49 protein-coding genes, 1 other RNA gene and 1 pseudogene (1 of these 51 running past the window's edge) are annotated in these 57,671 nt (G+C 32.8%); 38 read left to right on the forward strand and 13 right to left on the reverse strand.

Annotation, left to right across the window (positions count from 1 at the left end; all coding sequences use genetic code 11):
* Positions 1 to 62: 62 nt before the first annotated feature.
* Both NNL09_RS19315 and NNL09_RS19320 read right to left on the reverse strand, forming a co-directional pair.
* Complete coding sequence (locus NNL09_RS19315) at positions 63 to 572, reverse strand: hypothetical protein (RefSeq protein WP_025663717.1); 510 nt, start codon at positions 570 to 572, stop codon at positions 63 to 65.
* A 13-nt stretch (positions 573 to 585) separates the two neighbouring features.
* On the reverse strand, positions 586 to 1,509 hold the full coding sequence (locus NNL09_RS19320; RefSeq protein WP_196910232.1) for an OmpA family protein: 924 nt from the start codon (positions 1,507 to 1,509) through the stop codon (positions 586 to 588).
* A 344-nt stretch (positions 1,510 to 1,853) separates the two neighbouring features.
* Between NNL09_RS19320 and hisG the strand changes: the two genes are divergently transcribed.
* From hisG to pdxH, 20 genes and pseudogenes are all read left to right on the forward strand, one after another.
* Positions 1,854 to 2,711 carry an ATP phosphoribosyltransferase gene (hisG, locus tag NNL09_RS19325; protein ID WP_196910231.1) on the forward strand — a complete coding sequence of 286 codons (858 nt, stop codon included), beginning with the start codon at positions 1,854 to 1,856 and terminating at the stop codon, positions 2,709 to 2,711.
* Positions 2,712 to 2,752: 41 nt separating this feature from the next.
* A complete protein-coding gene (hisD, locus tag NNL09_RS19330; RefSeq protein WP_025663720.1) occupies positions 2,753 to 4,036 on the forward strand; it encodes a histidinol dehydrogenase in 1,284 nt (427 codons plus the stop codon).
* 70 nt (positions 4,037 to 4,106) lie between these two features.
* A pseudogene (gene hisC, locus NNL09_RS19335) lies at positions 4,107 to 5,166 on the forward strand (histidinol-phosphate transaminase).
* A gap of 147 nt (positions 5,167 to 5,313) precedes the next feature.
* Positions 5,314 to 6,450 (forward strand): bifunctional histidinol-phosphatase/imidazoleglycerol-phosphate dehydratase HisB, encoded by a 1,137-nt coding sequence (gene hisB / locus NNL09_RS19340; RefSeq protein ID WP_196910229.1) that lies wholly within the window; start codon positions 5,314 to 5,316, stop codon positions 6,448 to 6,450.
* 59 nt (positions 6,451 to 6,509) lie between these two features.
* On the forward strand, positions 6,510 to 7,091 hold the full coding sequence (gene hisH, locus NNL09_RS19345) for an imidazole glycerol phosphate synthase subunit HisH (RefSeq protein ID WP_025663723.1): 582 nt from the start codon (positions 6,510 to 6,512) through the stop codon (positions 7,089 to 7,091).
* A gap of 111 nt (positions 7,092 to 7,202) precedes the next feature.
* On the forward strand, positions 7,203 to 7,931 hold the full coding sequence (gene hisA / locus NNL09_RS19350) for a 1-(5-phosphoribosyl)-5-[(5-phosphoribosylamino)methylideneamino]imidazole-4-carboxamide isomerase (RefSeq protein ID WP_196910228.1): 729 nt from the start codon (positions 7,203 to 7,205) through the stop codon (positions 7,929 to 7,931).
* A gap of 4 nt (positions 7,932 to 7,935) precedes the next feature.
* On the forward strand, positions 7,936 to 8,079 hold the full coding sequence (locus NNL09_RS19355; protein ID WP_160170046.1) for a hypothetical protein: 144 nt from the start codon (positions 7,936 to 7,938) through the stop codon (positions 8,077 to 8,079).
* Positions 8,073 to 8,828 (forward strand): imidazole glycerol phosphate synthase subunit HisF, encoded by a 756-nt coding sequence (hisF, locus tag NNL09_RS19360; RefSeq protein WP_196910227.1) that lies wholly within the window; start codon positions 8,073 to 8,075, stop codon positions 8,826 to 8,828. Before NNL09_RS19355 ends, hisF begins: the two co-directional genes overlap by 7 nt.
* A 76-nt stretch (positions 8,829 to 8,904) precedes the next feature.
* Complete coding sequence (hisIE, locus tag NNL09_RS19365) at positions 8,905 to 9,501, forward strand: bifunctional phosphoribosyl-AMP cyclohydrolase/phosphoribosyl-ATP diphosphatase HisIE (protein ID WP_196910226.1); 597 nt, start codon at positions 8,905 to 8,907, stop codon at positions 9,499 to 9,501.
* A gap of 284 nt (positions 9,502 to 9,785) precedes the next feature.
* Positions 9,786 to 12,434: a gliding motility-associated C-terminal domain-containing protein gene (locus tag NNL09_RS19370; protein WP_196910225.1), complete on the forward strand. Its 2,649-nt coding sequence runs from the start codon at positions 9,786 to 9,788 to the stop codon at positions 12,432 to 12,434.
* 4 nt (positions 12,435 to 12,438) lie between these two features.
* A complete protein-coding gene (locus tag NNL09_RS19375; RefSeq protein ID WP_025663728.1) occupies positions 12,439 to 13,356 on the forward strand; it encodes a type IX secretion system membrane protein PorP/SprF in 918 nt (305 codons plus the stop codon).
* Positions 13,357 to 15,444 (forward strand): OmpA family protein, encoded by a 2,088-nt coding sequence (locus tag NNL09_RS19380; protein WP_196910224.1) that lies wholly within the window; start codon positions 13,357 to 13,359, stop codon positions 15,442 to 15,444.
* A 174-nt stretch (positions 15,445 to 15,618) separates the two neighbouring features.
* Positions 15,619 to 17,439 carry a 30S ribosomal protein S1 gene (rpsA, locus tag NNL09_RS19385; protein ID WP_025663730.1) on the forward strand — a complete coding sequence of 607 codons (1,821 nt, stop codon included), beginning with the start codon at positions 15,619 to 15,621 and terminating at the stop codon, positions 17,437 to 17,439.
* A gap of 375 nt (positions 17,440 to 17,814) precedes the next feature.
* A complete protein-coding gene (locus NNL09_RS19390; RefSeq protein ID WP_025663731.1) occupies positions 17,815 to 18,216 on the forward strand; it encodes a hypothetical protein in 402 nt (133 codons plus the stop codon).
* A 222-nt stretch (positions 18,217 to 18,438) separates the two neighbouring features.
* Positions 18,439 to 18,978, forward strand: coding sequence for a bifunctional pyr operon transcriptional regulator/uracil phosphoribosyltransferase PyrR (pyrR, locus tag NNL09_RS19395; protein ID WP_025663732.1), 540 nt, complete (start codon positions 18,439 to 18,441; stop codon positions 18,976 to 18,978).
* Between the two features lie 46 nt (positions 18,979 to 19,024).
* A complete protein-coding gene (locus tag NNL09_RS19400) occupies positions 19,025 to 19,954 on the forward strand; it encodes an aspartate carbamoyltransferase catalytic subunit (RefSeq protein ID WP_025663733.1) in 930 nt (309 codons plus the stop codon).
* A gap of 3 nt (positions 19,955 to 19,957) precedes the next feature.
* Positions 19,958 to 20,290 (forward strand): hypothetical protein, encoded by a 333-nt coding sequence (locus NNL09_RS19405; protein ID WP_025663734.1) that lies wholly within the window; start codon positions 19,958 to 19,960, stop codon positions 20,288 to 20,290.
* Positions 20,291 to 20,339: 49 nt separating this feature from the next.
* Entirely contained in the window at positions 20,340 to 20,798 is a 459-nt protein-coding gene (locus NNL09_RS19410; protein ID WP_025663735.1) for a thioredoxin family protein, read from the forward strand.
* Positions 20,799 to 20,860: 62 nt separating this feature from the next.
* Positions 20,861 to 21,766, forward strand: coding sequence for a ribonuclease Z (locus NNL09_RS19415; RefSeq protein WP_025663736.1), 906 nt, complete (start codon positions 20,861 to 20,863; stop codon positions 21,764 to 21,766).
* A gap of 74 nt (positions 21,767 to 21,840) precedes the next feature.
* Complete coding sequence (pdxH, locus tag NNL09_RS19420) at positions 21,841 to 22,485, forward strand: pyridoxamine 5'-phosphate oxidase (RefSeq protein ID WP_196910223.1); 645 nt, start codon at positions 21,841 to 21,843, stop codon at positions 22,483 to 22,485.
* Positions 22,486 to 22,491: 6 nt separating this feature from the next.
* Here the strand turns inward: pdxH and NNL09_RS19425 are convergent, their stop codons facing one another.
* Complete coding sequence (locus NNL09_RS19425; protein WP_025663738.1) at positions 22,492 to 24,693, reverse strand: OmpA family protein; 2,202 nt, start codon at positions 24,691 to 24,693, stop codon at positions 22,492 to 22,494.
* Between the two features lie 386 nt (positions 24,694 to 25,079).
* Here NNL09_RS19425 and NNL09_RS19430 point away from each other — a divergent pair, with 386 nt between their 5' ends.
* From NNL09_RS19430 to NNL09_RS19445, 4 genes are all read left to right on the forward strand, one after another.
* Complete coding sequence (locus NNL09_RS19430) at positions 25,080 to 25,565, forward strand: histidine phosphatase family protein (protein ID WP_025663739.1); 486 nt, start codon at positions 25,080 to 25,082, stop codon at positions 25,563 to 25,565.
* Positions 25,565 to 27,670 (forward strand): polyphosphate kinase 1, encoded by a 2,106-nt coding sequence (ppk1, locus tag NNL09_RS19435; RefSeq protein ID WP_035094920.1) that lies wholly within the window; start codon positions 25,565 to 25,567, stop codon positions 27,668 to 27,670. The genes NNL09_RS19430 and ppk1 overlap by 1 nt, the downstream gene beginning before the upstream one ends.
* Before the next feature lie 5 nt (positions 27,671 to 27,675).
* Positions 27,676 to 28,575 (forward strand): exopolyphosphatase, encoded by a 900-nt coding sequence (locus NNL09_RS19440; RefSeq protein WP_196910222.1) that lies wholly within the window; start codon positions 27,676 to 27,678, stop codon positions 28,573 to 28,575.
* A gap of 119 nt (positions 28,576 to 28,694) precedes the next feature.
* Complete coding sequence (locus NNL09_RS19445) at positions 28,695 to 29,255, forward strand: porin family protein (RefSeq protein ID WP_196910221.1); 561 nt, start codon at positions 28,695 to 28,697, stop codon at positions 29,253 to 29,255.
* Positions 29,256 to 29,271: 16 nt separating this feature from the next.
* Here NNL09_RS19445 and NNL09_RS19450 read toward each other — a convergent pair whose 3' ends face one another.
* A complete protein-coding gene (locus NNL09_RS19450; protein ID WP_025663743.1) occupies positions 29,272 to 29,925 on the reverse strand; it encodes a Crp/Fnr family transcriptional regulator in 654 nt (217 codons plus the stop codon).
* A gap of 367 nt (positions 29,926 to 30,292) precedes the next feature.
* On the opposite strand from NNL09_RS19450, the gene NNL09_RS19455 reads away from it, so the two are divergent.
* The 3 genes from NNL09_RS19455 (at position 30,293) to NNL09_RS19465 (ending at position 34,996) form a co-directional block, all read left to right on the forward strand.
* Positions 30,293 to 33,313, forward strand: coding sequence for an amino acid adenylation domain-containing protein (locus NNL09_RS19455; RefSeq protein ID WP_196910220.1), 3,021 nt, complete (start codon positions 30,293 to 30,295; stop codon positions 33,311 to 33,313).
* Between the two features lie 128 nt (positions 33,314 to 33,441).
* Entirely contained in the window at positions 33,442 to 34,233 is a 792-nt protein-coding gene (locus NNL09_RS19460) for an enoyl-CoA hydratase (protein WP_196910219.1), read from the forward strand.
* A 31-nt stretch (positions 34,234 to 34,264) separates the two neighbouring features.
* On the forward strand, positions 34,265 to 34,996 hold the full coding sequence (locus NNL09_RS19465) for a DUF6733 family protein (protein WP_196910218.1): 732 nt from the start codon (positions 34,265 to 34,267) through the stop codon (positions 34,994 to 34,996).
* 146 nt (positions 34,997 to 35,142) lie between these two features.
* On the opposite strand, the gene NNL09_RS19470 is transcribed toward NNL09_RS19465, so the two are convergent.
* On the reverse strand, positions 35,143 to 35,724 hold the full coding sequence (locus NNL09_RS19470; protein ID WP_196910217.1) for a tRNA-(ms[2]io[6]A)-hydroxylase: 582 nt from the start codon (positions 35,722 to 35,724) through the stop codon (positions 35,143 to 35,145).
* Positions 35,725 to 35,871: 147 nt separating this feature from the next.
* Between NNL09_RS19470 and NNL09_RS19475 the strand changes: the two genes are divergently transcribed.
* Positions 35,872 to 36,300: a hypothetical protein gene (locus NNL09_RS19475; protein ID WP_196910216.1), complete on the forward strand. Its 429-nt coding sequence runs from the start codon at positions 35,872 to 35,874 to the stop codon at positions 36,298 to 36,300.
* Between the two features lie 31 nt (positions 36,301 to 36,331).
* Here the strand turns inward: NNL09_RS19475 and NNL09_RS19480 are convergent, their stop codons facing one another.
* On the reverse strand, positions 36,332 to 38,146 hold the full coding sequence (locus NNL09_RS19480) for a DNA polymerase III subunit gamma/tau (protein WP_196910215.1): 1,815 nt from the start codon (positions 38,144 to 38,146) through the stop codon (positions 36,332 to 36,334).
* Between the two features lie 127 nt (positions 38,147 to 38,273).
* On the opposite strand from NNL09_RS19480, the gene rnpB reads away from it, so the two are divergent.
* Positions 38,274 to 38,581, forward strand: an RNA gene (gene rnpB / locus NNL09_RS19485) — RNase P RNA component class A.
* Positions 38,582 to 38,648: 67 nt separating this feature from the next.
* Positions 38,649 to 39,776 carry an N-acetyl-alpha-D-glucosaminyl L-malate synthase BshA gene (bshA, locus tag NNL09_RS19490; protein ID WP_025663750.1) on the forward strand — a complete coding sequence of 376 codons (1,128 nt, stop codon included), beginning with the start codon at positions 38,649 to 38,651 and terminating at the stop codon, positions 39,774 to 39,776.
* A gap of 79 nt (positions 39,777 to 39,855) precedes the next feature.
* On the opposite strand, the gene NNL09_RS19495 is transcribed toward bshA, so the two are convergent.
* The 3 genes from NNL09_RS19495 to NNL09_RS19505 form a co-directional block, all read right to left on the reverse strand.
* Positions 39,856 to 40,395 (reverse strand): hypothetical protein, encoded by a 540-nt coding sequence (locus tag NNL09_RS19495; protein ID WP_025663751.1) that lies wholly within the window; start codon positions 40,393 to 40,395, stop codon positions 39,856 to 39,858.
* 91 nt (positions 40,396 to 40,486) lie between these two features.
* Entirely contained in the window at positions 40,487 to 40,981 is a 495-nt protein-coding gene (locus NNL09_RS19500) for an outer membrane beta-barrel protein (protein ID WP_196910214.1), read from the reverse strand.
* A 91-nt stretch (positions 40,982 to 41,072) separates the two neighbouring features.
* On the reverse strand, positions 41,073 to 41,885 hold the full coding sequence (locus NNL09_RS19505) for a DUF1338 domain-containing protein (protein WP_025663753.1): 813 nt from the start codon (positions 41,883 to 41,885) through the stop codon (positions 41,073 to 41,075).
* 163 nt (positions 41,886 to 42,048) lie between these two features.
* Between NNL09_RS19505 and NNL09_RS19510 the strand changes: the two genes are divergently transcribed.
* Positions 42,049 to 42,531: an Lrp/AsnC family transcriptional regulator gene (locus tag NNL09_RS19510; protein WP_051475984.1), complete on the forward strand. Its 483-nt coding sequence runs from the start codon at positions 42,049 to 42,051 to the stop codon at positions 42,529 to 42,531.
* Positions 42,524 to 45,445: an FAD-binding and (Fe-S)-binding domain-containing protein gene (locus tag NNL09_RS19515; RefSeq protein ID WP_196910213.1), complete on the forward strand. Its 2,922-nt coding sequence runs from the start codon at positions 42,524 to 42,526 to the stop codon at positions 45,443 to 45,445. Before NNL09_RS19510 ends, NNL09_RS19515 begins: the two co-directional genes overlap by 8 nt.
* A 59-nt stretch (positions 45,446 to 45,504) precedes the next feature.
* On the opposite strand, the gene NNL09_RS19520 is transcribed toward NNL09_RS19515, so the two are convergent.
* The 3 genes from NNL09_RS19520 to NNL09_RS19530 form a co-directional block, all read right to left on the reverse strand.
* The gene (locus tag NNL09_RS19520) at positions 45,505 to 46,086 is read right to left on the reverse strand and encodes a tRNA-(ms[2]io[6]A)-hydroxylase (protein WP_025663756.1); all 582 of its coding nucleotides are present in this window, start codon (positions 46,084 to 46,086) and stop codon (positions 45,505 to 45,507) included.
* A 379-nt stretch (positions 46,087 to 46,465) separates the two neighbouring features.
* Positions 46,466 to 46,789, reverse strand: coding sequence for a hypothetical protein (locus NNL09_RS19525; protein ID WP_196910212.1), 324 nt, complete (start codon positions 46,787 to 46,789; stop codon positions 46,466 to 46,468).
* Between the two features lie 130 nt (positions 46,790 to 46,919).
* Entirely contained in the window at positions 46,920 to 47,777 is an 858-nt protein-coding gene (locus NNL09_RS19530; RefSeq protein WP_196910211.1) for a UDP-2,3-diacylglucosamine diphosphatase, read from the reverse strand.
* A 293-nt stretch (positions 47,778 to 48,070) separates the two neighbouring features.
* Here NNL09_RS19530 and NNL09_RS19535 point away from each other — a divergent pair, with 293 nt between their 5' ends.
* From NNL09_RS19535 to NNL09_RS19555, 5 genes are all read left to right on the forward strand, one after another.
* Complete coding sequence (locus NNL09_RS19535) at positions 48,071 to 50,338, forward strand: glycoside hydrolase family 3 N-terminal domain-containing protein (protein WP_231389114.1); 2,268 nt, start codon at positions 48,071 to 48,073, stop codon at positions 50,336 to 50,338.
* Between the two features lie 11 nt (positions 50,339 to 50,349).
* Positions 50,350 to 52,263, forward strand: a complete 1,914-nt coding sequence (gndA, locus tag NNL09_RS19540; protein WP_196910210.1) for an NADP-dependent phosphogluconate dehydrogenase — start codon at positions 50,350 to 50,352, stop codon at positions 52,261 to 52,263.
* Positions 52,264 to 52,268: 5 nt separating this feature from the next.
* Entirely contained in the window at positions 52,269 to 53,612 is a 1,344-nt protein-coding gene (locus tag NNL09_RS19545) for a GntP family permease (protein ID WP_196910209.1), read from the forward strand.
* A gap of 228 nt (positions 53,613 to 53,840) precedes the next feature.
* Positions 53,841 to 54,905, forward strand: coding sequence for a chorismate synthase (gene aroC, locus NNL09_RS19550; protein ID WP_025663762.1), 1,065 nt, complete (start codon positions 53,841 to 53,843; stop codon positions 54,903 to 54,905).
* 178 nt (positions 54,906 to 55,083) lie between these two features.
* Positions 55,084 to 56,406, forward strand: coding sequence for a dicarboxylate/amino acid:cation symporter (locus NNL09_RS19555; RefSeq protein ID WP_196910208.1), 1,323 nt, complete (start codon positions 55,084 to 55,086; stop codon positions 56,404 to 56,406).
* A gap of 29 nt (positions 56,407 to 56,435) precedes the next feature.
* On the opposite strand, the gene NNL09_RS19560 is transcribed toward NNL09_RS19555, so the two are convergent.
* Positions 56,436 to 57,317: a LysR family transcriptional regulator gene (locus NNL09_RS19560; protein WP_196910207.1), complete on the reverse strand. Its 882-nt coding sequence runs from the start codon at positions 57,315 to 57,317 to the stop codon at positions 56,436 to 56,438.
* A gap of 259 nt (positions 57,318 to 57,576) precedes the next feature.
* Between NNL09_RS19560 and NNL09_RS19565 the strand changes: the two genes are divergently transcribed.
* Positions 57,577 to 57,671, forward strand: partial view of an aminotransferase class I/II-fold pyridoxal phosphate-dependent enzyme gene (locus NNL09_RS19565; RefSeq protein WP_196910206.1) — the beginning only. The gene runs 1,348 nt beyond the window's last position; the window shows 95 of its 1,443 coding nt (coding positions 1–95); it begins with the start codon at positions 57,577 to 57,579; its stop codon lies beyond the right edge, outside the window.

Raw genomic sequence — 57,671 nt, forward strand, 5'->3', positions numbered from 1 at the left:
AAAAAAGCCTCCATAATATACATTATGAAGGCCTTACTAAATAGTAAAATGGTTAGTGGTTACTACTTATCTTTAAGTTTCTTAGCTTGCTTTGTCCATTTATCTCTTTCAATCCTACCAGGAAAGAATTGAATAAGTGTCGTTACCGTATCAATATCTTCTGGGGTAAATTTACTAATTTGATCAAAAGTATAGATACCAATACTGTTTAATTTTTCTTCAATAAAGGGGCCAATACCGCTAATTAGCTTTAAATCATCCTTTTGAGAGGCATCTGCTTTACCAAAACTATCAAAATTTAATGTAGGCATTTCTCCACCATTAGTAACCGCAACTCCTCCGTGATCCCTCGTCTTAACTGCTTTAATTCCATTTTCGGGATTAGAAAATGTCGAATTTGCTTTTTGGTTACTTGCATTTTTAAGCATAGCATTTTCTCTTTCACATTCATCTAATGCCTTTTTATATTTTTTTTTGAGCGCTCTTCTTGATAAGAATCTTCCTAATAAAAATGCCAGGAATAATAGCAATAATAAGCACCACCAATTTGCTTCGTTTAAAAAATCTAACATAGTTGTAATATTTTTAGTTTACGGTTATTTCTATTCTTCTGTTTTTTGCTTTGTTTTCCTCATTATCATTCGGAACGATAGGATTTGATTCTCCTTTAGATAAGGCTATAATCTTATCTTTAGCTATGCCTTGTGAAATAAGATATTCTCGCACATTATTTGCTCTTTGTTGTCCAAACCAGAGATTTGCTTCTTCTTCACCAACATCATCTGTATGTCCAGTGATTATAACCGATTTATCAGGATATTTATTAATGTAATTCTTAAGCTCTAATGCATAATTAGATAAAGTAGCATCGGGTTGAAATGTTTTTTGACCAAAATTAGAATGCAACGTTCTGGTAGCTATACTTTTTTCGACTTCGACCAATCTAGCTTCATTTAATGTGCTAAAATTTAATAGTATTCCGCCGGGATATTCTCCATTATCAGAATAGGTGTAATTATTTAATTGTGTTTTGGTTACAATACGATCTGCATTAATTCCCGCTTTAACCAAGATATCTTTAATGAAGTTAGCTCTAGAAATACCTAATTGTGTACTATCACTATTTTCAGAAGAATTCTCATAACCATAAATGATAAGTTCCTGATCCTGATGTTGCCCTAAGTAATCAGCTACTTGTTGACTAAAACCTTTTAGAGAATTGGGGATAAACACATCTGCATTGGTATTGTTAATCTTTAGATTTTCAACATATCTAAATACATCTTGCCCGTGAGGTCCTTTTGCAAACAATCCAACATTTCTATTTGCTGCTGCGATGCTATCTTCATATGCTTTTTTTGCTAATGCTTCTAATTCGGGATCAGGTTTTTGTTCTACCACAGGTATACTTTCATTAGTGCTTTTTGTACACCAATCACAAGAGTAATACCACCATATTGCCAGCCAGGCAAAAAGTAAAAAAATAAGAAAAGAGGAGAAATTTTTCATGCGTTGTTGATTAGTATTGGTTTTTTAAAGTTATAAAAATGTTTATAATCAACCTATTGCAGGCTTTAAATTCTATGAATTTAATGATAGAAAAAAGATGAATCGCAAAAAAATAAGTTGAAATGCGTTTGAGTAAAAATAATTTTTTATAAATTCGCAGGGTATTTAGAAAAAACAATGAATAATATATTTGTACATCATCATCATTCTTACATTTTCGCTCAGGCGTGGTAGGTATGGTATGTGTATAACACAATAATATGAAAACCCGTTTGAGTAATTCAAACGGGTTTTTTGTTTCTGCAAAACTCGTTTTTGAATTGCTCAAGCACAACAACAAAAAAATGTCAAAAATTAAAATTGCAATTCAAAAAAGCGGGCGCCTTAATGAAGATTCAGTAAAAATATTGAAAGACTGCGGTATTTCGATTGATAATGGTAAAGATCAACTAAAAGCCCAAACCCGTAATTTTCCTATGGAAGTTATGTTTTTACGAAATGGAGATATACCTCAATATCTTAGGGATGGTATCGTTGATATCGCTATTATAGGAGAAAATGTACTTATAGAAAAGGGAAAAGATATTTCGATTACAGAACGACTTAATTTTTCAAAATGTAAGGTTTCTCTAGCAGTCCCAAAAGATTTTGAGTACAATTCGATTAAAGATCTTGACGGAAAAAGAATTGCTACATCTTATCCCAACACAGTTAATGAATACCTAGAAAAACAAGGAATCTCGGCAGAATTACACCAAATATCTGGATCGGTAGAGATTGCACCCAATATTGGTTTGGCAGATGCAATTTGTGATATTGTATCTAGCGGTAGTACATTGTTTAAAAATAACCTTAAAGAAGTAGAGGTTATGCTTACTTCTGAGGCTGTACTTGCAGTATCTCCAAAAATATCGGACGATAATAAAAGACTTCTTAAAAAATTAGAATTTAGAATCAAAGCCGTTTTGAAAGCCAGGAATTCTAAATATGTCCTGCTTAATGCTCCTAATCATAAAATTGAAGATATTGTTAAAATACTACCTGGTATGCGAAGCCCTACAGTATTGCCACTGGCAGAAGAAGGTTGGAGTTCTATTCATACTGTTGTAGAAAAAAACAAATTTTGGGATATTCTTGATGAGTTAAAAGCAGAAGGAGCAGAAGGGATTTTGGTTTGTCCAATAGAAAAGATGGTTTTATAAATAATTTAATGTGTTTCTGTGAAAGCAGAAATGAAGAAGAGATGCAAAAAATATACAATCCAAATAAAAATAATTGGCCAGAGATATTAAAAAGACCAACCCAAACTGTAGCTGATATTGAAGAAAAAGTGTTGACTGTTTTTAATGAAGTCAAAACAGAGGGTGATCTGGCGGTACAACGATATACTAAGAAATTTGATAAAGTAGATCTTGATGCAATTCTTGTAGATTCTAAAGAAATAGAAGAAGCAAAGAAACAGGTAGATCAGGATTTAAAAGATGCAATACAATTAGCTAAATCTAATATTGAAAGGTTTCATGCGGCACAAAAAACAAATAAAGTTTCTGTCGAAACAACAATCGGAGTGAAATGCTGGCAGGAGAAAAGACCAATTCAAAAGGTAGGATTATATATCCCAGGAGGAACAGCTCCTTTGTTTTCTACAATTTTGATGTTAACCGTTCCTGCTAATCTTGCAGGATGCAAAGAAATCGTATTATGCTCCCCCCCGAATGAGGAAGGAAAAATTCACCCTGCTATTTTGTATGCTGCTAATCTTTGCGGGGTAACAAAAATCTGTAAAGTAGGAGGAATTCAAGCTATTGCAGGAATGACTTTTGGAACAGAAACTATTCCGTCTGTATACAAAATATTTGGTCCGGGAAATCAATTTGTAACGGTGGCAAAACAGCTGGCAACGAAGTTTGGAGTCGCTATTGATATGCCAGCAGGACCAAGTGAATTGCTTGTGGTTGCAGATGATACTGCCAATGCATCCTTTATTGCTTCTGATTTGTTAAGCCAGGCAGAACACGGTAAAGATAGCCAGGTGATTTTGGTATCCACCTCCAAAGAAATGATGACTAAAGTAGAAGAAGAAGTTATCAAACAATTAGCGGTTTTACCAAGAAAAGAAATTGCAGAAGGGGCTATATCCAATTCAAAATTAATTTGTGTTGAAGATGATCGGCAAGCTATACAATTAATCAATGAGTATGGCCCGGAGCATTTTATAATATGTACAAAAAATGAAGATTTTTTTATTGATAATATAACCAATGCAGGCTCTGTGTTTATCGGTAATTATACTCCAGAAAGTGCAGGTGATTATGCTTCGGGAACTAATCATACGTTACCAACTAATGGATATGCAAAGCAATATAGCGGTGTAAACCTGGATAGTTTTATGAAGTCAATGACATTTCAGAAAATATCAAAACAAGGTATCCAGAACATAGGTAGAGCAATTGAACTTATGGCAGAAGCAGAAGGTTTACAAGCGCATAAGAATGCAGTAACATTACGATTAGAGAGCTTGAAATAGTTGTTAATTAATAGGTACAAGTAGCTAGTTAATCATTAATGAGAGTTTAACCAACAGCAATAAACTAAAAATGAGCAAAATACAATTCAACATAAAACAATTAGTTCGTAAGAACATACAATACCTAAAACCGTATAGTTCGGCCAGAGACGAGTTTACAGATTTTGATCAGGATATGGTTTTTTTTGGATGCCAATGAAAATCCTTATGAAAATGGAGTCAATCGATATCCTGATCCGCAACAGAAAAGTTTAAAAAAGATAATAGCAAATCAAAGAAAAGTTTCAGAAACAAATCTACTTCTTGGTAATGGTAGCGATGAAGTATTAGATCTAATATTTAGAGCGTTTTGCGAACCTGGTATCGACAATATTATTACAATGCCTCCTACATATGGGATGTATAAAGTATTGGCAAACATCAATAATATAGAAGAACAGCAAGTATGTTTAAGAGAGGATTTTCAACCAAACGTCGAAGCGATACTCGCTACAGCGAATAATTATTCTAAATTACTTTTTATTTGTTCTCCTAATAACCCTTCAGGAAATTTGATTGAACAAAAAAGAATAGAAGAACTTCTTGAGGGTTTTAGAGGATTGGTAATTATTGATGAAGCCTATATCGATTTTACTGATAGAGAAAGTTGGGTAGGGAGTATAGATAAATATCCAAACCTTATAGTAACGCAGACGTTATCCAAAGCGTATGGTTTGGCAGGTATACGATTAGGGGTTTGTTATGCTTCTGATAAAATAATAGCTGTTCTAAATAAAATAAAACCACCTTATAATGTGAACGAATTAACACAACAGCGAGCTTTGCAACGTGTTATCGAAGAAGATCAAATTCTAGCTGAAATATCAGCCATAATAGAAGGACGTACCCTTTTGGAAGAAGCTTTATCTACCATAAATTTTGTAGAGGAAATATTTAAAAGTGATGCCAACTTTATTTTGGTAAGAGTAGATGATGCCAATAAGCGATACGATCAGTTAATTAAAGAAGGTATTGTGGTTCGCAACAGAAGTACACAACCTTTATGCAAAAATACACTTCGGTTTACAGTAGGTACTAAAGAAGAAAATGAAAAACTAATACGGGTACTTACTTCAATTTCGAAATCGTAAACCCATTTCATAAATTTTTTAAATAAAAGTAAAATTAGAGACAATATTACAGTATGAAATAAGCCTTAACAATTAAGTTGATATCCAGCTGAAATGATTTTATGGCGATTCCATCTGACCATTAAAAAACAATAAATATATAAACAGATGAAAAAGAAAGTATTATTTATAGATCGTGATGGTACGATTATCAAAGAAACTGCAGATGAGCAGATAGACGCATTTGAGAAGATGATATTCTATCCAAAGGCATTTACATATTTAGGTAAAATTGCTCAGGAATTAAACTATGAATTGGTAATGATTACCAATCAAGATGGCTTGGGTACCGATGTATTTCCTGAAGATACATTTTGGCCTGTGCATAATTTTATTATGAAATCTTTTGAAAATGAAGGAGTCGTATTTGATAAAGTATTTCTTGATAGAACTTTTCCTCATGAAAATGCAAATACCAGAAAACCAGGAACAGGCTTGTTAACCGAATATTTTTCTGAAGAATATGATTTGATAAATTCTTTTGTGATCGGTGATCGTTTAACCGATATGGAATTGGCTAAAAATCTGGGAGCAAAAGGAATTTTTATTAATGATAATACCAATCTGGGAACAGGAGAAATTACAATAAAAAGGGAAGAGTTAAACAATCATATTGCTCTAGAGAGCAATGATTGGCAAAAAATATATGAATTTCTTAAACTAAAAGATCGTGTTGCAGAAATTTCAAGAAAAACCAATGAGACCGATATTTATATCAAACTAAATCTCGATGGTATTGGCAAAAGTAATATTAGTACGGGATTAGATTTTTTTGATCATATGCTAGACCAAATTGCTCGTCATGGTCAAATGGATTTAGATATCAAGGTAAAAGGAGATTTAGAAGTCGATGAACACCACACTATTGAGGATACTGCAATAGCATTAGGAGAAGTATTTAGTAAGGCTCTGGGGGATAAATTGGGAATCGAACGTTATGGCTTTTGTCTACCAATGGATGATTGCTTGGCACAGGTAGCTATTGATTTTGGGGGACGTAATTGGTTGGTATGGGAAGCAGAATTTAATCGCGAAATGATTGGTAAAATGCCAACAGAAATGTTTTTCCACTTTTTTAAATCATTTACCGATGGGGCTAAAGCAAATCTTAATGTAAAAGCAGAAGGCACCAACGAGCATCATAAAATTGAAGCAATTTTTAAAGCTTTTGCAAAAGCTATTAAAGTTGCAGTACAACGTGATCCTGGTAAAATGATTTTGCCCAGTACCAAAGGAGTACTATAATTAGTTACGAATTAAGATTGAAGAATTGTAAATCTGAAATCATAAATCTGAAATATAAAGTGAAAATTGTAATTATCAATTACGGAGCAGGAAATATCCAATCTATAAAATTTGCAATACAAAGACTGGGATACGAAGCGATATTAAGTAATGATCCCGAAGAAATCAAAGCAGCAGATAAAATTATCTTTCCTGGAGTAGGCGAGGCAAGTAGTGCAATGCATAAGCTTAGAGATTCTGGATTAGATCACTTGATCCCAGAATTAAAACAACCGGTTTTAGGAATTTGCCTGGGGATGCAATTAATGTGTAACTATACCGAAGAAGGAAATACCAAGGGGTTAGGAATTTTCGATGTTGATGTTATACGATTCGATAATCAGGTAAAAGTACCACAGATAGGCTGGAACCAGATAGAATCTCTTGATTCACCTTTGTTTGAAGGGATCTTAGAAAAAGAGCATATCTATTTAGTACACAGTTACTACGCACCAGTTACCAAAAATACAGTGGCAAAGACTCGTTATGGAGTTGCCTACAGTACAGCTCTGCAAAAAGGTAATTTCTACGGAACCCAGTTTCACCCAGAGAAAAGTAGCGTTGTCGGTGAGAAGATATTAAAGAATTTTTTGAAACTATAAAAATAAAGTAATAAGTACAAAGTGTTAAGTTATAGTATGAACAAATTTGAGAATTTAAATGTTTGGAAGAAATCTTATAGCATAATACTTAAGACATAATACCGTAAAACTATGAGAATAATACCAGCTATAGATATTATCGACGGAAAATGTGTTCGTCTTTCGAAAGGAGATTATAACACAAAAAAGATATATAATGAAAACCCATTAGAAGTAGCTAAGGAATTTGAAGCCCATGGAATCGAATATTTACATTTAGTGGATTTAGACGGAGCAAAATCTAAACATATAGTCAATCATAGAGTACTAGAGCAAATCGCATCAAGGACAAGCTTGAAAATTGATTTTGGAGGAGGTCTTAAGACCGATGATGACCTTAGAATCGCTTTTGAAAGTGGAGCAAATCAAATTACAGGAGGAAGTATTGCCGTAAAAGATCCCGAAATTTTTACATCGTGGTTACAAAAGTATGGAACAGATAAGATCATTTTAGGAGCTGATGCGCATCATGAAAAAATTGCAGTAAGTGGATGGTTAGAAGAAAGTAACAAAGAATTAATTCCGTTTGTTCAGGAGTATCAGAAAGAAGGAATAACTTATGTGATTTGTACCGATATTAGTAAAGACGGGATGCTACAAGGACCTTCATTTGAGCTGTATCAAAGGATTTTAAACCAAACAGACAATCTTAAGTTAATAGCATCAGGAGGAATCTCTACCTTTGATGAATTGCCAAAACTAGCAGAAATTGGTTGTGAAGGAACTATTATTGGAAAAGCGATTTATGAACATAAAATAAGCTTGAAACAATTAGAAGAATATATCCTGTTAAAAGCATAAAAAAATGGATCAAAAGCTTGCTGTTTCTTCTGAAAATAAATCTGCAGAAAAGCAACTTTTTGAAAAACTGAAGTCTATAGTACATAAAGCTCAAGAAGTAATTAGAGATCGCACTGTAAAAGAACTGAGTAAAAAAGAATTATGTTAACAAAGAGAATTATACCATGTTTAGATATCAAAAATGGGCGTACCGTAAAAGGAGTCAATTTTGTAGATCTACGAGATGCAGGCGACCCTGTAGAACTTGCTGATGCGTATTCAAAAGCAGGTGCCGATGAATTAGTGTTTTTGGATATTTCTGCAACAGAAGAACGTCGTAAAACATTAGCAGAATTAGTGCTTAAAGTAGCAGAAAAAGTAAATATCCCTTTTACTGTAGGAGGAGGAATTTCATCTATTGAAGATGTAGATGTTTTATTGCAAAATGGAGCCGATAAAGTATCTATAAATTCATCTGCGGTAAAGAACCCACAACTAGTTAATGATCTGGCAGGAAAATTTGGATCACAATGTATTACTGTAGCTATAGATGCAAAACAAATCGATGATAAATGGATAGTACATTTAGTAGGAGGCAAAGTGCCTACAGAGTTGGATTTGTTTGATTGGGCAAAAGAAGTAGAAAAACGAGGTGCTGGAGAGATATTGTTTACATCTATGGATCATGATGGTACCAAAGACGGGTTTGCAAATGAGGCATTGTCTATACTATCAGAAGAACTAAATATCCCTATAATTGCTTCTGGTGGAGCAGGAAATGTTCAACATTTTGTAGATACGTTTAAAGAAGGTAAGGCAGATGCAGCACTAGCAGCAAGTGTTTTTCACTTTAAAGAAATAGAAATTAAAGATTTAAAAAAGAAGTTACAGGATAATAAAATCCCTGTGCGATTATAAAAAAGAATCTTCGATAGGTAAAAACAAATGATATAAATTTTGATATCGTATAAAACTTCTCGAAGTGTATTAGATTATGGAAATAAATTTCAATAAAAATAGTGACGGACTTGTTCCCGCTATTATACAGGATGCAATAACTAAGAATGTATTAATGCTTGGATACATGAATCAAGAGGCATATCATACGACTGTAGAAACGAAAAAAGTTACTTTTTTTAGCCGCACCAAAAATAGATTATGGACAAAAGGAGAAGAAAGTGGTAACATTTTGAATCTAGTAGACATAAAGAATGATTGCGATAATGATTCCCTTTTGATTACAGTGAATCCAGTAGGCCCAACTTGTCATAAAGGATCAGATACATGTTGGGATGAAGATAATAAACAATCTTACGGATTTTTGTCAGAACTTGAAGATGTGATTAGAAGTCGAAAAGAAAATCAGAATGATTCTACATCATATGTAGCATCGTTATTTAGGAAAGGAATTAATAAAGTAGCACAAAAGGTAGGGGAGGAAGCTGTAGAAGTAGTTATAGAAGCTAAGGATGATAATGAAGAGTTGTTTTTAAACGAAAGTGCAGACTTGTTATTTCATTATTTGATACTGTTACAAGCAAAAGGATATGAGTTAAAAGATGTTGTGGGAGTTTTGAAATCAAGATCTTAGTTTTGCTTGTATTGAAGTGTAGGAAATATTTTATATTGAGATTTGACACGAAAAAAATATTTATATTTGCTGTCAAAATTTTCCTACCCTTGTTGAATCTTCATTTAATTGTAAGATTTGTATCTATTTTTAGTAAAATATTTTAGATGTCTAATATTTATTAAATAAATCCAATTTTGAAATATACTAGCAAGTTACTAGTTCTATTATTTGCCGTATCACTAATTACTAAGAGAATACATTCACAATGTAATCTAGGTCTCACCACTATAGAAAAGTGTGATATGGAAAATATAGACTTCGATGGAGTTAATGGCCCCGACGGGATTATCAATTTATATAATGAAACGGGTACTACATTAGCAGATGGTACATGGCGTATAGATCCAAGATTTAGATCAGCTTTTGATGAGGCAACGGGTAATTTGTCTACATGGGCATTAAAAAGAGCAACTACAGTAGCGACTCAAAATGATTATTTTTTCGAATTGATGAATGCTGCTACCTGTGGTACAGATCCGGTTAGAACTGCGCGACTAATTCTTGGCCCATTTTCTGGAGTTGCATTACCACCATCTGGCCCAAATAATGTAAATGCTCAAGGTTGTGATTTTGATGGCTTTGATTTGTTTAGTGCGTTTGCATTAGATAGTAATACACCCTCTCCACATTTAAATGGAGAATGGACATATAACGGATCTAGTCCTAATTTTGGAGGAATTAATGGTTCTGTACTCTTAGTAGATATTCCTTATCAGCCGGGAGTGCCACTAGTAGATCAGGAGGTCTTTGAATTAACATATACAGTTTTTGGGGTTTCAGGATGTATTGCAGAGCAAACTACAGTGAGAGTGGCAATGGTTAGACAAGTAGATTCGGGAGAATCAGAACCTACTCATATTTGTGAAGACGATCTTTTGGCTGGAGTATATGATGCCGATATAGATTTAACTAATGATCTGTATTTATTAGGAGAAGATATTGAAGGAATCTGGTTGCCAGAACCTACAGGACAAATTGAGAATTCGCAAGACTCTATGGTTAATTTGAGAGCGATTTATGATAACCTTATTAGTGGTAATAATTTACGATTTGGAAGAGAGCAATTTGATTTTGTTTATAGTGTAGAGCAACGTTCTGCGGTGTGTGATGATAAAACTACAAAAGTTAGTTTTGTGCTTTATGAACAGCTAAGGCCATTTAACCAAAAGGATCCTCCTTTTCAAATATGTAATAATATTCCAGGAACGATAGATTTATATGATTTGTTAGAATTTACTACAGAAAATGGCATACCATTCGAATATTTTAGTGATAGAAGTACGAATTGGCGTTTAGTTTCTGGTGCATCAGATTTAGGGTTACATGTTTTATCACCTCCTGATCCATTAAAACCTTACACACACAGAGGAACTGTAAATACCTTTGGTGCAGATCCAGGCACTTATATTTTTGAGTATGCAGTGAGTCCTAATATCAATAGCGATCCCAGTTCTTTTTGTGATCCCTATGAGACTGATGTAATGGCAGATTTTTATTGTGAACACCCTTGTAATATTATGACCGCCAGAGTAGAAGTTCAAATATTTGGATTTGACTATGCAGGAGAAGATACAAAAGATATCAATTTATGCGAATCTCAAGGGCAGGTAGATCTTAGAAGCTTATTAAGAACTAATGGTAATACAATAGCAACTACAGGAGTTTGGACAAACACAGCAGGAGATGTAATTGATAATACATTTGTTTTTCCGAATAGCAGTACTTCACAAACATTTACATTTACGTATTCAACAAATACAGTAAATGGATGTGTTGATAGTGCAGATTTAATATTTACAATTAACAAATTATCTAATGCAGGAGAAGATGCAAGCGCAACACTCTGCTCAGATGATTTAACGATAACTCTTTTTGATCTTTTGGGAGGCAATCCAAGTACAACAGGAACCTGGGCAGGCCCTTTTGGATATACATCACCAGATCATTTAGGTGTTTTTGATTCAAGTAATGTTTTATTACCGGTTTTGGGAGCAGGTGATTATATATATGTAGTGCCGGGTAATGCGGGGTGTTCTGCATCAGATCAATCTACAGTAACTATTACTATTGTAGAACCGGTAGAAATTGGCAATGATCGAAGTGAAACTTTCTGTAAAATCGATGGTAGGGTTAACTTATATTCACTTTTAGATAGAGATACTCCACGTACTGGAGTTTTTGAAGATACCGATAATACAGGTGCATTAAGCGTAGATGGAGTAGTAGAGTTTGAGACATTAACAAACAATATTTATAATTTCAGATATATAATAGCAAATACGCTGCCTTGTGACCAATCTTCTTTAAATGTAGCCATACAAATTGTGGATTTACCAATCCCTAACGTACCCCCTCAGGAATTTTGTATTCTTGATGCCACCAGATTAGAAGATATTGAAGTTGATGTTCTAAACTATAACTGGTATACTACTTTAGAAAGTGAAATTCCTATTATTGATAACCCTTTACTTTTTGATAATCAGGTATATTATATTGCTGCAATTGATGCAAATAATTGTGAATCCGAACGTCTTGAAGTTCCGATAAATATACTAAATACCGGAGAGAGGTTTGCCAATGGAGAATTGTGTACTCTTGATTTTCAGGATGGAGTATCACCAAACGGTGATAGTCAGAATGATACTTTTGATTTGTTGATAGAAGAGGTATATAATATCCCAGAAGCATTTCCCGATTTTGATTTGAAAATATATAATAGATATGGTAGTCTTGTCTATGAAGGAAATATTAATACAGAAGAATTTAGAGGAGAAAGCAATGTATCAGTACAGTTAGGAGACGATCTTCCTTCGGGAACATACTTTTATGTTTTTGTTCCAAATTTTGAAAATAATTTACCTATACAAGGAAGTTTTTACCTAAGCAGATAAACCAATGAAATTGAAGTTAGTTTTTATAATGTCAATAATTTTCTGCTCGATGGTCTATGCCCAGCAGGAACCACAATATTCTCAATATATGTATAATATGAGTACGGTTAATCCCGCATATGCTACAGGTCAAAGTGGTCTGATTTCGACCGGGTTATTATACAGAAGACAATGGACAGGGATTGAAGGAGCCCCCCAAACAGCTAATATATTTGCTAATATTCCTATGAGTGAAAAAATTGAGCTAAGTGTAAATTATGTAAATGATAGGATAGGAGACGCTATCCCAGTTAATAATGATTATATAAACGTTGATTTTGCGTATATCACAAAGATTTCTGATCAAACTCGATTATCATACGGATTGAAAGCAGGTATTAATAATTTTAAAATTGATCCTTCTGGTTCTGATGTCGCGAACGATCCTGCATTTGCAGATAATACATCAACCACACAATTAAATATTGGAGCTGGTTTGTATTTGTTTACTAATAATTTTTATGCAGGTATATCTTCCCCTAATTTACTTCCTAGTGATATTGATATCGATGGTATTGGTGTTGCGCAAACAAAGACACATATATATGGAATTGCTGGCTATGTTTTTGACTTTGTTGATGAAGTGAAATTAAAACCTTCGATGGTTATTAAGCAGGTTTTAGATTCTCCTTTAACCTTTGATCTTTCACTAAACTCTTTGATTTATGATAAGTTCGAATTAGGAATATCTTATAGGTATACAGACTCTTTTATTGCTTTGGCAGGCTTTAATATTACAAAAAACCTAAAAGTTGGATATTCTTATGATTTTAGTGTTAGTGACTTAAGCGGTTATAATAATGGAAGTCATGAAATTGTAATACTGTTTAATTTTGACCTTCTTAAGTTTAGTAATAAATATTCCTCTCCAAGATTTTTCTAGATGATAAAAGCTAAGATATTATTGATACTAACTATACTGATTACTCAGTTTACCTTTTCCCAACAAAAAAGCAGAGCAGATCGTTTTTTTGAAAAAGGAGATTATATAAATGCAGCACTGCAATACGAAGAAGAGTTAAATCAGGAAGGATATACCAAACATATCCTTAAAAATATTACCACCTCATACTATAATACTTTTCAATTTAGGCAAGCGTATCGATATTTAAAGGTATTAACTTCTGGTAAATTTTATGATAAGGATAAAACATACGATAATCAGTATAACTTTATGATGTATCAGGTGTTGTCTGCTTTAGGAGAATATGAAAAATCTGTAGAATATCTCTCTTTGTATAAATCAAATAATACCATAAGAGATTTTAGCGCCTCTGATGCGATTTCTACAATAGAAGATTTTAAATTGAAAGATGACGATTATACTATAGCAAGTGCTATTTTTAATTCTGAAGCCTCAGAGTTTGGAGCTATTAGGAGAGATAGTATTCTTTATTTTACTACCGATAGACGTCCTTATGGTCCATTGGACAAGAATTATAGATGGACACATCGACCATTTTTGGATATTTATAAAGTGAGAGTAGACAAGGATAATAAGCCTGTTTCCGAAATTGAAATGATTTCCAAAGAAATTAATTCAAAACTTCATGAAGGTAATTTTTGTTTTACCGCAGACGGAAATACAATCTACCTATCTAAAAGTAATTCTGAAAAAGGAAAAAAGAAATTTGATAGTATTAATAATAATGCTATTCATTTATATAAGGCTGCTAAAGTTGATGGTAAATGGGGTGAGCCAGAGAAATTAGAATTTAATAATGTAAACTATTCTATTGAGCACCCATCATTAAGTGCAGTGGGGGATACATTGTATTTTAGTTCTAATATGCCTGGAGGATATGGAGATTTTGATATTTATTTTGTTGCTGTAAATCAGGATGGTACGTATGGCGAGCCAACTAATTTAGGGCCAACAATTAATACCGAGAATCGAGAACAGTTTCCGTTTATTTCAGAAAAAGGAAATCTATTCTTTTCTTCAAATGGGCATTTAGGATTAGGTATGATGGACATATTTGTTTCAGAATTAAGAAGAGGAGAATTTATAAAACCTATTAACCTGGGAGCGCCAATTAATTCTAGCTACGATGATTTTTCTATAACTTATTACAATGAAACAGATGGTTTCTTTGCTTCAAATCGAAAAAAAGCAGGAGATGATATTTATACTTTTTCTCAAATTGGAGATATTTTCCCACGAGAGTATAGAGCACGTTTTGAAGTTCGGGATTATGCAACCGATAATTATATAGCTAATCCAGATGTTGTCTTGTATAATAATGATAATATAAAGGTATATGAGGGGCAATTAGATTCTATTGCAGCTTTTGATATTAAAATATTTCCTGGGAGATATAACTTTAAAGCTTCTGCAAATAAATATAAAACGAGAACGAAGCCGCTGGTGGTTAAAGAGAAGGAAGAAGAGACCTACATCATTTATTTAGATAGAGCAAAAGATGCTGTTATAACAGATGAGAGCGATGATAAAAATAGGACACAGATCAACGATAGTACTAATATTAGTGAGCGTACCCGAATCAGTGAATCTAATACAGAACGTAGGAAAGAAGAAATTACCAAAACCAGGCTAAGAGAAATTCTTCTTGCAGATAAGGATGGCCCTCCGGTTATCGAAAGGAATGGAAAACTATATTTTGATATGCCTCCAATTTATTTTGATTATGATAAATGGAATATACGGGCTGATTCTAAAAAAGTACTGGATAAACTTGCAGTAAAGTTAGAGCGATATAAAACCGTTTATATTAATATAAGTTCTCATACCGATAGTAGAGGTACAGAATCATATAATCAGATATTATCAGCCAAAAGAGCAGAATCTACTCGTAATTATCTAGCTTTGGTGGGATATGTAAATGCAAGAAGAATGCAGTTTGTTGGGTTTGGAGAATCTCAACCTTTAATCGACTGTGATAGTAAGGTGTGTACAGAAGAAGATCATCAAACCAATCGAAGAAGTGAATTCGAAATTGTTAGGTATTAGTAATTTGCTGAAACGCATTATAATCTTTTGTTTTCTAATAAATTAAATTGTACTTTTGCACTCCTTTTTAACGGATAAGAGAATTAAAAAGGACATAGTGTAAATTTAATTAATACTTCTGTATAATTTTCGTCTTGATTCTCAATAATATACAGGATACAAATTTTATCTTCAATGTCTGAAGAAACAAAAAACACAGACGTTCAGGAAGTAGAGAAGAAAGCAGTAGCTGAAACTCCGCAACAAGCAAACCCTGAACAATTCCTAAAAGATTTTAATTGGCATAACTACGAAGAAGGGATAGATCCTATCGCTGATTCGAAACTTGAAGAGTTTGAAAAGTTAGTTGCCGAGAATTTTGTAGATACCCTAAATGATGAGGTAGTAGATGGAACAGTAATTAACATCACAGATCGTGATGCTATTATTGATATCAATGCCAAAAGTGAAGGTGTTATCTCATTAAACGAATTTCGTTATAACCCAGATCTTAAAGTAGGAGACAAGGTAGAGGTTTTAATTGATGTGCGTGAAGATGCAACAGGTCAATTAATTTTATCTCACCGTAAAGCTCGTGTAATTAAAGCATGGGATAGAGTAAATGGTGCTCATGATACAGGTGAAATCGTAAATGGTTTTGTAAAATGTAGAACCAAAGGTGGTATGATCGTAGATGTATTTGGTATCGAAGCATTCTTACCAGGTTCTCAGATCGATGTGAAGCCAATTCGTGATTATGATGCGTATGTAGGAAAAACAATGGAATTTAAAGTGGTAAAAATAAACCACGAATTCAAAAACGTTGTTGTATCACATAAAGCACTTATCGAAGCAGATATCGAAGAGCAGAAAAAAGAAATTATTGGTCAATTAGAAAAAGGTCAAGTATTAGAAGGTACTGTTAAGAATGTTACTTCTTACGGTGTATTTGTTGATCTTGGAGGAGTTGATGGATTAGTTCATATTACAGATCTTTCTTGGTCTAGAATCAATCATCCAAATGAGATCGTTGAACTTGATCAGAAGTTGAATGTAGTTATCTTAGACTTTGATGAGGCTAAGACTCGTATTCAATTAGGTCTTAAACAATTAAAACCACACCCATGGGAAGCTCTTGATAAAGAACTTAAAGTAGGTGATAAGGTTAAAGGTAAAGTTGTTGTAATTGCTGATTACGGTGCTTTTATTGAAGTTGAAGAAGGAGTAGAAGGATTAATTCACGTTTCAGAAATGTCTTGGTCTACACATTTACGTTCTGCACAAGATTTCGTAAAAGTAGGTGATCAGGTAGAAGCAGTAATTCTTACCTTAGATAGAGAAGAGCGTAAAATGTCTCTTGGTATCAAGCAATTAACTCCAGATCCATGGACAGATATTACGACTAAATATCCTGTTGGATCTAAGCATAATGGTATCGTTCGTAACTTCACTAATTTTGGTGTATTCGTAGAATTAGAAGAAGGTATCGATGGTTTAATTTATATCTCAGATCTTTCATGGACTAAGAAAATTAAGCACCCATCAGACTTTACTAATGTAGGTGATAAACTTGATGTAATTGTTCTTGAGCTTGATGTAGAAGGACGTAAGTTAAGTCTTGGTCATAAGCAAACAGAAGATAATCCTTGGGATAAATATGAAGGAGAATTTGCTTTAGGAACTAAGCATACTGCAACCATCGGTGAAATTGTAGACAAAGGTGCTACTATAGATTTCAACGAAGATGTTGTTGCTTTTGTACCCTCTCGTCATCTTGAAAAAGAAGATGGAAGCAAGCTTAAGAAAGGCGATGAGGCAGAGTTCCAAATTATTGAATTCAATAAAGAATTCAAGAGAGTGGTTGCTTCTCATACAGCTTTATTCAAAGAAGAAGAAGCTAAAATCGTTAAACAAGCTGCGAAGAAAGCTGCTACAGGTTCAGCAGAAAAAACAACGCTTGGAGATATCGATGCATTAGCAGATCTTAAAGCTAAGATGGAAAAAGGAGGGAACTAGTTTCTCAACACTTTTTAATATAGCAAAGGCCGTTCTTACGAACGGCCTTTTGTTTTTTAGAATACACTGTATTCAGGGTTGTTGTGACCCCTGTCTATTTTGAGTTTACTCTATGTAAAATTACAGCTCTACTTTCTTTAAATATGCTGTGATCGTAATTATACATGGGGTTTTGATATATATCGCAAAAAGAAATAACACGGTTATTGAATCATAATATAATGATATTACTATATGATAATGTATTGACGTGGTTGAATTATGATGTTTTTATATCCCTGAAAAACGGGACGACATTTTCACTATTAGTGGTATAGTACTAAGGATGAAGCTTCCTGATATTTGCATTGTAAAAAATCATAAACGTTTTTTAAAATGAAAAATATAAACAGGGTAATCATATTTACATTAAATTTTTTAATAATCATTCAGGCAAATGCCAAAGAAACAAATAGGTTGGCAGTTGTAGCAAATGATAAAGCGATTATAACATCTGTAAAAAAGAATACAGATACTGAACCAAAAAGTAAAAAAACAAAAAAAGCAGTTGAGAATAAAAGTTTTCATTCTATCAAAAAATGGAAAATAACAATAGAATATACAGATGGTGGTATTATGTCTAAAACTATTGTGGTACAAGAAAGCTCAGATTTAAGTGCTTTGGAAACAGCATTTTTAGAAGCTGAAAAATACATGGAAACTATTGAGAATATAAAGAATTATGAAGTTTCTCCGGTATCCAAAAACTCGTTTGTATTATTAGCAGGGGGAATATAGTGTAAAGGATTATTTGATGAAGGCGTAATACGACAATTACGCCTTTTTTATAGCTAATTTTATTGAATTCACCTCTTTTATAGATACTACGAATTTAGAACGACTAATTCACATTAATGTGTTTTCTGCAAAGTAGATTTTCTATAGTATGTTATTTAGAAATTGAATTGTATTGTTCTAAAATTTCACTACTTTTGTATTCCAGATATCCATTTGGAGATTATGAGTCAAAAATTACTACTTAGTGCGAAAGAGATTGATATAATTCTGCACCGTTTGGCTTGTCAATTAATTGAAAATCACACGCATTTTAGAGATACTGTTTTAATTGGTATTCAGCCAAGAGGAGCTTTTTTAGCCGATCGTATTAAGAAAATTTTGGTTGATGACTATATGGTAACAGATGTCAAATTAGGTTACCTTGATATTACATTTTATCGAGATGATTTTAGGAGAGGAGAAAAAATTCTTGAGGCTAATAAAACTCATATAGATTTTGTAGTAGAAGATAAGCGAATTGTATTTATTGATGATGTGCTGTATACTGGGAGAAGTATTAGAGCAGCTTTAACAGCTGTGCAATCCTTTGGAAGACCACAAGAAATCGAACTACTAACATTAATTGATAGGCGTTTTAGTAGACATTTACCTATACAGCCTAATTATAGAGGTCGCCAGGTAGATGCTATAAATCAAGAAAAAGTAAAAGTAGATTGGATAGAAAATGATGGCAAAGATGCCGTGTATTTAATAGAAAATTAAGATCTCTAAATAAGATTGTTTTATTTAAAATTATAAATTAAGACGAATGAGCGAATTAAGTGTACATCACTTATTGGGAATAAAATATCTAAATAAAGAAGATATTGATTTAATCTTTGAGACTGCTGATCACTTTAAAGAAGTTATTAATCGGCCAATTAAAAAAGTTCCTTCGCTTAGAGACATAACGATTGCGAATCTTTTCTTTGAAAATAGTACAAGAACAAGATTATCTTTCGAATTAGCAGAAAAAAGACTTTCTGCAGATGTAATTAATTTTTCTGCAGCATCTTCTTCTGTAAAGAAAGGAGAAACACTCATTGATACCGTTAATAATATTCTTTCTATGAAAGTAGATATGGTAGTCATGAGGCATCCTAATCCGGGAGCCGGGGTTTTTCTTTCTAAACATGTTGATGCAAGTATTGTTAATGCAGGGGATGGTGCTCATGAGCATCCTACACAAGCTTTACTAGACTCCTATTCTATACGTGAACGATTAGGAGAGGTAGGAGGAAAGAAGGTTGTGATTGTAGGAGATATTTTGCACTCTAGAGTTGCACTTTCTAATATCTTTGCTTTAAAATTACAAGGAGCCGAAGTAAAAGTTTGTGGCCCCAAAACTCTGATTCCTAAATATATCGAGAAATTAGGAGTTGAGGTCGAAACAGATCTAAGAAAAGCACTAGAGTGGTGCGATGTAGCCAATATGTTGCGTGTACAAAATGAAAGAATGGAGATTAGTTATTTTCCATCAACACGAGAATATACCCAACAATTTGGAGTAAATAAAAAGTTATTGGATAGTCTGAATAAGGAAATTGTAATCATGCACCCAGGACCAATCAATCGTGGAGTAGAAATCACGAGTGATGTTGCTGATTCTAACCAAGCCATAATATTGGATCAGGTACAGAATGGAGTTGCAGTGCGAATGGCTGTAATATATCTTTTAGCTTCAAAAATTAAACGATAATTTATGATTTTTAATAAAGAAGGTTCTACTACTATAATCACACAAGAAAAAACTACAATTATTGAATTTGTTAATGGTCTTGAAGACAAGTATGCTTCCCTGGAAAATGATAACATAATTGTTAACTTGTTTTCATTAGAACAAATCTCTGTAGATGATGTTAATGAATTTTTAAGGATTTCTAATAAGCATAAAGCCGCTAAACATTCATTCGTGATTGTTACAAATAAGATATCCTATGATGAAGTCTTACATGAAATAACAATTGTTCCTACACTACAAGAAGCGTATGATTTGGTAGAGATGGAAGAAATAGAAAGAGATTTGGGTTTTTAAAAAACTCAACTTTTTGTAATTATTTATGTTGCTTTTCGTCTGATAGGTTATGAACAGATTAGCCCCAATTGTAAGTATACTCTTTTTTGTGTTTTTTGGTCATGATGTTATTGCTCAGGACTGGAAATATGATTTTGATGAAGCAAAGTCATTAGCAAAAGAAAAAGATCAAAATATTGTATTGTTTTTTACCGGATCAGATTGGTGCCCACCCTGTATTAAATTAGAAAGAAATATTTTTTCTAATCAGGAGTTTATAGAATTTGCTGATCAAAAATTTATTTGGGTAAAGGCAGATTTCCCTAAGCGGAAAAAAAATAAACTTTCTTTAACTCAACAAAAGAAAAATGAGGTACTTGCTCAAAAATATAACAGAAAATGGGTTTTTCCTGTTATTCTAGTTTTGGATAAGGAAGGAAAAGTATTAGGAGTAACAGGGTATAGAAGAAATCTTGATGCCAAAGGATATATATCATTATTAACATCGTTTGATTCTTTTGGTCGTTAAATTGATTTATAAATAAGATTAGATTATATTCACAACCTGTTTAATAAATAGGAAAAATAATTTTGAAACTTACGATTTTAGGTTGCTATTCTGCAACTCCCCGAACATTTACAAATCCTACTTCTCAGGTCTTAGAAATAAACAACCATATCTTTTTAATTGATTGTGGTGAAGGTACTCAAGTAGAATTACGACGAAATAAAATCAAGTTTTCAAGAATCAAACATATTTTTATTTCACATCTTCATGGAGACCACTTTTTCGGACTAATTGGATTAGTATCTACTTTTAGATTGCTTGGTAGGGATGCACCATTACATATTCATGGTCCTAAGGGAATAAAAGAAGTTATTACATTACAATTAAAACTTTCTAATTCGTGGACAGATTACCCGTTATACTTTCATGAACTTACCAATACAGAATCAGAAATTGTTTTTGAAGATGAAAAAGTAATAGTACACACAATACCTTTGCAACATAGAGTATATTGTAATGGGTTTTTATTTCAGGAAAAACCAGGAGATCGAACCTTGTTAATAGACAAGGTATCTGATTATGGTATTGATAAGGCATATTATCGTGCTATAAAAAAAGGAAAAGATGTTGTTTTAGACAATGGCACTGTGATTTCTAATGAAGAGCTAACTGATCCTCCTAAACCCGTTAAGAGCTATGCATTTTGTAGTGATACTAAATATAACGAAGAGAAAATTCCTTTAATCAAAGACGTTACTGTATTGTATCACGAATCTACTTTTTTAGAAAGCCATAAGCATTTGTGTGCAAAAACTGGTCATAGTTCGGCCATTGAAGCAGCTACTATTGCCAAAAAGGCAAATGTTGGATCCTTGATTTTGGGCCATTATTCTACCAGGTATGAAAACATTGAACTTTTTAGGGAAGAAGCAAAAACTGTTTTTGATGATGTAGAAATAGCTGATGATGGTAAAGTGTTTGAGTATTGATATGGTAAAAATTATCTACTTATTATTGTTTTCTATATTTTAAAAATAGGTAAATTGCATAATAATTTGAGATAATGAATAGAGATCTAACAGCGTACAGAAAGTCATATGAAAAAAGTTTTTTAGAGGAAGAAAATCTTCCAGATTCTCCTTTTAAGCTTTTTTCTGAATGGTTTGCAGAGGTAGAAGAGGCTGGTGGAGTTGATGAGGCTAATGCAATGACAATAACTACCACAGGATTAGACGGATTTCCAAAAGCAAGAATAGTATTGTTAAAACATTTTGACGAAGACGGTTTTGTGTTTTATACTAATTATTCTTCAGAAAAAGGCAAAGCTATAGCTGCTAATAATAAAGTATGTATTTCTTTTTTTTGGCCTAATTTAGAACGACAGGTTATTATTAAAGGCACAGCACAAAAAATAGAAGAACAAGAGAGTACTCGTTATTTTTTATCTCGCCCAAGAGGTAGTCAATTAGGAGCTTTGGCATCTGATCAAAGCGAGGTGATTAAATCAAGAGAAGCATTAGAAAAACGATTACAATCTTTAGAAAAGGAATATAAAGATACCGATATACCTAAGCCTAAATTTTGGGGAGGGTATTGTATAGCACCTATTGAGTTCGAATTTTGGCAAGGTAGAGCTAATCGATTGCATGATCGAATTCGTTATGCTAATCAAAAAAAGAATTGGCAGATAGAAAGATTGTCTCCGTGAAAAAGATTACATAATTACAAAACTAGAACGTCTGTTCTTTTGGTATTGGTCTTCAGAACAGTCTTCTCCATCTTTACAGTTATTAACAGGTCTGGTTTCTCCAAATCCAACATAAGAGAGAATTCTGTTTTTAGATATATTTTTACTTATCAGATAATTATAAATAGATTCTGCTCTTTTTTGAGAAAGCGTTAGGTTATAATTTTCTTCACCACGACTATCAGAATGTGTTTCTATTTTGATTACCATATTTGGGTAGTCATTATTCATAATATCTACCACTTTATCAAGTTCAATTTCTGCTTTTTTGGTGATATCCCATTTATCAAAATCAAAATAAATTTCATTCAAATTTATCAGATCATTTATGGTTTTGGTTAATTTTAAATCTGATTTTAAAGGTGAATCGGGTGTGCCACTAGACTGTACAATATCTCCCGATGCAATACCTCCACTTTTGGTGTTATTAGATTTGGTTACCTCATCCATCTCTCCTGGTATTACTGCAGCAAATTGACTATTCATTTTCTTTTTAGGAATAGAAACAAGACGGCTGGCATTAGGACAGTTTAATTCGCTAATATCTATAGCTAACTTAAATTGATAGAAATCAGGTAGTTCGCAAGAGTTGATATGATTATACCCTTTAGAATATTTTACGGTTTCATTTAGCGTTCCATTAAACTCGGCCATCACTGGTTGATCCACTACAAGAATATCATCAATTGTATTAATTGATTCACATTCGGTGTCTACAATCACATTATAACTAATTTTAAATGGTTCACTATCTGTTTTTACCATTTTATTAGGTACTATAAAGTTTAATGTTCGAGATGCTTTATCATATTTTACCTTTATTCTTTTAGAGGGTAAAATCATAGTTTTTTCAGAAAAGACTACATTTTTTGGTAAAACATCTTTTATGATAGTATTTTTTGCATCATCATTACCATCATTATATATGGTAAGATTATACGTTATTTCTTGTTTTGGAGCTAAAACATCATTTGGGTGAATATATTGATTATTAGCAGTATATTTTGATCTTTTTACAATATGAATTGCAGGTTCGTATATTTCTACACTAAATGCAACTGCCATGACAGAATACCCATCATTATTGGTTGATAATCTAAATTTAGCTTCTGTTTGATTGTTGCCTATAATACTATTTCTTACATTTTTTATATCAAATAAATCGGCATCATATCCCAATGTGTTTTGGCTGGCAGGGACTCTGGTTTTTACATTTTTTCCATTTTCGGTGATATTGGCATTAAAGAAGTTGTTCATAGGATTAATACCATCTGCAAGACTTTTATATCTGTTTGTTTCATTAGACATTACCTGGAAACGATCTCCTATAATTCCTTTGTCTCCTTCATAAGCAATTACACCTATTTTCCCGTGAACTGCTCCATTAGGAATAGTTTGAAAATTGTTAAAAGAAAAAGCTACAGGTTTTGCTTTTGAGTCAATATTTACAAACCCATCATATACATAAAATCTTTTTCTTGGTTTGGTGTCATCCTCATAAATTACAACCATTGTCCACCCACCGGCAAGGCCATTACCTAAAGTTTCATCATCATTTATCGCACTAGTGGTAGCAGGGATGTTAGCAACAGTATATGTTCCTAATGGGTTTTCTAATTCTAAAATATCTGCAGTGATATCTTTATAGCAAGAATATTGTTTGAACAAAGATTCACTATCATTATAGTAATCATGAATTATTTGTCCATTACTAATGGTCGAATAAGATTGTTGTCCTGGATATTTTATTTTTATAGAAGTAATATCATGTTGTCTGCTATCATCTGCATAAGCAGCTGTCCAATATAAACCAACATGTTTAATAGCATTACAGTTAGAATCAATATCCAAATCTGCACTACTAGAATTAAAAGTAGTTGGATCATTATCAATATCGATAAAACCCATCTTAAACAGGTTATTTAATCCACCATCATTGTAGCTTTCATTAGGATCAAATACATCAGTTCCATCATCATTACTAACTTTACCCAGAACAGTATTAGATACAAACTTGAAATCCCCCTTAAGTGTTAATTCTGTACGCTTCTTAAGAGGCACCTCTACTTGCCCATATGCAATTGTAGAACCAATACTGCATATGAAAATAAGTAGGAACATATTTTGAAACCATTTAAGATTTCTTTTTATAGTAATCACTTTTTCCACCTTTCTTGTTTTTTATTACCCTACTGATATTATGATAAATTTGTGCTCATAATGTTTGGGGGAAACACTCTGATTTAAGGGAAAACCGTATGTAAATTTATATTTTAACATTTAATTTTATACGAAAAAAAACATGTTTTCGATGTAAATACCATTTTTATCGATTAAAATCAAGTGTTTATTATGTTCATTTTCATTATTTTAGCTCTTTTGTCTGTTATTTTTATATTAATTATTTGATAAGTAAAACAGCTAAATATGAAAACCAATCTTAGCTATAATTACATAAAAATTGATTTTTTATATTCTTATATTTAAGATTTGTAAAAACGAATCCTTAAACTTGTATTAAATAACTTCATTTTTGCTAAAATAGTATCAGATTCATGAAAACTTTATATATAATAAGACACGCAAAATCTTCTTGGGAATTTGATGTATCGGATGATAAAAGACCACTTAATGATAGAGGAGTAAGAGATGCCGGATTGGTTGGTGAGCAATTGAAAACACTGGTAGGACCGATTGATAAAGTTTTATGTAGCCCAGCTAAAAGGGCATATAGTACTGCAAAAATTATTGTAAGTCATTTAGATATTCCTGAAAACATATTTTCTTTAGAACCAAAACTTTATGATTTTGAGGGAACCCAGGTTATTGATGTAATAAAAAATTGTCATAATGATATTAATACTTTAATGATATTCGGACATAATCATGCTTTTACTTCGATCGCTAATCTTTATGGAGATCAACATATAGATAATCTACCGACTGCTGGAGTAGTTGCTATAGAATTTGAAGTGGATATGTGGCAAAATATTTCTGTAGGAAAAAACTTATTAACAATTTTTCCTAAATCTTTGAGATAATGACAGAAAATATTAAAAATCAATATGTTAATAGAGAATTAGGTTGGCTTCAGTTTAATGCGAGAGTATTACAAGAAGCTGCAGATGATACAGTTCCACTGTTAGAAAGATTACGTTTTATAGGGATATTTTCTAATAATTTGGATGAGTTTTTTAAAGTGAGGTATGCTACCATTAAACGAATAGACCTGGCAGGAAAGGATGGAAAAAATGTACTTAAGGGTACCACGGCAAACGAACTACTAGAAAAGATTACAAATATAGTTATCAAGCAACAGGCAGAAAGCCTTAAAACCATTGATAATATTAAAATTGAACTTGAAAATCATAATATTTTTATTATTGATGAAAATCAGGTTACACCAGATCAAGATGCCTTTATCCGTAACTATTTTGTAAGTAAAGTTAGCCCAGCTTTAGTTACTTATATACTAAATGATCTAGAAAAATTTCCTCATTTAAAAGATAGTGTAGCGTACTTGGCAGTAAAACTGGTACTAAAAGATAAAGTCCCTAAAGAAGGACGAATCTCCAAAATATTACAACAAACCACCAAAGAAAAAATATATGCACTAATCGAGATACCAAAAAATACAGATCGATTTGTTGTACTTCCAGAAAAGGATGGAAAACAATTCATTATCATTTTAGATGATTTGATCAGGTATTGTATGCATATTAACTTTAGTATTTTTGATTATGTTAGAGCGTCAGCTCATATGATTAAAATAACCCGGGACGCCCAGTTGGATTTTGATAATGATTTAAGTAAAAGTTTTATTCAAAAAATATCAAGTAGTGTACGATCTCGTCGTGACGGAGAACCAGTTCGATTTGTATATGATAAAACTATCGAAAGAGATACCCTTGATTTTTTAATGGAAAAAATGGGAGTTGATAATACAGATAGTATTATTCCTGGAGGAAGATACCATAATCGCAGAGATTATATGAATTTTCCAGATTTGGGCGCTATTAACTTGGTATACCAACCAATTAAACCTTTAGCTATACCTGGTCTTGTTTTGCAAGGAAGCTTATTAGATAAGATTGCCAAAAAAGATTTTCTGCAATACACACCTTATCACACGTTCTCATATACCGTAAAATTTTTACGAGAATCAGCAATTGACCCAAAAGTAAAAAGTATTAAAATTACGATATACAGATTGGCAAATATATCTCATATTGCCAGTTCTCTTATAAATGCTGCCAAAAATGGTAAAAATGTTACTGTGCAAATAGAATTACAAGCTCGTTTCGACGAAGCTGCAAATATTCGTTATGCAGAGCAAATGCAAAGAGAAGGTATACATTTGATTTTTGGAGTTACCGGGCTTAAAGTACATTGTAAAGCATGTGTAATCGAACGAGAAGAAAAAGGAAAACTTAAACGATATGGTTTTATAAGTACAGGAAATTTTAATGAATCTACAGCAAAAATCTATACCGATTATACTTTGTTTACAACCAATGAATCTATTCTGAAGGAAACCAATAGAGTATTTAAATTTTTTGAAATAAATTATAAAATAAACCGCTATAAACATTTATTGGTGTCCCCACATTACACAAGATCTTCTCTGGTAAAACTAATAGAAAAAGAAATTAGAAATGTAAAAGAAGGTAAACCTGCAGGAATTAAACTAAAATTAAATAGCCTGAGTGATTATGATATGATAGATAAACTATATGAAGCAAGTAGAGCAGGAGTGAAAATAGACTTAATTATTAGAGGTATTTGTTGTTTGATACCTGGTATTCCGGGAATGAGTGAAAATATACGAGCAATAAGTGTAATAGATAAGTTTTTAGAGCACACGCGATTATACATATTTCAAAACGGAGGAGAGCCAAAAGTATATATATCATCGGCAGATTGGATGACACGTAACTTAGATAGAAGAGTAGAAATTTCTTGTCCCATCTATGATGAGGATATCAAATTAGAATTAATGGATACTTTTGATATTTGCTGGAATGATAATGTTAAAGCCAGAAGGCTTTCTAAAGAGCAAGATAATGTGTACATTAAAAACGACAATGAGAAAGTAAGATCACAAAAAGCCACATACGACTATTATTTAAAAAAACTAGGAAATTAATTATTTTGTTAACTATAGAAAAATATGGAGCCATAGATATAGGTTCCAATGCAGTACGATTATTAATAAGTAGTATTCATGAAGAGAAAGGAAAAACTACTAGATTTAAAAAAACAAGCCTAGTTAGAGTACCCATACGATTAGGAGAAGATGTTTTTAAATCCGGACGGGTTTCTCATGAAAATATTACTAGAATGATAGACGCTATGCAGGCGTATCAGCTATTAATGAAAACGCATAAAGTGATTAGATATAAAGCTTGTGCAACATCTGCTATGCGAGAAGCTGAGAATGGAGAAGAAGTAGCTCACCTTATAAAAGAGAAAACAGGTATTCAAATAGATATTATAGATGGTAAAGATGAAGCCGCTATAATTGCAATGACCGATTTACACGAGTTGATAAATACAGATGCCACATATCTATATGTAGATGTTGGAGGTGGTAGTACAGAGTTTACATTATACCATAATGGAAATACTGTTAAATCCAGATCTTTTAAATTAGGAACAGTAAGACTTCTTAATAATCTGGTTTCTGATGAAGTATGGAAAAATGTAGAAGATTGGATTAAGGAAAGTATTATAGGCTATCGTAAAGTTTCATTAATTGGATCTGGAGGAAACATTAATAATATTTTTAAGAATAGTGGTAAAAGAATGGGTAAATCACTATCTTTTTTATACCTAAGTTCATATTATAAATTGCTTAATTCTTTAACCTATGAAGAAAGAATTTGGCAACTTAATTTAAATCAAGATAGAGCAGATGTGATTATTCCAGCTACTCGAATATATCTTTCGGCAATGAAATGGAGTGGTTCTAGAGAAATCTTTGTTCCAAAAATTGGTCTATCAGACGGGATTATAAAATCATTATATAATGAAAAACTAAATAATCGTTGAAATTCATAAGTAATACGTTTTATCGATTTTTAGAGAGTAATAATCTGTGTGGAGCTCTAAAATGTTAATGAAAATCCATTATTTTGTACTAAATTGAACCGTAACCTAATATTTATACTATGAAAAAAACAGTACTATTCGCTGTGGTTTTATTAATGTTTGTTGTTTTAAAATCTCAAGCTCAAGAGGTTGCATATGGAATAAGACTTGGAGCTAACCTTAGTTCTATTAGTTCTGATGATATTCCCGAAAACCTTAAAGATAGCAGATTTGGTATAGTAGCAGGGTTCTTAGCAGAAATTCCTATTAACCAAAAATGGAGTGTTCAACCAGAGTTTCAATATTCTTCTTTAGGTAATGATGACGAATCCCTAAGAGTAGACTATCTTCAATTACCAATAGTGCTTAAATATAATTTTTCTGAATTGTTTAATGTGCATGTTGGCCCTCAAGTAGGGCTTAAAATATGGGAATGGGAAGATAATTCGACAGGAGAAACCAATTTTAACACATTTAACTTATCTGCAGTTGCAGGTGTTGGAGTACGTATTACAGAGAATTTCTTTGCCGATTTACGATATGGTTTTGGGGTCTCTAATATTATAGATGATGAAGATATTCCTGGAGGAGCAAAAGGAAGTAATAGGAATATTCAACTCTCTTTTGGTTATAAGTTATAATAATAGGGTAAAAATATTATACATTATATTGCTTATAGTTATCAAAGAAAGACTTCTTTATGATAATACTTTTGTTGCTATATTCTAACAAAAGGTTACTATTAAATTTATTAATGATTTTATTGGCTGTTACTCTAGAAACCCTAATGTAATTAGACAACTCATTTTGATTAAGAGGAGAGTTTATAATAATTTTTTCAGAATTGTAAGGACTCCCAAATTTTTCTTTAAATTCAAAGAGCACTTTTATCAACCGTAATTCTGCAGATTGAATCTGAAGTGTTTTTATTCTGTTTTCATATTCCTGATATTCCTTACCTAGTATTGACAAAAAATCTTTATAAAGATTAGGGTTTTTTTTTATCGTTTTTTGTATGATGTTTTTATCAAATTCATACACTTTTGTTTCTTCACTAAGAGATTCATATATACAATATGAACAAAAGTCTATAAAAATAGAGCTTGCTCCAAAAACTTGATTTTTTGTCAATATAATAAGAACTACCTCCGCTCCGTGGTCAGTAAAACAACCAATTTTCATAACTCCATTCTTAATAAGATAGATCTTCTTAGAGCATGCCCCAGTACTTTTTATAATCTCATTTTGATAATAAATGTTACACTTGTATTGATTGTTTTTTACTAGAATGTTTAATAATTCAAAGCACATAATAGGGGTTATTTTTAGAAATTGAATTATTTACTAACTTTCATTAAATAAATGTTAAAAAATCGAATTGTTAACAGATAATTAAGTTTTTTATTGTGACTTAAACACATTCTTTTTACGCTAAAAATGTAATATCATACTAATCATAACTAAAATAAAAATGATTAAGTGTTAGAATTTTTATATCAATAATTTCTATGCGTTTCTAATTTCGATGCAACAAATATTAACTCTTAATTTGCACAAACTCATGAAGCGCACAAACTCAACGTGTAGAGGTATATACGACCTCTATAAAAATAGTATTCCCAGAAGTCGATATCAGATAATTTCATTTAGTAGATTAAATTAGAAAGGTATTTTTATTATGGAAACTACAGTTTCTCATGCTACTTCTGAAGCAGAAGTACGTGACACTTTTGGGCATATACCCTTAGTACCGGGCGATACTTTTATAAAATCTACAATAGCAAATTTATCATTATCAGATCAATATCTTTTTCAAAGATTTGGTCAAGGACCAATAACCAGAGTTCCGTATAGATGCATACATCATGCATTTGAGGCTCATGCCAAGGTAAATCCTAACGCTATTGCTGCTAGTTATTTAGGTGAGGTAATCACTTATAAAGAATTAGACCATCAGGCAAATTTACTGGCTTTAGAACTCATAAAAAATGGAGTTCAAAAAGGTGATAATGTTGGATTATTTGTTCAACGATCAATACCAATGTTAGTAGGGATATTGGCCATCTTAAAAGCAGGAGGTGCTTATGTTCCTCAGCATATCGGACTAGCCAAAGATGAGCAATTAAGGTATGTTGTCAAGTCGGCAAGTATAAAATTAGTACTCACTTTATCAGAGTTTAAAGATTTAGTACCCGCAATAAACGATAATAAACTTATTGTAATAGATGATTTTTTAAAATCAAATACAAATAGTAATAAGGAAATTATACTACCAAGTGTACCTGTCACCGAAAATGATATTTGCTATATAATTTTTACATCAGGAACAACTGGAGATCCTAATGGAGTCCAGGTTAGCCACGGAAATACGTGTAATATACTCCTTACGTCACCGGGTAATTTAGGAATGAGACCTGGATTAAAAGTAGGACAAATTTTAAGCATTGCTTTTGATATGTCTGTTTGGGAAATTCTGGGGAGTTTGGCAAACGGAGCTACCTTAGTTATACGCGGAAAAAATATTCAAGAAACAGTAAGTGAGGTAGATGTAGTGATTTCTACACCAACGATTCTTAGTTCTTTAGATGTTACTCGTTGCCAGAATGTTCGCGTAGCTATAGTTGCAGGTGAACCTTGTCCTAGGATTTTAGCAGAAAAATGGTCTTCGTTTTGTGCTTTTCATAACTCTTGTGGACCTACCGAAACTACAATTATCAATACCGTAAAGCGGTTTTTTCCAACAGATGAATTACTTACCATAGGAAAACCTACACCAAATAATACAGTATATGTTTTAGACGAAAACTTGAAACCCTGTAGCATAGGCGAACCTGGTGAAATGTGGGCAGGAGGTCTTTGTGTAACTCACGGATATATCAATAATCAAGAGTTAACAAATGAAAGATATGTAGATGACCCATTTCTGGGTCAAGGTAAAAAAATGTTCAGAACACGAGATTTGGGAAGATGGACTTTAGATGGTGAATTAGAACATTTGGGAAGAACCGATGATCAGGTAAAGATATGCGGGTTTAGAGTAGAATTGGATTCTGTATCCTCTATTATAGAGAAAATGCCAGAAAGTAAAAGAGCAGCTACTTTAAAAATAGATAATAGAACTTTAATATCCTTTGTAAGCCCAGAGGATATTGACCAGGAAAAAGTTAAAAAACAGGTAGAAGAAGTACTCCCATACTACTGTGTTCCTGCAATAGTGGTCGCTATGCCAGAACTTCCAATGACAGACCGTGGTAAAATAGATAAAACGAAATTAATGAATCTGATCCCTCTTAAACAAGAACAGGAAGAAAAAACAACCTCCTCAATAACAGGTCAAAAACCTGTAGAAAATGATGAAATTCCTAATTTAGAAATGGTACAGTTACCTCCTCAAAAAAAATCTTTTAGTAGGATATGGAAAGGAGAAAAACTAATGCACTACTATCGTTTATTTGCACTGCTTTTAATAGCAAATATAGGAATAATGATCTATGGGGCAACAGAGGGTAATTGGTGGTCTCAGCAAGAAATGCGCTTGGATATTATCTCTAAAATCACATTGATTAACTTTACAATAGGGATCCTTATTAGACAACAATATATTATTAATTTCTTGTTTTGGGTTGCTACTAGTATTCCTACAAGTTGGCCTTTGTCGATAAGAAGAAGAGCAGGGAAAATATATCATTTTGGAGGAATTCATATCGGTGGGACAATAAGTGGAACCCTTTGGTTTATAGTGTTTATGGGATCCTTATATTATGATTTTTTTAATCCTCAAAATGAAACTTCTAAGGACATTACATTGTTATGGGTAACTACAATGCTTACAGGAATTTTAGTTTTTATGATTATTATGGCTTTGCCAAGATTAAGAGCAAAATTTCATAATAGTTTTGAAAAAACGCATCGATTTGGTGGATGGACAGCGCTAATATTATTTTGGGTACAAACGATGCTTATATTAAGCGAGAATGGTTCAGAGCAACCTTTTTTAGAAAACGTATTCGATTCTTTTAGTTTTTGGGCATTAACAGTAATAACGATTAGTATTGTATTACCATGGTTAAGACTAAAAAAAGTAGAAGTCGATATTACAAGACCATCAAATCATGTTATTCTGGCAAGATTCAATTATGGAGAAACTCCTTTTGCCGGCTCCTCTACGGCGATTAGTAGAGATCCTTTAATGGAGTGGCATTCTTTTGCAAATGTACCAGAACCAGGCAGAGATGGATTTCGACTAACTATCTCGAGAGCAGGGGACTGGACAGGTGAACTTATTGATGATATGCCAAAATACTTGTGGGTTAAGGGAATTACTACCGCAGGAGTAGGGAATGTTGATAAGCTATTTAAAAAGGTCATTTGGGTAGCAACAGGTAGCGGTATTGGCCCATGTTTACCACATCTTTTTTCTAGAGAAACTCCCGCTCGTTTAATATGGGCAACGCGAAATCCAAGAAAAACATATGGAGATGAATTGGTAGAAGAAATTCTCGAATCACAACCAGAAGCTATCATATGGGATACAGATGCACATGGAAAACCCGATATGGTGAAACTTGCATACAAAGCATATAAAGATTTTGATGCAGAAGCAGTAATATGTATTTCTAATAAAAAACTTACCTGGAAAGTAGTCTACGGAATGGAAAGTAGAGGGATACCAGCATATGGCGCAATTTGGGATTCTTAAACTTAAATATGTACTAACACAAACTCAACTTTTTTATACAACAACACATAGCTGAAACCAGCAATTTTAATAAAGACATCTTTAAAAAATGAATAGTCTTTAGGAGATGCTATGTAAAAATTAAAACTATGAATATAAAAATCGAACAAAGAAAACGGGTAGTGATTATAACCTTAAATCGCCCAAAAGCATTAAATGCACTAAATAGTGAATTGATGCGAGAAATGGTTTCTGTTATGCAGAAACTAGATAAGGACCCAAGTGTAGGGTGTTTTGTAATCACAGGATCTAAAAAAGCGTTTGCAGCAGGAGCAGACATAAAAGAAATGGAAAATAAATCCTATATGGATATGTTTCATGAAAATTATTTTGCTGCTTGGGAAGCTTTTACAGCGATTAGAACACCTAAAATTGCTGCCGTATCAGGGTATGCTTTAGGTGGAGGATGCGAATTAGCTATGATGTGTGACATTATTTATGCATCGAATACAGCAAAATTTGGTCAACCAGAAATAAAACTGGGAGTGATCCCAGGTATTGGCGGAACCCAACGCTTAACAAAAATGGTAGGAAAAACAAAGGCTATGGATTTGATTCTTACCGGACGTTTAATGAATGCAGAAGAAGCAGAACGATCAGGATTGGTATCTCGTATAATACCAGTAGAAACCTTATTAGAAGAATCTGTAGAAGCTGCAGCAGTTATTGCTTCTTATAGTAAAACAACAGCTATGGTTGCAAGAGAAGCTATAGATAGAGCTATGGAGTTAAGTCTTCGCGAGGGAGTGCTATATGAAAGAAGAGCCTTTCATGCATTATTCGCTACAGAACACCAAAAAGAAGGTATGCAGGCTTTTGTAGAAAAACGAAAAGCTAACTTTTCTATACCTAATCAAAAACAAATCATTCAAGCTCACTAATCATTAAACACATAATTAAAGAAACTAAATCATGAAAAAACTCATAATAATATTAATTGTAATAGGTTTTCAGTATTCAACAATACAAGGACAAGAAGAGAAAAAGAAAAAAGCAACATTAGCAGTAAAAGTGATCCAAAACAGTGTTGCGGGGTTTTCAACCTTATTTTTAGGAGGTTTTGAAACTAATAAAAATTTCGATATTACTTTTTATAGTATGTTCTGGACGAATCCTTCTTTCGGAACCCCAGAATCTGGTAGTGATCAATTATTAGAAACTGGTATTGGATTAGGATTTAAACTAATGGACGGAAAATTATTTCTTAACCCAGGAATTGGGTTTGCGCACGGTAAATTCTTTTCTGATGTTGCAGGTACAAAGATAGGAGAGGCCGTAATCCCTAATACTTTTGTAGCATACCATAACTCCATTTTTGATATAGAAGCATATCTGGCTTATTATAAATCGTTAAGAGATAGAGATGATATCTCGACCAAAGATTTACTTCTTTTTTGGGCAGCACCCGGAATTAATGTAAGTGATCGTTTAGTGTTAGGTGGTTTTTTTGAAGAATTAGCCTTTATGAACCTAGAAAATGACGATGTTAATAAGAATATACAGGTATATCGTTATTTAGGAGGTTCTGTGAAATTAAAACTTGATAACGGTATGGCATTTAGATTTTCTGCAGGAGCTAACCTGGTTACAGATGTAGGAGCATCGGACGAATTTTATAAAGTATCTGCTTTTATACCATTTTAAAAAGGATAAGTGTTAATCCGTATACCAATTTATGCGGTAAGGATTAAAAGTCCGTTTTCACAGTTCAGATTGTTATATTATCTTTACTTGTGATGTAATGAATAAAGCTATCGAAAGGTAGCTTTATTCTATTTTAATCTATCTTGTTATCCATGAATCGTTTCTTTATTTCCCAAAGATTTCATTATTTCTGCTTCAAAAACTAGTAATTCCTGCCACTTTTTATCGACTTCTTCACGATTTCCATATTGGCGTGCAAAATTTAAAAACATAGTATAATGATTAGCTTCACTTACCATCAGACTTCTATAAAAGTCAGCTAGTTCCTGATCTTCTAATTCTTCAGATAATAATTTAAAACGCTCACAACTTCTGGCTTCAATCAAAGCCGCATATAATAAACGATGTACAAGCTGGGTTGTTCTACTTCCTCCTTTTGGGAAAAAAGTTATTAATTGAACCACATAATCATCTTTTCGATCTCTACCCAAAACCCAACCTCGTTCAAGGATTTTATCATGAACCATTTTAAAATGACTTATTTCTTCTTTTACCAGTTTTACCATTTCTTGCACTAATTCTGTGTATTCAGGAAAACTCACCATAAGCGATATAGCTGTAGAAGTAGCTTTTTGCTCACAGTATGCATGATCTGTAAGAATTTCTTCAATGTTTTTTTCTACAATATTTACCCATCTAGGGTCTGTAGGAAGTTTTAAGCCTAACATGGTTCTGGTGTTTTTTAATAATAATCGCAAATTTATGAAGTAACTCATTATAGAACTAAGATTCGAAAGAAAATATTAAATTTTTCATTTATCCTTACTCTAAGCAACCTTATAGATTTTTATTCATCTTATTAAAAAGTAGATACCATGAATACAAAAAAACTGATTGGTCTAATCGTAATATTCGGAATTTTGGCTTGTAACAGTGATGATGACAACAATAATACAGATAGTTGCGATCAATTAACTATAATTAACTCAAAACAATATGTTAGTGAACCAAATCATAATCTAACAATAAGTAGTTTGAAAATAAATGGAAATTGTTTGAAAATCAGTTTTGGCTCTAGCGGATGTAGTGGAGATACCTGGGAGTTAAAACTTATTGATTCTGAAGAGATTTTGGAAACCAATCCACCACAAAGGAATTTGAGATTGTCTTTAAAAAATGAGGAGTTATGTAATGCATTTATTACCAAAGAAATATCGTTTAATATTCTTGGGTTAAAAGTAGATGGTAATAAGGTACTGCTTAATATAAAGAACTCAGATGATCAAATACTTTATGAATATTAAAAAAATAAATAATTTGGAGGGCAGAGTAATACTAAATATCTAAATCAAAAGAGGAGCGTAACTTATCAATAAGAGGGTTTTTTTCTCTTAATTTTTCATATTTATCCTGAGGGGTGAAAGCATATTTTTTAGAAGCTTCTTCGTTTACAGTAATCTTCATTTCAATACTGTAATTTTTTAATTTTTTGAATAAAAACTGCAATAATCCAGATTGAGCAGCTTCCATATCAATCTTCATCGATTGGTTAGGTAATTCTAATGAAATATAACCTTTATCAAGGGTAGGAATATTCATAGCAAACATAGATCCGATAATACGTTCTCCTTTTTTATCTTGCATTTTACCATATTCTATCCAGCCTTCCTGCATTTGTGATTCTGTAAATTCTTCTTTTGGTAAATTTTCAGGATCAATTACCTGCTCTTCTTTACTTTCTTCATGTTCTTTCTTCCTCTTAATACTACTTAGCGATAATCCAGAAGTTTTGCGTTTCTTATTTATTAAAACTGATTTTTTCTCTACTACAGGAGCTTCAGCGGTAATTGTATCCTCAGAATTTTCTTCTTGAATATGAGGTTCTGTATCTTTGTCTTGTGAAACCTCAGAAACAGGAGTAGTTGAAGGTTCTGGTTTTTCTTCTGTTTGAGGAGGTGTGCTATTTTGTTTTTCGGTTTCGGTTTTTTCTAAAACCTTTTCTTTTATTTCAGATGAAATTTTAACTGGCTTAATTCCTTTTTCCTTAAAATAAGAAGGAGGAATTATGTAGGGTTTGTCATTTTTTTTTTCTCCATCCACAAGGATAGAGGCAAGCTGCATTAGGCATAACTCAACCAGCAGTCTTTGATTGCGACTGGTTTTATATTTTAGATCACAATCATTAGCAATCTCAATACCTTTAATAAGAAAACCATGGGGAGCTTTTTGTGATTGTTCTAAATACTTAGTCTTCGTTTGTTGTCCCACTTCGAGAAGATTGATAGTAGCTTGATTTTTACATACTAATAAATCTCTAAAGTGCGATGCAAGTCCAGATACAAAATGATGCCCATCAAAACCTTGGGCAAGAATTTCGTTAAATTCTATAAGGAGTTGTGGGATATTGTTCTCAAGTATTAAATCAGTAGTTTTGAAATAAGTTTCATAATCTAATACATTTAGGTTTTCAGTTACTGCCTGTCTGGTTAAATTTTTTCCACTAAAACTAACAACTCTATCAAAGATTGATAGCGCATCTCGCATTGCCCCATCTGCTTTTTGAGCGATAATTTGCAAAGCGTCTTCATCAGCAGTAATTCCTTCTTGCACTGCTACTTGCATTAAGTGATTTTTTGCATCAGTTACAGTAATACGTTTAAAGTCGAATATTTGACATCGCGATAAAATTGTAGGTATGATTTTATGCTTTTCTGTCGTAGCCAGGATAAAAATTGCATGTTTAGGAGGTTCTTCTAATGTTTTTAAAAAAGCATTAAAGGCCGCTTGAGAAAGCATATGTACCTCATCAATAATATATACTTTATATTTTCCAACCTGGGGAGGGATGCGAACTTGGTCGATAAGGCTTCTAATATCATCAACAGAATTGTTTGAGGCTGCATCGAGTTCAAAAATATTAAAAGCAAAATCTTCATCAGGATGCTCATTTCCATCCTGATTAATTGTTTTTGCAAGAATTCTGGCACACGAAGTTTTTCCTACTCCTCTTGGTCCGGTGAATAATAAAGCTTGTGCAAGATGATTGTTTTCTATAGCATTAAGCAGTGTATTGGTAATTGCTTGTTGCCCTACAACATCCTTAAATGTTTGGGGTCTGTATTTACGTGCTGATACTATAAAATGCTCCATCGCTACAAAGTTAAAAATTGCTTACAAAAAATAAATTATAGACATCGGTTTTTATTTTTAGTTATTAACAGCCAAAAAATAATGCTGAATTCTGAATTCTAAGTTCAGAATTATAATACTTTTGCACAAAGCAGATCACCTTATCGCTCTCGATTATTCGGGGGAGGAAAGTCCGGACACCATAGCACAGTATAGCGGGTAACGCCCGTCCGTCGTAAGGCGAGGACAAGTGCAGCAGAAAGTATGTACAGGTAATGCTGTAGTGAAACCAGGTAAACTCTATACGGTGCAACGCCATGTAAACCAGCTTTTGAGGGTTGTGCGCCCAATGTTGGAGGGTAGGCGGTTTGAACTGATAAGTAATTATTAGTCTAGATAAATGATAAGGACCCGATATATCGGGAAACAGAATCCGGCTTATGATCTGCTTTTTTTTACAACTCTTTTAACAATATCTAATATCAATTTTCTTGTACCTTGTACCACAAGAAAAATTATTTGAATGAAAATTGCTATAGTCTGTTATCCTACCTTTGGAGGTAGTGGAGTGGTAGCCACAGAATTAGGGATTGCTTTGGCAAAACTAAACCACGAAGTACATTTTATTACCTACAAACAGCCTGTTAGGCTAAACCTGTTGAATCCGAATATTCATTTTCATGAAGTTAACGTACCTACATACCCTCTTTTTCATTATCAACCATACGAATTGGCATTATCTAGTAAATTAGTAGATACCATTAAAAAGTATAAAATTGATGTACTTCATGTTCATTATGCAATTCCGCATGCATATGCGGGATATATGGCAAAAAAAATGCTTGAAGAAGAAGGAATTTATGTTCCTATGGTAACTACATTGCACGGTACAGATATTACCTTGGTAGGAAACCATCCTTTTTATAAACCGGCAGTAACATTTAGCATCAATAAAAGTGATATGGTTACTTCTGTATCTCAAAGCCTTAAAGACGACACATTACGTCTGTTTGATATCAAAAATGATATTGAGGTAGTCCCTAATTTTATTGATGCGAGCCAGAGAAAGACTAGTTTTACAGATTGCCAGAGAGAACTCATGGCAACTGCAGAAGAACGTATAGTTACTCATATTAGTAATTTTAGAGCTGTAAAACGTATTACTGATGTTGTAGATATTTTTTATAATATTCAGAAAAAGATGCCTGCAAAGTTGTTGATGGTTGGAGAAGGCCCGGAGCGTAAACCGGCAGAAGAAAGATGTAAAGAACTTGGTATAAAAGATAAAGTGGTTTTCTTTGGTAACAGTAATGAAATAGATAAGATACTGTGCTTTTCTGATCTGTTTTTACTCCCATCAGAACGAGAAAGTTTTGGTCTGGCGGCATTAGAAGCGATGGTAAATAAGGTGCCTGTAATATCGAGTAATGCAGGAGGGATTCCAGAAGTTAATAACCATGGTGTTTCTGGTTATATGAGTGATATAGGAGATGTAAAAGACATGTCAGAAAATTCGATCAAAATTCTGGAAAATGATAGCAGATTAGAAACCTTTAAGGAAAATGCATATAGAGAGGCAATGAAATTTGATATAAGTAACATTATCCCGCTATATATAAAAATGTATGAGAGTGCTTTATCAGCAGTATAATATCATTTATTTTTAAAATTAAAACCCCCTTGTTATGGTATAACAAGGGGGTTTTTGGTTATTATTTTATGGTGTATGCCTAAAATGTATATCTGGCAGAAATACCAACATTTACTCCGGTATTGTCTACGTCTCTAAATCCGTTTGATCGATCGATATCATGGATATCAAATGTAGGACGAATACTAAATGCCACCTGAAGTGGGAAATCAAAACGATAATCAACTCCAAAATCTGCTCCGATGTAAGGGAAAAATTCACCATCTCTATCTACATCACCAATAATCACACCAAGGTATCGGGTTTTAAAATCTATATACCCTGCACCTGCACCTGGGCCTGCAAACCAATTTAGTTTATCCCAAATATTATATGTCCAATGAAAAAATACTCCACCACGATATGTAGAGATAAAAGAATTTGTTTTAAAGCCTAAATTGGCATCAATTCTATTATGTTCACTTATTATTTGTCGCTGGTATGTAATTTCGGGACCAAAGCCTTCATCTCCTATAACACCTTCTGATAATCGAATTCCTATAGCGTTTTCAGGAATATCTTGTGCTTGCAGTTGTGAAACCGAGATAATGATTGATAGAATAAAAAAAAGTTTTTTCATGATTTAAATTTTTTAAAAGTTTTAATTGATTATTATAAAAATGGTTAGTGTATCTTAAAATATGGTTTATAAAACCAGTGTATTGAGAATATTAATCAAATTTATATCTCGCACTTAAGCCAAAGTTAAAAATGATATCGTCATTAGTATAGCTATCGAAGTATATTTCTGGTCTAAAGTCTAGAGAGATTAATAGCGGAAAATCAAAATGATACTCAATACCAACATCCCCCGTTACAAACCCAAAAGTGGTTAAATCATCATCACGAATAATATCAGAATCAAAATCAACTAATCCACCTCCAATTCCTGGACCAATATACCAATTTAGGCCTCCGTTAATATTAAAAACCCACTGATACATCCCTGTAAGTTTTAGAGCATTGTAGCTTCTTTTACCTTGTGCTCCAAGTCCTACTTCTATTCTTGTCTTAGAACTTAAAGCATTTTGATATGAGGCTTCGGCCCAAAAACCATTCGCTTCACTTAGACGTAAACCAATAGTATGTTTAGAAATTTCCTGAGACTGTATATTACCCATACAAAGAAATAGAAAAGAAAGTGTAAAAAAAATATTCTTCGTCATAATCGTAAATAGTAATTTCCTACTTTCCGACTATAACGTCATAAATCTTCTATTCTGTAAGGATAAATCTTAAATCTTTGTTAAGATTGAACTAACTACTTTGTAACTGCATATCGGTACTCTCAAAAATCTTATCTGCAGAATCAGCAATGAAGCCATTAAAAATAACATCTTGACTATTTTTATAACGATATGAAAATTCATAATAACAGGATGTGATTTCTTTAACGTTTTCTTCAAATTCTACCTCGACTACATCGGCCAAAATACTGGATTGTTCTAGTAGTTGGGATGGAGAACCTTTTATTTCACCTCCAGAAGTATTCATTTTGAAACCATTCTCTTTGAGGAATTCATTTACCTTGGATAGATTTTTAAATGTTTGAAGTTTATTAACATCTACTGTGAAATGATTAGAGCAAAAGCCATTAACATATACCCAGGCCGCATATTCTGATACCGAAAGAAGTCTTTTGTAAATCTCAAAAGATGGTTTAGCCCAAACTCTACCTTTTAGGATAAGATCTTCTTGTTGTATAACTGTATGATCTATTTGATTTATAGTGTTTTGAACAATACTATTTAGCTCAACAGAAAATTCTTCAAGAAGCAATTCGCTAATAAAGATTTTTGGAGCATTACGATCACTTTTGTGTTCAAAATGTTTTGCACGCAATTTTTTGGCCTTAAAATGATATTCTCCTTTGGGTTCATAACCCATAGCAATAAAAGGTTTTGCCAAAATATCAATATTAACTCTTGGATCATTAAAAGTGCGTATTGCAATATGATCATTAAAAACGGTATTGCCTTCTGCTTCAAATAAAGATTTAATTTTTTGTGCTGAAGGAGTTTTTACAGTGTATTGTTTCCAGAGTTCTTCAAAAAAATAAGTCAAATCCATTCTAATTATGTTTTTATTTGAAGCAAAATTATTATTTTTGACTATTATTGCGTGTATATATATTGTTTTTAGTCTCAATTTTATAAATTTTGTGTCAAATTGAAGATAATGTTTTGTTTTTATTATCAATTTTGACTGCAAGTGTTTTAAATTTTTTATGAGTATGAATCATTTTGATTATATAGATCAGCAGATTTTATTGCAGATACGTGAAGATGCCAGAAAGCCTTTCTCTCAAATAGCAGAGAATTTAAAAATTTCTAATTCTTTGGTACATCAAAGAATTAAAAAACTTAAGCAACGTGGTGTAATAAAGAAAGCCGAGTTTGTTGTAGATGAAAAACAGATCGGTTTTAAAACGAAATCTTATGTAGGTATTCGTCTAAGAGAAGCTAGATATGCAAAACAAGTGGTTGATGGTTTAAAAGAAATTCCAGAAATATTAGAATGTAATTATGTTTCAGGTCATTATGCTATTTTCATTCTTATTTTTGCATTTGACAACCATCATTTACGTAAGATTCTGTATGAACAAGTGCATCAGATTGATGGAGTCGCAGGAACGGATAGTTTTATTTGTTTTGATACTAATTTTAGAAGGCAGGTTTCTTTAAATTCTTTAGGAAAGAATATTTCATATGATTGATAAAAGTATATTGACATCTTTACAAAACCAGCTAGAAGGTCAACTACAATTTGATACTCTAATTACTGCTTTATATGCTACAGATGCTTCAGTGTATCGTAGAATTCCTCTGGCGGTAGCATTTCCAAAATCAATACAAGATGTTAAAAAAATAGTTGCTTTTGCATCTCAACACGATATTGGTATTATTCCCAGAACAGCAGGAACTTCGCTTGCAGGGCAATGTGTAGGGGATGGTATTGTGGTAGATGTTTCTAAATATTTTACTAAAATAATTGCTGTTGATAAAACCAAAAAAACAGTGACTGTTCAACCAGGAGTGATACGGGATGATCTTAATCGTTTTTTGAAACCGTATGGATTGTTTTTTGGACCTAATACATCGACATCTAATCGTTGTATGATTGGAGGAATGGTCGGAAATAATAGCAGTGGTACTACATCGATTCAATATGGTGTTACAAGAGATAAAGTCTTAGAGTTACAAACAGTATTGTCTGATGGTAGTGAAGTTACTTTTTCTGAAATATCATCAAATGATTTTGAGACGAAACGAAATTTGAATACCCTTGAAGGAAAAATCTACGACCAGATTTATACCGAACTTTGTTCTAAGGAGATTCAACAACAAATTACGACTCATTTTCCGAAACGAGAAATTCATAGACGTAACACAGGTTACGCCATTGATGAACTAATTGATTCTGAGGTGTTTTCTACAACGAATACACATTTTAATATGTGTAAACTTCTCACAGGAAGCGAAGGTACATTGGCTTTTACAACACAAATTACGTTACAGTTAGATGAACTTCCACCAGAAGAAACTTTAATGATTGCCGCGCATTTTAAGACTATCGATGATTGTATGAGAGCAGTAGCGCCTGTAATGCAACATTCGTTATTCACTTGCGAAATGATGGATAAAACTATTTTGGATTGCACAAAAAATAATATCGAGCAATTAAAGAATCGTTTTTTTATTGTTGATGATCCAGAAGCAATCTTAATGCTAGAACTTAGAGCAAAAGATGCGAATCATTTAGAACAGCAAAAGGATAAATTATTAAAAACTCTTGATGAATCAAAACTAAGCTATGCCAATCCAATTTTACGTAAAGAAGAAATAGATAAGGCTTTAGAATTAAGAAAAGCAGGATTAGGATTGTTAGGTAATATTGTTGGCGATAAAAAAGCAGTTGCTTGTATAGAAGATACGGCAGTTGCTATTCCTGATTTGGCGGATTACATATCAGAATTTACAGATTTAATGAAGTCTTATGACCAACAAGCTGTGTATTACGCACATGCTGGAGCAGGAGAGATTCACCTTCGACCGATTCTGGATCTGAAAAAAAGTAAAGACGTAACCCTATTTAAAAAAATAACAGACGATGTAGCATCTTTGGTAAAGAAATATCAAGGCTCTATGAGTGGTGAACATGGTGATGGTATTGTAAGGGCTGGATACATACCTTTTATGATTGGTGAGGATAATTATAAGATTTTAGAACGTATTAAAAATACATTTGATCCTAATTCTATTCTTAATCCGGGTAAGATTATAGATGCCTATCCCATGGATCAAAAATTACGATATGAGATAGATCGAAAAGAACCAGAGATAGATACCATTTTTGATTTTACCGATTCGATGGGAATTCTAAGGGCTGCAGAAAAATGTAATGGTAGTGGTGATTGCCGTAAGTCTGTAGAAGCGGGAGGAACCATGTGCCCCAGTTATCGGGCTACAAAAAACGAAAAAGATACTACCCGGGGTAGGGCAAATACACTAAGAGAGTTTTTAACCAATAGTGAGAAGGTTAATAAATTTGATAATAGAGAATTAAAAGAAGTTTTTGACCTCTGTCTAAGTTGCAAAGGATGTGCCAGTGAGTGTCCCTCAAATGTTGATGTAGCTGCACTGAAAGCAGAATTCGAATATCAATATCAAAAAGAAAATGGAGTATCATTACGTACAAAGCTTTTTGCTCACAATAATAGATTGAATGCTATAGGGAGAATCGCGCCTGGTTTAACAAATTTTTTCTTTTCTAATGCATTAACATCTAGTATTTTAAAATCTACTTTAGGTATTGCCAAACAACGAAATTTACCTTTGTTAAGCAAACAATCCTTAAGAGGTTGGTGTAAACAAAATATAAAAAGAATACAACCAGAGCAACCTATAAAAACAGTGTACTTTTTTATAGATGAATTTACGAATCATTTGGATGCCGAAATCGGTATAGATGCTATCGAGTTACTGACCAAATTAAATTATGAAGTAAAGATAATTGATCATAAAGAAAGTGGACGGACTTTTATATCAAAAGGATTATTGAAACAAGCCAAAATTCTGGCAAATCTTAATATTGAAACGTTTAATAATCATATTACTGCAGAAACTCCTTTGATCGGGTTAGAACCCTCTGCCATACTCACTTTTAGAGATGAGTATTTGAGATTGGCTGATGATAAAGAAAATGCAGCTGCAGTGGCAAGACATACTTTTTTGATTGATGAATTCTTACATGCAGAAATAGAAAAAGGAAATATAAATGCTGATTTATTTACTGCAGATACTAAAACAATTAAAATACATGGTCACTGCCATCAAAAAGCTTTATCTGGTATACACAATACATTTTCGATTCTAAATTTACCCAAAAACTTTAATGTTACGATTATTCCATCTGGGTGTTGCGGTATGGCAGGATCTTTTGGATATGAGAAAGAGCATTATGATGTTAGTATGCAAATAGGGGAGCAGACCTTATTTCCATCGGTTAGAAAAACACCTAAGGATACTATTATTGTGGCTGTAGGAACTAGCTGTAGACATCAAATAAAAGATGGAACGCAACGAGAAGCATCACATCCTATTAGTATTCTCAAAAGTGCTTTAGTGTAGATAAGGTTTTAAAACCAGGAATTTCAAATAAATGTTGGATTTAAAATTATACTAAAATGTTATCCATGTATAGTTTCAGAAGTGCCATAGTTCTGAATAAGCTCTCCTTCAAATTTTAATAAATCTTCCCATTGTTTATCTACATCAATACCTTCTCCGTATTTACGTGCAAAACCAATAAATGTGGTGTAATGACCAGCTTCACTAATCATTAAATCGTGATAGAATTTTGATAGCTCAGGGTCTTTTATTTTTTTTGAAAGAAGCTTAAATCGTTCGCAACTTCTGGCTTCGATCATTGCTGAAAATAACAATCGGTTAACTAAGCTTTGCTTACGACTACCACCTGTAATACCATATTTAAATAATTCATTTACATAACTGTCCTTTCGTTCTCTACCTAATTTATAACCACGCTTTTTAATAATTTCATGAACCATTTCAAAGTGCTGTAATTCTTCTTGTGCCAAAGTTAATAAATCAGTAACCAAATCAGTATGTTCAGAATTTAACGTAATGATGGTAATGGCATTTGTGGCTGCTTTTTGTTCGCACCATGCATGATCTGTTAAGATTTCTTCAATATTTGTTTCCGCAAGAGCTGCCCAACGTGGATCTGTTGCCAGTTTTAAACCAAGCATATTTATATTGTTTTAAGAGATATATAGTATTGTCAAAGATACGTTTTGCGATTTTTATTTCAATGATTCTAACAACTTATTAATATATCATTTTTCAAAATATTTATATATACATATAAATTGCTGGCATCAAATAAAAGATGAGGAGATACAAAATGAGGTGTAACACCTCATTTTGGCATGGATAGAATTTTTAAGAGAGAAATATTAGAATTGATAACGAATCCCTAATCCAAATCCTGTATAAAAATATGTTGAATCAGTACTTTTATTATCGGTAGAAAAAAATATTTCTGGCCTTATATTTAAAGAAATTTGTATTGGGGACTTATTAGGACTGTATCCAATACCTCCATCAGCTATTATTCCTAAATTAGCATTAAATAATGCTCCTCCGCCAATACCTATTGTAAATAGGAAATACTCTTTGATATATCCCTGTAGCCATTAGACCAACAGTAGGTATGAATTCACTCCCATAAACGCGTAATCCCGTATCAAATTCTAATCTATTTTTACTGTTGATACGAAGTTGATAAGAAATGCCAATACCTGCAATATTAGGATCGTTATAATTATCATGATTACTAATAAGAAACTCTGGTCGAACCCCTAGGGTGTGTCTAGAAAACTCTTGTGATTGAGTAGTATTTATAGCCAATACTAAAACAGCAAAAATTAAAACATGTCTTTTGTATATCATAAAAAAGTTTAGGAGTAACAACAACAGGTTTTATTGGGACATCACAAATATGCTGTGAGGTTTTTAAGAAAAAGTCACGGTTTTCAGGGATATTGAAAAAGTAATAACAGTAAAGCGGGAGTAAGACAGATTATGATTTCTTGAGAGATGTGATTACTTCGTTTACCATAAAAGAGGCTTGCAGGGTCTCGGGATCAATTTCTAAGCTTTCTACCTCTTCAACAGATTCTTCATAAGCTTTCATTGATTCATTCTCATAATGTACTAGTTTCCATGCTGCATCATGATATTCTAATGAAGTTAGATTTTCTATCCAATCTCCAGAATTTAAATAAATGCAGGACCCGTTTTTATCCTCGTATTTACGCATTTGAGGTTGATGGATATGACCACATACTACATAGCTATATTTGTTTTTAACAGCTAACTCTGCAGCAACATCTTCAAAATCATTAATATATTTTACTGCTTTTTTTACACTATTTTTGATTTTCTTAGAAAGAGAAAACTTTTCTTTTCCTATACGTAGCAAAAACCAATTAATAGCTTGATTAAAAAGAATTAGCATATCATATCCCCAACTGCCTAATTTAGCTAACCATTTTGCGTTTTGAATTGAGGCATCAAAAACATCGCCATGAAAGAACCATGCTTTTTTGCCATCTAATTCCAGAACAAGTTTATCAACTAATTTAAAATTTCCCATTTGAGCATCACTAAACTTGCGAAGCATCTCATCGTGATTGCCTGTGATATAGATAACTTCTGTTCCTTTTGATGCAAACGAAATAATCTTTTTGATAACCTTAAGATGGGATTTTGGAAAATATCGTTTTCTAAATTGCCAGATATCTATAATATCACCATTAAGAATAAGAGTTTTTGGTTTGATACTATTTAAATAGTTGAGAAGTTCTTTTGCTTGACATCCATAAGTACCAAGATGGATATCCGAAATTACAACAAGTTCTACAATACGTTTCTTCATATAAAATATGATAATATCACAAATTAAATGAATCTGTTTTCAAAGATAATTATCTTATTATAAGTTTATTGTTATCTAAATTTAATCATTTTAATGAGTTGTTATCAAAACATTAAAATTTAATTATTGCTTACAGATTTTGATAAGAATTATGGTAAAACCCCCAGAGGACTTATAATTTCTCTAAGATTTAGTCTATATCTCTCATTTAATATACTCTATTAAAGAGAATAGTATTGGTCGTATATGACCGATGATATGTTTAGATGTATTGAATAGAATCAAATTTATATATGAGAAATTATCTAGTATTGACCCTTATTACTTGTTGCTTATTATCAAATTGTACTCCTAAAGAATCAATAACTAATGTTTTGATATCAAAAGAAGATGCCATTGAATTTAAGATCGATAGCATCCTATCAAAAATGACATTAGAGGAAAAGATAGGTCAAACTGCCCAACGTGGAAAATCAAGTAGAGTAAAAGAGCTACCTGTAGAGCTTAAGGAGGCTGTAAAAAAAGGAGAAATCGGCTCTTTTCTTAATATTATGAATAAGGATGATGCCAAAGAACTACAGCGTATCGCAATGGAAGAGAGCCCTAATAAAATACCATTAATATTTGCAAGAGATGTTATTCATGGTTTTAAAACCATTTTTCCAATTCCATTAGGTCAAGCTGCTTCATTTGACCCTAATCTGGTGCAAAAAGGAGCCAGAATATCTGCGATCGAAGCTTCTACATATGGTATACGTTGGACATTTGCGCCAATGCTCGATATATCCAGAGACCCCAGATGGGGACGTATCGCAGAATCTGCAGGAGAAGATCAATATCTTACCAGCATTATGGGAGAAGCTTATATTAAAGGTTTTCAAGGAGATGACTTGTCATCTTCTACAAGTATAGCCGCTTGTGCAAAACATTTTGTAGGTTATGGAGCTGCCGAAGGAGGGAGAGACTATAACACGGCAAACATCAATGAATTTTCTTTACACAACACATACTTGAAACCGTTTAAAAAAGCTGTAGAAACTAACGTTGCGACCTTAATGACTGGCTTTAATGATCTTAATGGAGTTCCGGTTTCAGGAAATAAATATCTTTTAAAAGAAGTATTGCGTAATCAGTGGGGTTTTGATGGGTTTGTGGTAAGTGATTGGAATTCTATAATTGAAATGGTTCCTCACGGATTTGCAGAAGATGAAGTGGCCGCAGCAGGAAAAGCAGCAAATGCAATGCTGGATATGGAAATGACCAGTACTTCATATCAGGATAATATGAAGAATTTAATAGAAGAAAGAAAATTCTCTGAAAATCAATTGGATGAAATGGTTCGGAATATTCTTAGAATCAAATTTAAATTAGGATTATTTGATAAACCATACTTCGAACAAGAATCTGATGTACTGTATGCCAAAGAACATCTGGAAGCTGCTAAAGAAGCTGCAAAAAAAAGTATGGTATTACTTAAAAATAAAAATCAAATATTACCTCTAAGTACTAAAAAAAAATTAACTATAATTGGTCCTTTAGCAGACGCACCACACGATCAATTAGGCACATGGACTTTTGATGGAGAAAAAGCACGTACGATTACCCCATTAACATCTTTTAAAGAAGATGGCGAACATCCTATTTTATATAGTAAAGGTTTATCATACAGTAGAGATAAATCTAATAAAGGGTTTAATGATGCGATCAAAATAGCTAAAAACTCAGATATCATCGTATTCTTTGGAGGTGAAGAAGCTATCTTGTCTGGGGAAGCTCATAGTAGAGCAAACCTAAATCTTCCTGGTAAACAAGAGTCTCTTATTAGTGAACTTCATAAAACTGGAAAACCAATAGTATTAGTACTAATGGCAGGTAGACCTATTACATTAGGCAATATTATTGATAAAGTAGATGCGGTATTATTTGCATGGCATCCAGGAACGATGGGAGGCCCTGCAATATTGGATATACTTACAGGTAAAGCTTCACCGTCAGGGCGATTACCAATTACATGGCCCAAAGAAGTAGGTCAAATACCAATATATTATAATCATAAAAACACAGGCCGCCCTACAATTCCTGAAGAATTTGTTCAAATTGACTCTATCCCTATAGGAGCATGGCAAAGTTCTCTGGGAAATACATCACATTACTTAGATCTGGGATATTTACCGCAATACCCTTTTGGGTACGGTCTTACATACAGTAGTTTTGAATACTGTGACGTTAAAATTTTATCAAATGAGATTAATGAAAATGGTCCAATTATAGTAAGTGCAAAAATCACAAATACCGGAAATGTAATAGCTGAAGAAGTAGTACAATTATACTTTAGAGATATGGTGGGTAGTATTACTAGGCCTGTAAAAGAATTGCTGCGTTTTAAGAAAATAGAACTCGAACCTGGAGCCTCAAAAATCGTTGATTTTGTATTTAGTAAGGATGATATTTCGTTTTATGGACTAGATAAAAAGTGGGTTGTAGAACCGGGAAAATTCAAATTATGGGTTGGCAAACATGCTTTAGACCAAACACATGAGTTAGAATTTGTTATAGAATAACTATTGTTGAAGTGGGTTTAAAAAATATATACATCGTTTTTGGGGTTTCAGGATGTGGAAAAACGACCTTAGGTAAAGAACTAGCAACAACATTAGGAATTCCTTTTTATGATGCAGATGATTTTCATCCAGAAGAAAACATAAAAAAAATGTCTGATGGTATTCCTCTAAATGATAATGATAGAGCTCCGTGGTTACAAATCTTGGCAGATCATATTGTAGATTGGAGTAATGACAAAGGAGCTGTATTAGCTTGTTCTGCGTTAAAACAAAAATATAGAGATGGATTACAACCTATTGGTCATAGTTATATAAACTGGATTTTTTTAGAAGCCTCATACGAATTGATTTTAAATCGTTTAGAAGCAAGGCAGGGACATTTTTTTAAAAAAGAATTATTAGTATCCCAATTTGAAACTTTAGAAAAACCCGAACATGGAATTTTTATAGATGCAGAACAAAGTATTATAAATAGTATTACTCAAATAAAATTAGAATTGAATATTTCAAAATCACAATTAGGACTTATAGGGCTTGGCGTTATGGGGAAAAGCCTTGCTAAAAATATGCTATCCCGAGGCTTTAGTTTATCTGTCTATAATCGACAGGTTGAGAATAGAGAAGTTGATATCGCCAAACACTTTGTGAATGAGCAATCAAATGATACAAATGTTCTGGGATTTGATGACTTATCATCTTTTGTGAATTCGTTAGAGCAACCTCGGACAATCATGATCATGGTCAATGCAGGAAAACCTATAGACATGGTTATAGAATCGATATTACCATTGTTATCAAGAGAAGATTGTTTGATTGATGGCGGGAATTCTCATTATAAAAAAACTTTGGAAAGAGAACAATTAGTATCCAAATCTGGAATACATTTTCTTGGAACTGGAGTTTCTGGTGGTGAAGAAGGAGCATTAAAAGGACCATCTATTATGCCAGGAGGGTCGAAAGAAGCATATATGCGTTCAGGAAAATTCTTAGAGGCTATTGCAGCTAGAGATAAAAATAATAATCCATGTTGTACTTATGTTGGTACTCAGGGATCAGGGCACTATGTGAAAATGATTCATAATGGGATAGAATATGCAGAAATGCAATTATTATCAGAAATATATCATTTTTTGAGATTTTATGGAAACAAAAACCCAAAGCAGATTAGTGATATTTTTGAATCATGGAGAATGAATAAAAAAGATAGTTTCCTTTTAGAAATTACAGTAGATATTCTAAGAAAAATGGAAGGAGAAGAGTTTTTGATTGATAAAATTCTAGATAAAGCGGGACAAAAAGGAACTGGAGGATGGTCAGCAGTATCAGCCTTAGAAATAGGAATGCCAATATCAACCATTTCAGAAGCTGTAATGGCAAGAAATCTTTCTGGTATGAAATCAGAACGTGTTCATGCCTCAGAAATTTATAAATTGAAGCCTTCTACAGGTTTTAATGATGAAAAACTATTAGCTACTTTAGAAAAAGCTTTTTACGCCACAAGTATTATCAATCATGCAATAGGATTTGACCTTATATCACAGGCATCTCAAGAATACCAATGGAATCTTAATTTATCAGAGATAGCACGAATATGGACCAATGGATGTATTATTCGTAGTGATATAATGGAGAAAATATCTACTTTATTTAAAGATAGTAATCCAATTTCATTGCTTTTGTTTCCAGAAATTGTAGAGATGATGAAAATTAATATCACCAAATTAACAGATACGGTCTCTATGGCAATGAAAGCTGGATATCCTTTGCCAGTAATGTCTGCTGCTACAAACTATTTTTTGATCTATACATCGGCACAATCTTCTGCAAATATGATACAGGCACAACGAGATTATTTTGGAGCACATACATACCAACGAGTTGATGCTCCAATTACCGAATATTTTCACACAAACTGGAAAAGCTAATATATATGGAATATCAATTACTAATTGCTGTAGGAGTAGGTATTTTTGCTCTACTTTTCATGATTCTAAAATTGAAAATACAGGCTTTTATTGCGCTTCTTATTGTATGCATACTTGTCGGCATCATTGCTGGGTTGTCACCAGAAATGATTCTTGATAGTATAAAGAATGGAATGGGAGGAACTTTAGGTTTTGTGGCTACAGTAGTTGGGTTAGGAGCCTTATTTGGAGGATTATTAGAACATTCTGGCGGAGCTCAGGGCTTAGCAAGATATATATTAAAAATCGCCGGTGAAAAAAATGCATCCTGGGCGATGATGATTACTGGTTTTATTATCGCTATTCCGGTATTTTTTGATGTGGCATTTATCATTTTAGTTCCTGTAGTGTATGCTATTGCGAGAAATACCAAAAAATCGGTATTATTATATGCGATTCCTTTACTAGCAGGGTTAGCTATTACACATAGTTTTATTCCGCCAACTCCTGGACCCGTTGCGGTTGCAGATATTCTTGGAGCTAATTTAGGCTGGGTAATTATCTTAGGATTTATTACTGGTATCCCTGCCGCGATCATTAGTGGACCCGTTTTTGCAAAATATGTTTCTAAGAAAATAAGTGTTTCGATACCAGAACAAGGCATAAATATCTTAGAAGATAAAGAATACCCTAATCCAATCACTATTATAGCAATTATAGCATTACCAATTCTTTTAATCGTTTTAAAGACTATTTTTCTTGGAGATTGGATGGGCGAGAATTTTTTGCCAGAATCAGTAACATATAGTATTGCATTACTGGGGCATCCATTTACTGCTTTAATTATAGCAAACCTTCTTGCATGGTATATTTTAGGGATTAGAAGAGGAACAGGAAGAGACGAATTACTAAAATTGTCAATGAAATCTTTTCAACCCGCAGGAGCTATAATATTACTTACTGGGGCAGGAGGTGCTTTTAAACAAATTTTAGTAGACACTAAAGCAGGGGAAATATTAGCTTCTTCACTACAAGGATCGTTTATACATCCTTTACTATTTGCTTTTATAGTAGCAGCTTTGATACGTATACTTCAAGGGTCAGCCACAACAGCAATGATTGCTGCTGCCGGAATAGCATCTCCAATTATTTTAATCGGTGATTTTAGTGCTGCTCAAATTGCACTTTTTGTTATATCAATAGCTTCTGGAGCGACTATTTTATCGCATGTTAATGATAGCGGATTTTGGTTGGTAGGACAATACCTCGGTTTAACCGAAAAACAGACATTTCGCTCATGGACAGTAATGACCACTTTGATTGCGTGCACAGGCTTAATAATGTCCTTGTTATTGTGGTATGTATTTTAGTTGTAATAGTTCAAACCTAACTAATTTATTATAAATAAGAGTGCAATTGATAGTGTTTTCTTAGGTGAAAATACTCCGTTTTCGGTGAGAGTATAAATTGATACAATTTTTAACTTTTAATAAAAAATGAATTTTGATTGAATTTTTGTAAATAAAACCCAATTTTTTATATGATAATACTACTGTATTTTTGAAGATTAAAAATTACATTTGCTAAAAATTGTATGCATGGCAGGAAATACATTTGGTAACCTATTTAAGGTTACTACTTTTGGAGAATCACACGGAGTAGCAATTGGTGGAGTCATTGATGGCTGCCCAGCTGGTGTAACACTCGACTTAGACGCTATTCAACAAGAACTTGATCGTCGTAAACCTGGTCAGTCGGCTATTGTTACACAACGTAAAGAACCCGATACTGTCGAGTTTTATTCTGGTATTTTTGAAGGTGTTACAACAGGAACTCCAATAGGTTTTGCAATCAAAAATGCAAATCAAAAGTCTAAAGATTATTCTCATATTAAAGATTCTTATCGACCGTCTCATGCAGATTATACCTATGATCAAAAATATGGCATTAGAGATTATAGAGGAGGAGGACGCTCTTCTGCTCGCGAAACAGCAAGTAGAGTAGTCGCAGGAGCAATCGCTAAACAAGTATTGTCTGATATAAAATTTCAGGCCTATGTGAGCGGTGTTGGCTCCATCAAATTAGAAAAAAGTCATACAGAACTTGATTTATCATTAACCGAAAGTAATATTGTACGCTGCCCGGATCCTAAGATGGCTTCGGAAATGGAGCATTATATCAAACAAATTAGAAAAGAAGGAGATACTGTTGGCGGAATTGTAAGTTGTGCCATTTCTGGTGTGCCAGTAGGGTTAGGTGAGCCAGCTTTTGATAAGCTGCATGCCGAATTAGGGAAAGCTATGCTATCTATTAATGCAGTTAAAGGATTTGAATATGGAAGTGGTTTTGCCGGATCAGAACTAAAAGGAAGTGAGCATAATGATCTTTTTAATACCGATGGGACTACACAAACGAATTTATCTGGAGGTATACAAGGAGGGATTTCTAATGGGATGGATATCTATTTTAATGTAGCTTTTAAACCTGTAGCTACAATTATGCAGGATCAGGAAACTATCGATAAAGAAGGTAATATTGTTACTATGCAAGGAAAAGGGAGACATGACCCTTGTGTAGTCCCAAGAGCAGTACCTATTGTAGAGGCTATGGCTGCTTTGGTACTTGTCGATTATTGGTTAATGAATAGAACAATTAAGAAATAAATTAATATAGAGTAGTGTAGTTTTAATGTGTGGTACAAATTAGAATTACTAACCTGTAAAACACTTATATATTAAAAAAAACAGGTCTTTTATTTCGTATTTCGCAATTTCTATCCCCTTTTATTATTTTAAATTTATATATTGGACGCTGTTTTGGCTTAAAAATTAAATTCTTCACATGAAAAAAATCGCACTGCATTGGAAAATTATGATCGGAATGATATTAGGTATATTATTCGGGTTTTTAATGACAACATTTTCATGGGGAAAGGAATTTACAGGAGATTGGATAGCACCTTTGGGAACCATATTTGTAAATCTACTGAAACTAATTGCAGTTCCGTTAATTTTAGCTTCTTTGATCAAAGGAATCTCTGATCTAAAAGATATTTCTAAATTTAAACTGATAGGAGGAAGAACTATCGTTATTTATATCTTAACTACGGTTATTGCAATAACCATTGGTTTATTATTAGTAAATACTTTTAAACCAGGAAATGGGATTACTCCCGAAACTATAGAGAAACTAACTACAGAATATGCTGGTAACGCTAAAATATCAGAACGTATAGCTGAAGCAAGTAGACAAAAAGAAAGTGGTCCTTTGCAATTTATTGTTGATATGGTTCCTCAAAATGCTTTTAAAGCAATGAGTGATAACAAGATGATGTTGCAGGTGATATTCTTTGCAATTTTTCTTGGTATCAGTATGTTATTGATAAAACCTGCACAGTCAGAACCTCTTAAAAAATTCTTTGATAGCTTAAATGATGTAGTGTTAAAGATGGTTGATTTGATTATGCTTACTGCGCCATATGCTGTTTTTGCATTATTAGCTAATGTAGTGGTTACTTCTGATGATCCTGATATATTGTTAGCATTATTAAAATATGCTGGTGTTGTAATATTCGGACTAGCGTTAATGATTGTGTTCTATTGTACATTGGTTGCTGTTATTACCAAGAAATCTCCATTATGGTTTTTAAAAGAAATCAGTCCTGCACAACTATTAGCGTTTTCAACAAGCTCTAGTGCAGCTACGCTTCCTGTTACCATGGAAAGAGTAGAAGAGCATATTGGTGTGGATAAAGAAGTATCTAGTTTCGTATTACCAGTTGGTGCCACGATCAATATGGATGGTACTAGTTTATATCAGGCAGTAGCTTCAGTATTTATTATGCAAGTGCTTTGGCCAGAAGGATTAACTTTTAGTAATCAAATTACTATTGTACTAACTGCTTTATTGGCTTCAATAGGATCGGCAGCTGTTCCCGGAGCAGGAATGGTGATGTTAGTTATTGTATTAGAAGCAATTGGTTTCCCTTCGGATAAATTACCAATAGGTTTGGCACTAATCTTTGCAGTAGACAGGCCTTTAGACATGTTAAGAACAACGGTTAATGTTACTGGAGATGCTACGGTATCTATGATTGTAGCAAAGTCAGTTGGAAAATTAGGAGAACCCAATGTAAAAGAATGGGACGATGATTATCAAGGGTAGATTAGACTAAACCTAATCAATTATTTTATTTAACTAACAGCCCAGTTTTTAAGTAATTCAAATAATAGTGGGTATTCTGTCTCTCTTTCGGGATTCCACATCATAGTTAGTTGTGCCTTCTGTTTTATATCTTTTAATTCAATAATTTTTATAGGAAATTCATGCCCCTGTAATGAAGATACAGGCTCGAAAGAAATTCCCAATCCAGCTTCGACTAGCCTGAAACTAGTACTTGCAGAATCTGTTTCGTGAATAATTTTTGGGGCAAAACCAGCATCAATACAGATAGACTCCAGAATATGAACATAATTTGGACCATCCGCTACAGATGGAAATATAAATTCCTCATTAGAAAAAATAGAAAAATCGGTATAATTATGTTTATCAACAGGATGATCTTCGGGGAGTAGTATTAAAAAATTATCAATACGAAGCACTTTACTTTTCAAATTAAAAGGAACCATCGGGTTTGTAGCAAAACCAATATCTAATTCGTTTTGTTGTAATGCCAAATATTGATCACGGTTGTTCATTTCTTTTAAAACTGCTTTTATACCAGGTATTTGATAATTAATTGTCTTTAAAATCTCGGGTAGGATGGTTTGCATTATAGAATGTGTAAACCCTATATTAATTTCTCCGGCATGCCCATTATGAATATTAATAGTTTGCTTTTTTAATCTTTCTAATTGAGCAAGTTGTTTTTTTACTTCTTTTACAAAATGTTGCCCAGCAGGAGTAAGTTTTACGTTACGTTTATCTCTGATAAATAGAATAGCTCCAATCTGTTCTTCTAACTGCTTAATTTGCCTGCTTAAAGCCGGTTGAACAATGTTTAGTTCTTCTGCTGCTCTTGTAAAATTTAATTTCTCTGATAATACAACTACACTTTTTATTTGCTGAAGAGTCATTTATTACTTTTTGTTATTAGTTTATCAAAATTAAGTATTTTTTATTATAAATATAGATAGCTAATTTTGGAGTGTTTAAATGTTTGTTTAATCCATTGCGCATATTGGAGAATTACTGATCAGAACTTGTCAGCCTGCTATTCTGGTAGATTGTCTTAATATAGTTGATACTTTAATTGCTTGTTATACAGGCTGACTTTTTCTGAATTGTTAATTTTTTATATATGTGCTATTAAAAGACCTAATTCTAATACGAAACATGCAGAATACAATACCAAAAACAGATATATTAGAAAAAGCTTACGACCCTTCAGATTTCAGAAAGATGGGGCATCAAGTTATTGATTTACTAGC

The organism is Aquimarina sp. EL_43, assembly GCF_943422735.1.
Classification (GTDB): Bacteria; Bacteroidota; Bacteroidia; order Flavobacteriales; family Flavobacteriaceae; genus Aquimarina; species Aquimarina megaterium.

What these genes read in the sequence shown, in the direction of transcription:
- NNL09_RS19315 (WP_025663717.1), bottom strand. Translation starts at nt 572, where the DNA reads ATGTTAGATTTTTTAAACGAAGCAAATTGGTGGTGCTTATTATTGCTA.
- NNL09_RS19320 (WP_196910232.1), bottom strand. Translation starts at nt 1,509, where the DNA reads ATGAAAAATTTCTCCTCTTTTCTTATTTTTTTACTTTTTGCCTGGCTG.
- hisG (WP_196910231.1), top strand. Translation starts at nt 1,854, where the DNA reads ATGTCAAAAATTAAAATTGCAATTCAAAAAAGCGGGCGCCTTAATGAA.
- hisD (WP_025663720.1), top strand. Translation starts at nt 2,753, where the DNA reads ATGCAAAAAATATACAATCCAAATAAAAATAATTGGCCAGAGATATTA.
- hisB (WP_196910229.1), top strand. Translation starts at nt 5,314, where the DNA reads ATGAAAAAGAAAGTATTATTTATAGATCGTGATGGTACGATTATCAAA.
- hisA (WP_196910228.1), top strand. Translation starts at nt 7,203, where the DNA reads ATGAGAATAATACCAGCTATAGATATTATCGACGGAAAATGTGTTCGT.
- NNL09_RS19355 (WP_160170046.1), top strand. Translation starts at nt 7,936, where the DNA reads ATGGATCAAAAGCTTGCTGTTTCTTCTGAAAATAAATCTGCAGAAAAG.
- hisF (WP_196910227.1), top strand. Translation starts at nt 8,073, where the DNA reads ATGTTAACAAAGAGAATTATACCATGTTTAGATATCAAAAATGGGCGT.
- hisIE (WP_196910226.1), top strand. Translation starts at nt 8,905, where the DNA reads ATGGAAATAAATTTCAATAAAAATAGTGACGGACTTGTTCCCGCTATT.
- NNL09_RS19370 (WP_196910225.1), top strand. Translation starts at nt 9,786, where the DNA reads ATGGAAAATATAGACTTCGATGGAGTTAATGGCCCCGACGGGATTATC.
- NNL09_RS19375 (WP_025663728.1), top strand. Translation starts at nt 12,439, where the DNA reads ATGAAATTGAAGTTAGTTTTTATAATGTCAATAATTTTCTGCTCGATG.
- NNL09_RS19380 (WP_196910224.1), top strand. Translation starts at nt 13,357, where the DNA reads ATGATAAAAGCTAAGATATTATTGATACTAACTATACTGATTACTCAG.
- rpsA (WP_025663730.1), top strand. Translation starts at nt 15,619, where the DNA reads ATGTCTGAAGAAACAAAAAACACAGACGTTCAGGAAGTAGAGAAGAAA.
- NNL09_RS19390 (WP_025663731.1), top strand. Translation starts at nt 17,815, where the DNA reads ATGAAAAATATAAACAGGGTAATCATATTTACATTAAATTTTTTAATA.
- pyrR (WP_025663732.1), top strand. Translation starts at nt 18,439, where the DNA reads ATGAGTCAAAAATTACTACTTAGTGCGAAAGAGATTGATATAATTCTG.
- NNL09_RS19400 (WP_025663733.1), top strand. Translation starts at nt 19,025, where the DNA reads ATGAGCGAATTAAGTGTACATCACTTATTGGGAATAAAATATCTAAAT.
- NNL09_RS19405 (WP_025663734.1), top strand. Translation starts at nt 19,958, where the DNA reads ATGATTTTTAATAAAGAAGGTTCTACTACTATAATCACACAAGAAAAA.
- NNL09_RS19410 (WP_025663735.1), top strand. Translation starts at nt 20,340, where the DNA reads ATGAACAGATTAGCCCCAATTGTAAGTATACTCTTTTTTGTGTTTTTT.
- pdxH (WP_196910223.1), top strand. Translation starts at nt 21,841, where the DNA reads ATGAATAGAGATCTAACAGCGTACAGAAAGTCATATGAAAAAAGTTTT.
- NNL09_RS19430 (WP_025663739.1), top strand. Translation starts at nt 25,080, where the DNA reads ATGAAAACTTTATATATAATAAGACACGCAAAATCTTCTTGGGAATTT.
- ppk1 (WP_035094920.1), top strand. Translation starts at nt 25,565, where the DNA reads ATGACAGAAAATATTAAAAATCAATATGTTAATAGAGAATTAGGTTGG.
- NNL09_RS19445 (WP_196910221.1), top strand. Translation starts at nt 28,695, where the DNA reads ATGAAAAAAACAGTACTATTCGCTGTGGTTTTATTAATGTTTGTTGTT.
- NNL09_RS19450 (WP_025663743.1), bottom strand. Translation starts at nt 29,925, where the DNA reads ATGTGCTTTGAATTATTAAACATTCTAGTAAAAAACAATCAATACAAG.
- NNL09_RS19455 (WP_196910220.1), top strand. Translation starts at nt 30,293, where the DNA reads ATGGAAACTACAGTTTCTCATGCTACTTCTGAAGCAGAAGTACGTGAC.
- NNL09_RS19460 (WP_196910219.1), top strand. Translation starts at nt 33,442, where the DNA reads ATGAATATAAAAATCGAACAAAGAAAACGGGTAGTGATTATAACCTTA.
- NNL09_RS19465 (WP_196910218.1), top strand. Translation starts at nt 34,265, where the DNA reads ATGAAAAAACTCATAATAATATTAATTGTAATAGGTTTTCAGTATTCA.
- NNL09_RS19470 (WP_196910217.1), bottom strand. Translation starts at nt 35,724, where the DNA reads ATGTTAGGCTTAAAACTTCCTACAGACCCTAGATGGGTAAATATTGTA.
- NNL09_RS19475 (WP_196910216.1), top strand. Translation starts at nt 35,872, where the DNA reads ATGAATACAAAAAAACTGATTGGTCTAATCGTAATATTCGGAATTTTG.
- NNL09_RS19480 (WP_196910215.1), bottom strand. Translation starts at nt 38,146, where the DNA reads ATGGAGCATTTTATAGTATCAGCACGTAAATACAGACCCCAAACATTT.
- bshA (WP_025663750.1), top strand. Translation starts at nt 38,649, where the DNA reads ATGAAAATTGCTATAGTCTGTTATCCTACCTTTGGAGGTAGTGGAGTG.
- NNL09_RS19495 (WP_025663751.1), bottom strand. Translation starts at nt 40,395, where the DNA reads ATGAAAAAACTTTTTTTTATTCTATCAATCATTATCTCGGTTTCACAA.
- NNL09_RS19500 (WP_196910214.1), bottom strand. Translation starts at nt 40,981, where the DNA reads ATGACGAAGAATATTTTTTTTACACTTTCTTTTCTATTTCTTTGTATG.
- NNL09_RS19505 (WP_025663753.1), bottom strand. Translation starts at nt 41,885, where the DNA reads ATGGATTTGACTTATTTTTTTGAAGAACTCTGGAAACAATACACTGTA.
- NNL09_RS19510 (WP_051475984.1), top strand. Translation starts at nt 42,049, where the DNA reads ATGAATCATTTTGATTATATAGATCAGCAGATTTTATTGCAGATACGT.
- NNL09_RS19515 (WP_196910213.1), top strand. Translation starts at nt 42,524, where the DNA reads ATGATTGATAAAAGTATATTGACATCTTTACAAAACCAGCTAGAAGGT.
- NNL09_RS19520 (WP_025663756.1), bottom strand. Translation starts at nt 46,086, where the DNA reads ATGCTTGGTTTAAAACTGGCAACAGATCCACGTTGGGCAGCTCTTGCG.
- NNL09_RS19525 (WP_196910212.1), bottom strand. Translation starts at nt 46,789, where the DNA reads ATGATATACAAAAGACATGTTTTAATTTTTGCTGTTTTAGTATTGGCT.
- NNL09_RS19530 (WP_196910211.1), bottom strand. Translation starts at nt 47,777, where the DNA reads ATGAAGAAACGTATTGTAGAACTTGTTGTAATTTCGGATATCCATCTT.
- NNL09_RS19535 (WP_231389114.1), top strand. Translation starts at nt 48,071, where the DNA reads ATGAGAAATTATCTAGTATTGACCCTTATTACTTGTTGCTTATTATCA.
- NNL09_RS19545 (WP_196910209.1), top strand. Translation starts at nt 52,269, where the DNA reads ATGGAATATCAATTACTAATTGCTGTAGGAGTAGGTATTTTTGCTCTA.
- aroC (WP_025663762.1), top strand. Translation starts at nt 53,841, where the DNA reads ATGGCAGGAAATACATTTGGTAACCTATTTAAGGTTACTACTTTTGGA.
- NNL09_RS19555 (WP_196910208.1), top strand. Translation starts at nt 55,084, where the DNA reads ATGAAAAAAATCGCACTGCATTGGAAAATTATGATCGGAATGATATTA.
- NNL09_RS19560 (WP_196910207.1), bottom strand. Translation starts at nt 57,317, where the DNA reads ATGACTCTTCAGCAAATAAAAAGTGTAGTTGTATTATCAGAGAAATTA.